The following is a 57,671-nucleotide window of genomic DNA, read 5'->3' as shown; positions in this document are numbered from 1 at the left end:
AGCCTTCCAATGCGTATGTTTCCGGTAGACGGCTTCGGTATAAATGGAATTGTACAGCAGCCTTCAAGTTCCGCTTGTTATCCTTAATCTGAACCTGGAAAATACGAAAATAGCTAATCGCCAAGCGTTCGGAATGGGTATACTTCTCACTCTCGATAACACAATCATACAGAAGCATGGAGGCTTCATGTCGATCATTCTCAAACATTTCTTCTGCTGTCTCAAAAATAGCCGGAATGTTCGATAAATCATCCATCAGATAGCCAAGTACACTACGTATGCAGTCCAGCTTGTTCAACTCCGAGCAACGGAGAAGAAACGGACGCAGCCTCCGCCAATGCGGCAAAGAATGAACAAAGCATTCATCCACATACATCTCGAACAAAGACCCTTCTTCCAATCCCATGGCCTCGGTGATTAGATCAAGCTGATTAACTGAAATGGGCCGTGGAGGGTTCCGGTTAAGAATACCACTGAGTGTACCCGGATTTACCTTGGAAGCATCTGCAAAACACTGCATCGAAATGCCTTCACTTTGAATATACTTTTCAATTTCTGCGCGAATCGTGGTGTTTTTTTCCAAAGGGACACCCCCTCAAACGAATGATGGTGATTGTTCATTACCTTTTAAACCAAAATTTGTTTAATCAAAGTATATGTCTTATTATACGGGAGGTCAATAACTTAAACGCGACTCCGGACATATAAAATCACGAATTTCGTACGATATTAAATCCGTTTTATGAAAAAAGACCGCCCCCGAAGGTTTGGTCTGTTCATGTGTCGTGATGCTGTAGACTTATGAAGGCAAAGAATAATTTGCTGTTTAGAGCGGTCCAAAATCAATAGCAAATTTGGCATAACCTTCAATAGTTAATCCTTCATAAAGCAGCTCCGAATAAGCTTGAGCGGCCTCCGTAGCTTGTGGCGAGGTCAAGAATGTCACATGCGGACGCCCCTCCCATGGGGCAAGGGACCAGTGGCCGTCTGCTTTTGGCGTCACTGTCTTCATTTGCCGCACATAGTCGGTCAATACATGCCGATTTTCATCCGGTGCAGCAAGTACAATTCGTTCTCCACCCGGATTAACGAGCGTGGAGGAGAAGGCGCGATAGTTGTTCGTAACCACCAGATAACTCTGCTGCATATCCATCGGCTCTCCTTCGTAGGACATATGAAGGATTCTGTGCGCATCCGGCACCTTTAATTTCCCGGCAATATCATATCTGGCAGGCTGCGTTACATCAATCTGATATCTGATCCCGTCGATGATATCAAAATTAAAGCTCGGAAAATCAGAATCAATCAGCTCTTGCTCATGTTCTGCCAAAGGATCAATCTGCCGGAATTGTCCGGCAGACCACTCAAGCCATTCCCGAATTTCCGCCCCGATCAGCCGGACGACATGCAGCGTATTCGGGAAGTTGTACAGATCGGCGATATGCTTGATCGCCAACGTCCCTGCCGGAATATCGGTGTAGTAAGATGGGCCGTATCTGCCGCCCGTTTTAAATGGAGCCGCTGCCGACAGAACGGGTAAAGCTTCGTACTCGCTCCCTTGCAGTTGCTGCTTCACATACCAAATTTGCGCATCATTTACGAGCTGAACCGAAGCATCGTCCATGACTTGGGCAAAGAAGCTGTTCACCGCCACCGTCGTCCGACCGACAGGAGCGCGAATATACTCCAGTGTCCCGACGTGCTCCTCTGCTACCGACTGCTGAATTACAGCATCCGGTTGTACCAGCGCTTCCTTCCGTACCGGATCATACACCGGGCGTACCTCGGCAGAGGATGCGGCCACTTCCCACTTTCCATCTATAAGAAAAAGGTCGAAGTCAATAATACCCAGATGATCCCCCCAGAAGCCCGGCTCTACCGCCGGAATATCGTGGATCGTGCCTCGCTCCGTATCAACACCCGTTTTACCGACAAACAAAGGTCCGGGGAATACTTTATGCGCATGACCAAACAGAATGGCGTCAATCCCCTCCACCCTGCTCAGTGGCAACACCGTGTTTTCCATATATGGCGTTTCAGGAATATCCTCAAAGCCCGCATGGGGCATGGCAATGATCAGATCGGCTCCCTCTGCCTTCATTTTGGGAATAAACCGTCTCGCCGTTTCCAGCACGTCCTTGACGATGATTTTTCCCTCCAGCCACGCCTTGTCCCATTGCATAATTTGTGGCGGTACAAAGCCGATGACTCCCACCTTTAAAAGATGCTTGCCGCCTGCTTCATCCTCAACCGTCTTGTCCAACAGCAGATAAGGTGTGAAATAGTTTTGTTCATTTTCTCCCGCTACATAAATGTTGGCATTTATATAAGGAAATTGCGCTCCCTGAAGGCAGGTCTGCAAATATTTTAGTCCATAGTTAAATTCATGATTTCCGATATTCCCTGCCTCGTACCCTAAAAGATTCATCGCCTTGTAAGCAGGATGTACAGCGCCGGGGTCCTGTTGAAGACGCTGCACAGCATAATCCCCCATCGGATTCCCCTGAATGACATCCCCGTTATCCAGCAGGAGATGGTTGGGTACCTCAGACCGGGCCGTTTGAATCAAGCTGGCGGTTTGCGCCAGACCATACTGCAGCGTTTCCTCATCTGCATAATAATCGTAATTCCACAAACTGACATGCAGGTCCGTCGTAACCATGATGCGGAATTTTACCCTCGCCGGACCTGACGGCTCCCGATGTATGACTTCATTTGTATCCAATCTTGTTCTCTCCCTCAGCTTCGGTCATAGAGTTTGAACAAGTCTAGCAGACCACTATTAAGAGAATGTTAAAGGAATGAACGCCAGCAACCATACGATAAATTTTACATTATTTTTACCAAAGTCAGGGATGGTTTTAACCCTGGCCGCCGGACTAGCTGTTAAGATTTGCTTTGTTACAGAATTTACAGAGTTTTCATTTTTTATCGTTATGACTTCTTTAATTACTATGTTTTAGGGGGAAATTATTTTGTTCAAAAAAGCACTGACCTTGTGCATGACCTTCACACTGGCGGCAGGTCTGGCCGCTTGCGGCTCCAATGCAAGCAAAAACAGCGCGTCGACTCCAGGCACAGATGGTACGAAAAGCGAAAGCACAGCCTATGTTCCTACAGAGCTAAAGGTACAGTTCGTTCCTTCCCAAAATGCAGATACACTCGAAGCCAAAGCCAAGCCGCTCGAAAAGCTGCTGGGGGACAAGCTTGGAATCCCGGTAAAAGTCACCGTATCTCCTGACTACAACACGATTGTGGAAGCCATGTCCTCCAAACAGGTTGATGTAGGTTTCCTTCCACCGAATGCCTATGTTCTGGCACATGATAACCGCAAAGCAGCTGATTTGCTGCTGCAAGCCCAACGCTACGGCATTGAAGATGCCACAGGCAAGGACACAGCTGAAAAAGTAAACTTTTATAAAGCGATGATCGTGGTCAAAAAAGATTCTCCGATTAAAAGCCTGACTGATCTGAAGGGCAAAAAAGTCGGCTGGCAAAATGTAACCTCCTCCGCAGGCTATGTGTATCCCGCAGCAGAGCTGAAAAAAGCCGGCGTGGACCCGGACACGGATGTACAGGGTGTAACGATCAAAGGCCATGATGCTGCTATTCTGGCACTGCTGAACGGTCAAGTTGATGCTGTAGCTGTTTTCCAGGATGCCCGCAACACAGTGAAGAAGGAAATACCGGATGTATTTGAAAAAACACGTGTCATCCATTACACGGCTAAAATTCCGAATGACACGGTCAGCGTGCGTTCCGATATGGATCAAGCGTGGAGAGACAAAATCAGCCAAGCCTTTATCGATATCGCCAATGATCCAGAAGGCGGCAAAATCATTAAAGAAATTTACACGCACGTAGGCTATGAAAAAGGCGACGATAAAAACTTCGACTCTGTACGTGAATATGCCGAAGCCGTCGGCCAAGCGGTGAAGTAATAGGAGCAAACGAGTCATTGTAATGAAGCAGCAGCTACAAAACAGGCATTACGAATGACAGGGCAGCACCGTCCATGTATTCATGGCGGTGTTGTTTTCATTCCACCCCATCGGGGGGAGAAAGCGGGGAGCAAATGATCGAATTCCGTAACGTATCGAAAACGTACCCGAATGGTACCAAAGGGTTGAACAATATTAATTTGACGATTAAAGAGGGCGAGATGGTCGTCATTGTCGGCTTGTCCGGTGCCGGCAAGTCCACCCTGCTACGTTCCATTAACCGACTGCATGACATTACCTCCGGCAACATCATCATAGACGGCAGATCTGTTACGTCTGCCGGAAGCAGCGAGCTGCGGCGCATTCGCCGTGATATCGGCATGATCTTTCAGAGCTTCAATCTGGTTAAGCGCTCGACCGTGCTCCGCAATGTACTTTCCGGCCGTGTCGGCTATCATTCGACACTGCGGACGATTCTCGGCCTCTTTCCGAAGAAGGATGTCGAGCTGGCACTAGCGGCGCTAGGACGCGTGAATATCCGCGAAAAAGCCTACAGCCGGGCCGATGAGCTGTCTGGCGGTCAGCAACAGCGAGTATCTATCGCCCGCGCGCTGGCGCAGGAGGCCAAAATTATTCTGGCGGACGAGCCTGTCGCATCGCTTGATCCCTTGACCACCCGCCAGGTCATGGACGACCTCCAGCGGATCAACCGTGAAATGCAGATTACAACCATCGTCAATCTGCATTTTATTGATCTGGCGCGTGAATATGCGACGCGGATTATCGGACTGCGCGCGGGGGAGGTCGTCTTTGACGGCACGCCGGAGGAAGCTACGGACGAGGCCTTCGCGGAAATCTACGGCCGGGTTATCAAGCACGATGAGCTGTTGGGAGTGGGATCATGAAGCCTGACTCTACGGCTCAGCCACGCTCTTCGGCGTCGCCGTCACCGCATGCCGGGCCACCGCAACCAGGCATGCCGCCCGCAGGGCCACCCTTGCCGGGGCGCTACAAGCGCTACGCCACCTGGATGATTTTTATTGTGGTACTGGTTGCCTGCTCCATTCATACAGATGCCACGCCTTACCAGTTGATCGTCGGCTTGCCCGAAATGGGTAAGCTGCTGGGCGAAATGTTCCCGCCTGACTGGAGCTACCTGCCCACCATCTGGAAACCGATGCTGGAAACGATCCAGATCGCCATTGTCGGCACGACACTGGGAGCCATCCTGGCTATCCCGGTCGCGCTGCTCTGTGCCTACAATGTGATGCCGCGCAAGCTGATTTCACTGCCGATGCGCACGATTCTGAATCTGGTGCGGACGATTCCGGATTTGCTGTTTGCCTCCATCTTTGTGGCCGTGTTCGGCATCGGTCCGTTTGCAGGGATGCTCGCCCTGCTCTTCTTCTCCTTCGGCATCATAGCCAAGCTGACGTTCGAAGCGATTGAAGCCATTGATCCCGGGCCGCTGGAAGCCATGACTGCCGTTGGAGCAAGCCGCATTCAGGTCATTGCCTTCGGTGTTGTGCCGCAGGCATTGCCTTATTTTGTGTCATACTTGCTGTACACGTTTGAGGTTAATGTGCGTGCGGCTTCCGTTCTGGGCCTGGTCGGTGCTGGCGGTATCGGTCTGCTGCTTGACCGTTCGCTCGGCCTGTTCCGATACGACCGGGCAAGCATCATTATTCTACTGACCCTCGTCATCGTCCTTGCAATTGATTACGGCAGTAACCTGCTACGGAGGAAATTATTATGAATGATCCTACGCTTCGCAGACCTGTTGGCTCCCGCCTGCGTCTATGGGTGATAGCTATTCTGCTGATCATCATTTATATTTGGGCATTTCGCGGAATGCAGTTTGAAGGATTACAGGGAACAGCCAAAAGCGTCTCTGTCGCTATATTGGACGGCTTCCTTCATCCAGACTGGTCATTCGTCTACATCCCTGAAGGAGAGGATTTATTGCGCGGGCTGCTGGATACGCTGGTCATTTCCATTCTCGGAACCTTCGTATCCGCGTTTGTCTGCCTTCCGTTCGCCTTTTGGGCGTCCAGCAATATGACCCGACTGCGTCCCTTATCGGGCAGCGGGAAATTTGTACTTAGTGTCATCCGGGTATTTCCCGAAATGATCGTCGCCATCCTGTTTATCAAAGCCGTTGGGCCCGGTTCGTTTGCCGGGGTGCTTGCTCTTGGCATTCACTCCATCGGCATGCTGGCGAAGCTGTTCTCGGAAACGATCGAAAGCGTCGATTACGGGCCGCAGGAAGCTTTGATCGCATGTGGCGCCAATCGTCTGCAGGTGATTTTCTTCGCCGTGCTGCCGCAGGTGATTCCACAGTTTCTTTCCTATTCGCTCTATCGTTTTGAAATTAACATCCGCTCTGCCACCACGCTCGGTCTGGTCGGTGCAGGCGGTATTGGTACTCCGCTGCTGTTTGCACTCCAAATGCGCAACTGGAACCGGGTAGGCGTTATTTTGCTGGGTATTGTGGTCCTGATCATTTTGACGGATCTGATTTCCGGCTGGCTGCGCAAACGGATCGTATAGTTTTAAATGCCGAAAAAGCCTCCCTTGTAGTAAAATGGCCAGCCATGCGCGCCAACTTTACCAAGGAGAGGCTTCTTTCTACCTGCTTACAAATGCACGAACGATGATTCAGAACCAATTCCTTACTTTATTACCCATACCGCGATACAACCTTCTATGCCAGCGTGGAGGCCGAAGCAAAGATAGAGCGGATCGCATTGGACACCTGCTCCGTTTCACTCAGCAGATACATATGACCTCCAGGGAAGCGGTGAAACGCAACCCTTTCTCCCCATCGTGCCCACCCGTCGGCATCACGCACACAAGCCTCGTCTTCATTGCCGTTAAAAATGTGCATTTCCGACTGAAGCGGTGTCATATCACTTGGCCGAAACGTCTCCAGCGCTTTGAAATCCGACCGGAACGGCGGCAGGAAAAATTCGAGCATTTCCCGGTTATTCGCCAGCTCGGGCGGAATGCCGTTCAAGCCGATCACATAATCGGCGAAAGCGTCATCCTCCATCTGAGAACGGACGGGACGCTTGATATCCGGCGGCTGGACGGCCGAAACGATGACCGCTTCCGGAAAAAGCCCCTTTGACTCCAGCATCTGCGCCAATCTATAAGCCACGATCCCTCCCATACTGTGTCCAAACAGGATGAACGGTTTGTGAAGCTGAGGCAGCAGTGCCGCCTCATACATGCTGACCAGCCGTTCGAGGTCGTCTACCAGCGGCGACCGGTTGCCTCCGTGACCAGGAGGCTCGGCGGCCAGCACTTCAAATCGGTCCCGCAAGCTGTCATACAACGGACGGAAGGCAGCGGAATATCCCCCCGCAAACGGAAAACAAATAAAATGGGTGTGGTCCGATGGATTGCCAAACCTTTTGATCAAATCGTTCATGCTCCTGCTCCCTCCAAATGATTGCTTATTCGTAAAATTGTCCGCTTCCAGTACCCGGATGCTCCATCAGTCAAATGTGCTGCTTTAAGCTGCCGCTTTGTGCTATATCGGCAATCAGCCTGCCGTTCATTTCGGCCATTGCACCATAAAGCATTTCGTCGTGCTTCCCGCAGCCTTGATGCTCAACGAGCACTCCCATCGTTCCTTCCCGCCAAGAAGACATCCACTCCGGAAGAGGCTGTACATGGTCCGCTCCGATAAAATGAATATCGGCCTTTACCTTCCCGGTGTTGATTAATTCGGCGTGATATGCGTAATAAGCCGCCATTTTGCGTTGCATGCCTTTACGTACCGCTTCGATTTGCAAGTACGGATTATCCCGGTTCGCTTCCATCAAAGCGGCGGCATCGTCTTCTGCTGACCGCCCCTTAAGGTCGCTGACACCGGTTTTCAGGTACGAATCAACCATGACAAGCTGCCTCACGGTTCTTCCCCTGCCTTCAAGTTCTTTGGCTGCTTCAAACGCCAGCCCGCAGCCCGCAGAATACCCGAGTAAAACGAACGATCCTTCTGGCTGTAGTGCCTCCATCGCGTCTGCATATTGTCCAATCCGGTCTTCTTCTTCCACGAAATCAAAAGCCTGAATCCGGATATCAGGTATAAATTTCGCCAGACCGCTGAACATAATGCCATATCCGAGCACTGGCGGGAAAGCAAAAACAGCCATTTGCCCATCTGGGTTGAACTCGGTTGTCCCGCAGCGGGATGCAGGTTCATCCGTCACACTGAACGCTGCATTCCCACCTTCCAGCGAGGCGGCCAAATCGGCAATCGTCGGCTTGGAGAAAAGCAGCCCGACCGGAACGTCCAGGTCCAGCTCTTTGAGCATTCTGCCGCACAGCGCCATCGCCTTCAGCGAATGCCCACCTGCCGCAAAGAAGTTGTCGTGAATACCGATTTGCGCGACACCGAGCACCTCGCTCCACAGGCTCACCAGTGCCGCCTCCATCTCGGTACGAGGAGGCATGGCTTCGGCTGCCGGGCTGCGTCGTTCGGCTGCCGGCAGCAATCGACGGTTCACTTTGCCGTTGGAAGTAAGCGGCAGCCGTTCAAGCAGCATACAAGACGCCGGCACCATATACGATGGCAAACGGGAGGCCAAATGACTCCGCAACTGCTCTGGCAGCACCTGCTCTGCCTGATGGGGAACAACATAAGCGCACAGGAACGTCTCGCCTTCATCGCTGCGGACTGCCAGCACGACTGCCTCTTTCACAAGAGGGTGCCGCTGCAGCATCGCTTCGATTTCACCCAATTCAATCCGATGGCCGCGGATTTTCACCTGATCATCCACACGGCCGACAAATTCGATATCACCGCCAGGTAGCCAGCGCGCCAAATCGCCACTCCGGTAACAGCGGCGCCCCTGAAGAAACGGATGAGGCACGAATTTCCCGGCGGTCAACTCCGACCGGTTCAAATAACCTTGCGCAACTCCGTCGCCTCCGATCCACAGCTCACCGACCGCTTCAAGCGGCTGAAGCTGGCCCGAAGGACCAACAATGTATGCATCCGTCTGGTTGAGCGGCCGCCCGATCGGAACCGTTGCCGCGTCTTCCGGTACCTCGTCCACCGGATAAAAGGTGGCAAAGACCGTCGTTTCCGTCGGTCCGTAGACGTGGATGATGCGGCCCGGACCCATGGCGGCCAGTGCCCTCCGAACGTGACGGACGGAGGACCGCTCCCCGCCGAACAATACTTTGCGAACCCCTTTCATCCACTCGGAGCCCGAATCTACCAGCACGTTAAACAATGCTGTCGTAACGAACATGACGGTGACGCCTTCATCCTTGATCGTCTGCATCAATTTTCCGACATTGAGAATCGTTTCATTCGCGGCAATGATCAGCTTTGCGCCGTTCAGCAGTGCTCCAAACAGATCGAAGGTGAAGCCGTCGAATGCATAGTTTGACAGGGAGAGCAGCGTGTCGCTTGCAGCAATATCGATGTAATTCGTCCTGTGGGCGACTCTGGTGATGTTGTCATGCGTCGTCAAATTGCCTTTCGGGTTGCCTGTCGTGCCGGACGTGTACATAACGTAAGCGATATCGTCCGGAGTTATTTCACAGGTGGTCGTCCAATGGCCATCCGGTTCGTCTCCGGTAGCAAAAATGTCTGCTCCCTCGCCCTTCATCCCTGCTTCATCCAGGTACAGCCGCTGTCCATTGTAGCCAGAAGCATCGGCCAGACTATCCGTTTCCCGGTGCAGCAGGAGCAGCTGTGCAGCGCTGTCCTCCAGCATATAGCGGATGCGTTCCTCGGGATACGCCGGATCCATCGGCATGTAGGCGCCGCCCGCTTTCAATACAGCCAAGATGCCGACAACCGTTTCGACTGATCGGTACGCAAGCAGCCCCACGATGGAGCCACGCCCTATCCCGCACTGGCGCAATCTCCACGCGAGTCGGTTTGCAGCATCGTTTAGCTCTGCATAGGTGAGCGTAACAGTCCCGGCAACCAATGCGATTTGGTTCGGCGTTTCCTTTGCCCTGAATTCAAACCGCTGTGGCAACGTCATCCGCTCTCTATTCTGCGGCTCCTCTGGATTAAAGGAGAGCAGCAAACGTCGTTCTTCTTCCGTCACAACCTCCATGTTGCCAAGCTTCATATCCGGGTTTAGGATCATTTGCACGATAACGAAAGTCAGTTGATCTTTTAACCGCTCAATGAAGGACAGATCAAATACGCTCGCATTATATGCAAATTTCAACAGCATTTCGTCTCCAGGAGAGGCCATCACATTCAGATCATAATTCGACTGCTCAAATACCTCTGTTGTACTGGTCGTAAATCCGAGATCATTCTCCTCCTTCTTACCACCGTTTTCCTGAAGCGGATAATTTTCAAACACGATGACATGATCAATCAAATCAGGCTGAGCCGCACGGCTCTGGATATCGTACAGCGGCACATATTGATGCGGCTCCGCCAACAGCGTCTGCTCCTGAATTGCGGTCAGCAAATCACTTACGGTCATTTCGTTTGTCAAAACGACGCGCTTCGGTACGACGTTGATGAACAGGCCGACCATACTCTCGATGCCGGCGATTTCCGCCGGACGGCCCGACACGACTGTACCGAACATGATATCGTTCGAACGCTGGTATCTGCCCACCAATATAGACCAAGCGGCCTGAATCGCGGTGCTCAAGGTTACACTCCATTTTCGCGTCAGTTCAGTCAATGACCGGGTCTGCTCGGTTGTCAGACGGAACAGCAGCTCTGCCGGTTCATAGGCTCGTCCCTGTCCCTTGTGCCGCTGCTCGGCGAATGTTGTCTGCCCTTCGTATCCGGCGGTGTAGTTGTCCCAAAAAGTGAGCGATTTCGTTTTATCCCTTTTCTCAAGCCATTCAATATATTCCTTATAAGGCTTTGCCGGCCTCAAGTTGTAAGGCTTGTTTTGAAGAAGTGCCGCATAAACGTTGAACAACTCCTGCGCCACAATGCCAAAGCACCAGCCGTCCAGAATAATATGGTGATAGCTCCATATCCACGTGTATGTATCGGGTCCAGTTTTGAATACGGCTGTCCTCATCGGAATATCCTTGGACAGGTCGAAGCCGCGCTCCTTATCCTGTCTTTTGTATTCCTCGATTGTCTGCTTCCACCGTTCAGGCGGCAATTGTGACAAATCGGTCTCCTCAATTCTGTAACGCCGTTCCTTCAAAACGACCTGTAGGGGCCGTTTCATTTTTTCGTGAAGGAACACCGTACGGAAAACATCATACCGTTCGATCACGATGTTCATGCTTCGTTCCAGCAGATCGGTCTGGAACGATCCCTTGATGTCCATTTCGATTTGCTCTATATAGAAGCTTTGCCCGGCATGAAGCAGCGTATGAAACAGCATGCCCTCCTGCATGGGCGACAAATAGTAAATATCCTGCACCTGGTCTTTCTGAAATTGACTCATGGACTTCCCCCTTATAAGCTCCGGCTTAATCCGAATACGCGGGCCGGGAAAACACACTCTCCCGGCTGCGTTGCACTCTGGTCCGTATGCCGTCAAAATCGGCGTCCGGGTTCCGTTCGTATTAGCAAATGCGTCATCAGTTTAATTTTTCTCCCAGCATTTCAAAAATGTCGCTGACATCCTCCATCTCAAGGCCTTTCGCGCTGAAATCACTTGGCGTGTAATCCCTGTCCTCTTTCTCAACACAATGACGGATGAGGCCGCACAGATGATAGCGGAAACGTTCCATAAGATCAGCTATTGTCCCTCTCAAGAACTCCCTTTTGTTAAAGGAGCATGAAAGTGTGAAACACCCATTCCGTACGATACCTACAAAATTAAGAGCATATAACGCCTCAGAGTTTGGACTGGCCTGCGAGCCCATTTCGTATGGAGAAGGCCCGAAGAACTCTGTATTCAGCTCACTATCGATCTGCCCCAGATAATTGAAGCTGATTTCCGGCTGTTGCACCCGCAGGGACGGCATATCGCTTTCATCTGCGCTGAAAAGATATCGGTAAATACCGTAGCCGATTCCCTTATCTGGAACAGTCCGAAGGCTTTCTTTGATAAAAGGGATCAGCCGGGACGGATCGTTTGCAAATCCGGTATCCAGAACAATAGGATACTGGGCCGTGAACCACCCTACCGTACGCGAAATATCAAGGCCTTGCAGTATTTCTTCCCGGCCATGTCCCTCCAGGTTGATGCTCACTTTCTCCTGCCCTGTCCATTCCCGGAAGGTCAGAACGAGCGCACTCAGCAACAGATCATTGATCTCCGTGCCATAAGACCGGTGTGCTCTCGTCAGCAGTTGCTGCGTCTCCTCCTCCGTCAATTCAAATTGGATGGCGGCGTGATCTTTGACTTGGCGAATACCGATTTCGCTATCCTTCGGCAGAGCGCTTATGTCAATGGCTTTAAGCTCCTGCCAATAGCCCGCCTGCTTGAGAAAGGCTTCGGAGTGGGCATACTTCTCCAATTCGGCTGCCCATTGCCGGAACGAGTTTGTTTTGTCCTGCAGCGTAATCGGTTCATTTCGGCCTGCCTGTACGTAACCCGCTGCAAAATCCTCCAGCAAAATACGCCATGACACACCGTCCACGACCAGATGATGAATCACAAACAGCAGGTGGCTGCCCTGGTCTGTATGGAACATAGCCGCCTTTACCAGCGGTCCACGGCTTAGGTCGATCCCGCTTTGAATCGCTTCCGCTTCGCTTTCGATTGCCCGTTTCCATGCCTCTGGACCGGTCACTTCACACCCTTCAGCCCCGGTCCGGTAATCGAATTCCTTCAGGGCGAACAGCTCACCCTCCACACCCCGGTTGTACTGCACCACTCCGTCTACCGTTTCGCTATACACCATCCGCAGCGCATCATGGTGCTCCACCAGCGCCCGCAGCGCCGCTTCCGTCTGCCTCCGCTCAAACCCTTTCTCCGCATACAGCATGACCGATTGGTTCCAGTGGTGTCGATCCGTAAACCGCTGCTCAAAGAACCACCGCTGCACGGGCGTCAGCTTCACTTCGCCCTTTACTTCGGACTGGTCTGCTCTCTCGCCTTTTAATTCCTCCAGGTACGGGGACACCTGCACGATGGTCGGATTCCGGAACAGGTCCTTCATCTCCAGCTTCCAGCCGTGCTTGTGCAATCGGCTTGCCATCTGGATCGCCTTGATCGAATCCCCGCCCAGGGCAAAGAAATTATCCTCCGTGCCGACTCGCTCGACGCCCAGCACGTCCTGCCATACCTCCGCCAACAGCGCCTCGCTTTCGCTGGCTGGCTCCCGGTACGCCGCTGCTCCTGCCGACGTATCCGGCTGCGGCAGCGCCCGGCGGTCCAGCTTCCCATTCGCGGTTACCGGCAAGCCCGCCAGTGCCGTCCAGTACGCCGGCACCATGTAGTCCGGCAGCACCGCCGCCAGGTGACGCTTCAGTTCTTCCACCTCCAGCGCGGCTCCTTCCGCCAGTCCAGGGGCTACCACGTACGCGCACAGCGCCGTCTGGCCTTGCTTATCCGTCACGTCCAGCACGGCCGCTTCCTTCACTTCCGGGTGACTCAGCAGTCGGCTCTCAATTTCCGCCAGCTCGATCCGGAAGCCCCGTACCTTCACCTGCTGGTCAATCCGGCCTACATATTCGATCCGGCCATCGCTGCGCCATTTTACCAGGTCCCCCGTCCGGTACATCACACCTCCCGGCACAAACGGATCGGCTACGAAACGCGCCGCCGTCTCCTCCGGCCGGTTACGGTATCCCCGCGCCAGGCTCCGGCCTGCGATGCACAGCTCTCCGGGCACCCCGATCGGCTGCGGCATATCACCTGCACCGAGCACATACACTCGCGTATTGGCAATCGGTTTGCCAATGGCAGGTACAGCCTCTCCCGCTTCAACCGTCATACTCGTCGCCACCACGGTGCTTTCCGTCGGTCCGTAATTGTTCACCAGCGTATAGCTCCGCCCTGGCGGCAACGCCCGTTTCAGCTTGTCTCCTCCAGTTAGCAGCACCCGCAAGGATCGGTTCTCCAGCTCCATAAACTGCTCACACAACTGCGTCGGCAGGAAGGTGATCGTGATGCTGTTCGTCTCGAAATAGCGGTTTAACGACTCCAAATCCATTCGGATGCCTTCATCAATCACATGGATTTCCGCTCCGGCCACCCAATAAGGGAACAGCTCCCAGACGGAGGCGTCAAAGCCAAAGCCCGCGTATTTCGCGCTCCGGTCCTCTGCCGTCACGCCAAAGGTCCCGTTATGCCAGCAGCACAGGTTCACCAGCGATTGATGCTCGACCATAACCCCCTTCGGCTGACCGGTCGTCCCCGACGTGTAGATCATATACGCCAGATCGTGCGGGCCAGCCGCTAATGGCGGGTTCGGCTCGTCGGCCCATTCAGCCGAAACGACAGATGGACTGTCTTGGAACAAGTCAGCTTCATGCCGCCCATCGTCTCCCGGACTGCTATCCGTCTGCACATCCCCGAACCGGACATCTTCGTGAAGACTATCACCAGACAGACTGCCTCCTGATAACCCACCGTCCAGGTACACCACCTCGCCGCTGTAATCCTCCGGGATCGGCAGACCGCTTTGCGTCACCAGCGCCAAAGCTCCGCTGTCAGCCAAAATGTAGGCGATTCGCTGCGCCGGATAATCCGGGTCAATCGGCACATACGCCGCTCCTGCCTTCATAATGCCCAGCACTCCGGATGCCATCTCCAGTGATGGCTTGACCATAATGCCGACGGCCCGTTCCGGTCCGGCACCTCGTTCCCGCAGCAGCCGCGCCAACTGGTTCGCACGACCGTTCAGCTCGCGGTAGCTCCACGTTTTTCCGCCATACGTCACTGCCGCTGCCTCTGGTGTACGCTCTGCCTGCTCCTCGAACAGACCAACCACCGTCCGGTCTTCCGGCACCTCCATCTCCGTCCGGTTCCATTCCTCCAGTAGCACATGCTGCTCCTGCTCTGTCAGCAACGGCAGCGTACCCAGTTGAATATCCGGTTCGGATGCCGCAACGGATAGCAGATTCAGCAAATGCCCGCTCCAATATCCGACCGTTTCTTCCCTGAATAAATCAGCCGCATACTCGAACTGGAGTCCGATGCTGTCTCCGTCCTCGAACGCGCCCAGTGTCAGATCAAACTTAGCCATGCTATGAAAGTTACCGTAAGGGGAAATGGCAAGCCCGTCGAGACGTAACGTCTCCCTGTCGGGATTATCAACCGTCAGCATCACGCTCACGAGCGGATTACGACTCAGATCACGCGGCAAGTCAAGCTTTCCAACCAGCTCTTCAAACGGATAATCCTGATGATCCAGCGCCTCCAGGCACGTTTCCTTCACTTCCAGCAAAAATTCGCGGAACGTCTTTCCACTCTCCGGAGAGCAACGCAACGCCAGCGTGTTGACGAACATCCCCGGCATTTCCTGTACAGCCGGGATACTTCGCCCGGCCACCGCCGTACCCACCGCGATATCCTCCTGCCCGGACATTTTAGCCAAAAAGGTGCCGAACGCCGCGAGCATCACCATGTGCAGGGTCGTCCCCGTCTCTTGCATCAGATACCGGATATGCTCCGCTGTTTCGGGTTTCGTTTGGAACCGGACCTGACCGCCGCGGAAGCTCTGCACCGGAGGGCGCGGAAAATCGGCGGGCAGTTCCAGATTCGGCAGCGGCTCGGCAAAACGGTCGAGCCAGTAGCGCTCCTGCAGAGCGATATGCTCCCGCTGAGGCGTCTTTTCCTGCCAAACGGCGAAATCCTTGTAATGCAGCTTGGGCGCAGGCAGCACCTCCCCCTTGTACAAGCTGGCAATCTCCCGGACAAACAGGCTGCGGGTTACTCCGTCCGCAACGATATGATGCATATCCAGCAGCAGCAAATGACGATTGTCGCTGAGTCGGATCAATCCGGTCCGCAGCAATGGTGCGCTACTCAGATCGAACGGCCGGACAAAATCGGCAATGAGCGCTTCCGTTTCCTTTATCCCGGCATGAGCAGTGTGCAGATGCACCTTGGCCGCAGTATGAATCATCTGAACCGGAGTACCGTCGAGTTCCGTAAAAGAGGTCCACAGCGACTCATGGCGCGCAACCAGCGAATGGAGCGCTCCTTCAAGCCTTCCGACATCCAATGCGCCTTCCAGCAGCAGTACTGCCGGCATATTGTAGCCGGTGCTTTGCGGATCAAGCTTGTGCAGAATATACATTCGCTTCTGTGCGGACGATACCGGATAATAATCCATCTTCGCCGCCGGAGCCATCTCGTTCCGGATACACTCTTCCGCAGTGGTCATGACGCTATCTGTGGCTGCTTTCCCGTCATCTGTCCAAACGGCCGCTTCTTCCATATACCTCGCCAATGCCCGGACTGTTGGATGCTCAAACAACGCTTTGAGCGAGATATCCCGCCCCAGCCTGCTCTGAATAGCACCAACCAGCAGGATCGCCTTTAGCGAATGTCCGCCCAGATTGAAAAAATTGTCCTCAATACCGACGCGGCCCACACCTAATGTCTCGGCCCATACCGCGCACAATTCAGCTTCGATGTCGGTTTCAGGTTCGGCGTAGACACCAGCGGTAACCACCGCAACCCGAGGCTCCGGCAGAGCCCGGCGGTCAAGCTTGCCGTTCGCCGTAAGCGGAAGGGCATCTATCGGAATGAAATAGGACGGAATCATGTGCCCCGGCAACTGTGCGGCCAGAAAGCTCCTCAACTCAGCTACCACGAGACCAGACGCTGCCACAAAATACGCGGATAATTCAAGCATGCCGCCCTCAGCCGCAGTCGTGACCACAGCAACCTCCCGGACAGCCTCGTGTCGGAGTAAAACCGCTTCGATTTCCTTGGGCTCGACCCGATAGCCCCGTATTTTCACTTGATCGTCACGACGCCCCATAAACTCAATTCGTCCATCAGGCAGCATACGTGCCAAGTCGCCTGTTCGGAATAGCATCTTCTCCGGATCATACGGGTTGGTCACAAATTTTTCGGCGGTCAAGTCAGGACGATTCAAGTAGCCCCGCGCGAGTCCCGGACCTGCCAAATACAGCTCCCCAATCACCCCAGGGGCCACCAGACGCCGTGCCGGATTGAGAATAAACGCGCCTGCGCCGCGAATCGGACGGCCAATGGTCGGTCTGTATGCATATTCTTCCAGCCGCTCTGTGTCAATAAACTGGGCCACCGCCCCAACCGTCGTCTCTGTCGGGCCATAGTGGTTCATCAGTCGGGCTCGCGGATACCGATCATGGAAACGGCGCAAATCGGCCGGGTTGATCGGTTCTCCGCCCAGCACTGCCAGCCGCAACGATGCCAAATGCTCCGTAATCGCAAAATTCTGCGCCAGAACCAGCGTATGAAACAGGGATGGGGTGCATTTAATGTACGTAATTTCCTGTTCTTCGATATAACGGCTGAGCCGATCAGGCGATGTCACTGTTTCTTTGGAAACGATGTGCAGCTCGCCACCTGCCAGCAGTACCGGGTACAGGCTCGTATAGCCCAGGTCGAACGCGTAGGATGACAGCAGCACCGTCTTGTCATCCGGGGACAGCTTCGCCTCAGCCGCAAACCAGCGTGCATAATGCAGAAGGCCTCTATGCGTGAGCTGCACCCCTTTCGGATTGCCCGTCGTACCCGACGTATAAATGATGTAAGCCAAACTTTCACTTTCATGTTGGTCCCCTTCGGGTCGCCAAGGCTCCGATTTATACAAGCTATCGTCGTCCACGTTCAGCATGGCTCCGCGATAGCCCTCCGGCAGACGTTCCGCGTTATCACCGTCCGCGATCAACAGTAGGGCTCTGCTGTCCTCCAGCATAAATCCAATGCGCTGGTCCGGCGTTTCCGGGTCAATCGGCAGATATGCGCCGCCAGCCTTCATGACCGCCAGCATCGCAACAATCATGGCCGCCGAACGGTCGAGAAGAAGCCCTACGACGCTGTCACACCCGACTCCATGCGACCGAAGACTGCCTGCCAGCCGGGCAGCTTTGTCTTCCATCTCTCTGTAGCTCCATTTTTCCGCTCCGCAAACGATAGCCGTACGGTCCGGCGTGAGCCGCGCCCGCTGGTCCAACATACCGTGGAATGTTCCTTGCGGTGGCTCATACGCAGGATCGGGGGAGCTGTCTTCCAGCAAATACCGCATTTCGGTAGGCGGAAGAAGCTCAACATCATTCAGCATAATATCGGGCGTGCTGACAGCATGTCGCAAAATTTGCAGCAAGTGTCCACTCCAGCGCCGGATCGTCTCCTGTGTGAACAGTGCTGTCGCATAATCGAAGCTCAAGCCGATTGGTCCATCCTGCTCCACCGCCTCAAGAGTCAAATCGAACTTGGACGTTGGGTGATGGATCGCGTACGGTGAAACCGTCAGTCCGTCCAGACGCAGCGGCGGAATCTCCATATTCAACATATTGAATGATACGCTGAACAGCGGATTACGGCTGATATCCCGTTCCAAAGGCAGCTTCTCAATCAGTTCTTCCAGCGGATAATCCTGATGGGCAAATGCCTGCAGGGTCGTTTCTTTGATTTCATTCAGATAATTCCTGAATGTCTTGGTTCCTGACGGCGCACAGCGCAATGCGAGCGTATTGATGAACATCCCCGGTATGCCAGCCGTTTCGGCGCGTGTTCTGCCCGCCGTTGGCGAGCCGACGATAATATCCTCCTGGGATGAATACTGTGCCAGCAAAAAGCTGAACGCGGCAAGCAGCACCATGTATACCGTCGTATCCGTCTCGGCGGCAAGCCCCCGAACCTGCTTGGCAAGCTCTCCGTCAACCCCGAAGACGACTCGATTCCCGTCATAATTACGCTCGTAAGGACGTGGATAATCGGTAGGCAAATCAAGCACAGGCAGCTCACCCTTAAACGTGTCCAGCCAGTAGGCTTCCAAACGTTTCATGCTCTCCCGCTGCGCCTCTTCGTTCTGCCATACGGCAAAATCCTTATAATGCAACTGCGGTGCAGACAAGCTTTCACCATGATAAAGGCGGGCCAGATCATTCACCAGGATGCCTGTTGAACTACCGTCCGAGATAATATGATGCATGTCGATCATTAACAGATGCCGCTTCTCCTCCAAAGCGACGAGAGCCGCACGAACAAGAGGAGCCTTGTGCAGATCGAATGGCCGAATAAACTGACGAATCAGAGCTTCCGCCTCTTCCCCCTTCGCCGTTAGAATCTCCAGAGAAAACGGAACCTGACGGTGAATGCGTTGTACCAGCGAACCTTCGGCCATCTCAAAAGATGTTCGCAGTGATTCATGTCGTTCGATCAACTGTCGGAAAGCGGCCTCCAAACGCTCTGGGTCAGCTTCCCCTTCCAGCAGCAGAACGGCTGGAATATTGTAGCTGATTCCGGTTTCCCCGAGTTGATTGACGATATACATTCTTCGCTGTGCTGAGGACACCGGGAAACATTCTGCCGCAGGTGCCGGGTTGATCGGCTGCCAATCCGGTAATTCAGACCCGCCATCGGCTTCCTCCGTCTGCAAGCAGGCAGCAAGTTCGCGGACGGTTGGCCGTTTAAACAGCGTTTTGATCGTCACTTCTTTGTGAAGCTGCTGCCGTATTTTTGCGGTCAGCATCATCGCTTTAAGCGAATGCCCCCCAAGGGCGAAGAAATTGTCCTCTGCCCCAACCCTCTCTACGTCAAGCGCCTCGCTCCACAAGTCGGCCAGCAGCTGCTCCATTTCGCTGGCCGGCGCAACGTATCCTTCAGCGGCTTCGACAGCTCCAGGCTCGGGGAGCTTTTTGCGGTCCACTTTCCCGTTCGGCGTCAGGGGCATTTGCTGCAATTGTATGAAATGGGACGGCAGCATATAGTCCGGTACCATCCGTGACAGTGCGGTTCGCAGCTCTCCCGCTGTTATCGGCTGTTCCCCGATTACATAGGCAGCCAGCGTATGTTCTCCCGGCTGACCCGTATTGACGACAACTACGGCCTCGCGGACACCCTCCACCTGCATCAGGCGTGCCTCGATTTCGCCAAGCTCAATCCGGAAGCCACGGATTTTCACCTGATTATCCATCCGTCCCAAATATTCAATATTGCCGTCCGGCAGCCAGCGTGCCAGATCGCCAGTCCGGTACATTCTCCCGCCGGGCGTGAAAGGATCTGCGGCGAATTTGTCCGTCGTCAGCTCGGGGCGATTCAGATAGCCACGGGCCACACCGTCTCCCCCCACGCACAATTCTCCCGGAATACCGATCGGCTGTTGCTGACCGCCAGTGTTGACGATATAAGCGGTTGAGCTACCGATCGGTCGGCCAATCGGTACTGAGCCATCATAATCCCGGTCAATCCGGAAACAAGTCGAGAAGGTCGTATTTTCGGTAGGTCCGTAACCGTTCCATAAAGACAGGTTCGGGCAAACCTTGCGAACCCGATTTACATGTGCTGGCGCAAGTGCGTCCCCGCCGATAATTAGATGTCGCACGGAAGCGAACATGAGCGGATTATGCTGTGACAGGTTATTAAAAAGTGGTGAGGTTAGCCACATCATCGTAATGCCTTGTTTGCGTAAAAATCCGGCAAAAGCATCCCCGTCCAGCAAGATGTCTTTTGGCACCAAATAAAGCCCCGCACCGTGCAGCAGCGCACCAAACAGCTCGAACGTGCTTGCATCAAAGCTGATAGCACCTGTCTGCGCCATCCGTTCTTCTTCCCCGAAAGGAATGTAACCAGCATCCATGACCAGTCGGATGACGTTGCGCTGCTCAACCATCACCCCTTTGGGTCTCCCGGTTGAGCCGGATGTATACATGACATAGGCCAAATCGTGCGGGCCATTGACTCCTGCAAGGTTACGTTCTTCCTCACCCCGCACAGAGAAAGGAAGCTCACCTTCAGCTCCAAAAATCTCCTCTTCCCCGTCGATGATCAACACATCTGCTCCCACCAGCCGATTCAATCGGTCGGCGAGCCCTCTTTGCGTCAGCGTTAGTCTGGCTCCGCTGTCCTCCAACAAATAGGAGATCCGCTCTTCGGGATATTCCGGGTCCATCGGCAGATAAGCGCCACCGGCTTTCAGAATGGCAAGAACGCCGATAACCGTATCGGCTGACTTTTCGGTCATCAACCCGACGATCTCGTCCGGTTGTACACCGCGCGCCCGCAATCTGCGCGCAATCCGGTTGGCGTGCGCGTTCAATTCACGGTACGTCAGCGTGCCGCCTTCCCATATGACCGCTTCGCGGTCCGGTGTACGCTCCGTCTGCTCCTCGAACAGCGCCGCGATGCTTTTGTCTCGGGGATAGTCGGACGGTATACCGTGAAAGCGCCCAATTTCATCTTGTTCCGCTTCATTCAAAATGCAGGCCCGGTTCACTTCACTATCGGGATTGGACAGTGCTGCGCGGAGCAGCGCCGTCAGGTGCCCGGCAGCTTTTTCCATACAGTCCCGCTCGAACACAGCGGCATTGTACATCATTTTGAGCGACCACGTTTCGCCGGGGTACACAATCAGGTTAAAATCGTAGTTCGTCTGTTCAAATGAATCCGCCACACGAACAGAGAATCCAAGCCGCTCCTCCAGACTTCCGTCAGCCAGTTCGCGGTCAAGCGGGTAGTTTTCAAAAGCAAGCAAATGGCTCACGAGACCACTTTGCAGCTCGGAACGCTTTTGAATTTCATACAATGGCAAATAATCGTGTTGTTCCGCCTCCAGCGCATAAGATTGCACCGTAGTGAATAAGTCGGCGAACGTTGTTCCAGGCCGGACGGTCACACGCACCGGAACCGTATTGATGAATAATCCCGCCATTTGCTCGACTCCACGAATGGAGGCTGGACGACCGGAGACGACCGTCCCGAACACTGCGTCCTCCGAATCATTGAACCGGGCGAGCAGTGCCCCCCACAGCGCCTGAAAAAGGTTAGGGGCCGTTACCTGATACTGATTCGCCAGCGCCTTCAGCGCAGTGACCAACTCACGATCCCATTCCCATTTAAATTCTTCGTTCCGGTAAACCTCTCCGTCAGACCCGGTTTTCCGCCATGGGAGCGGAGTTGGACGTCCAAATTCCTCCAGACGTCCGTCCCAGAACGCATAAGCTGCTTCCTTATCCTGCATTTCCAGCCATTTGATATAGTCCCCGTAGGGCTTCTCCCGTTCGGGAAGAAGCGGAGAGCCACTGCGAAGCTTTTCGTAGTTCCCGAACAGTTTTTTCATCAGCACGCCGAGACTCCAGCCGTCTATGAGAATGTGATGGTTGCTCCACACCAAACGGTAATCATGCTTACTCAGCCGGAATACAGCGACGCGAAAAAGCACATCCTTGGCCAAATCAAAACCTTTGGCCTGAATTTCCCGCTTGTAGCTCTCCATCCGGTGCTGCTGCGATTCTGGCTGCATTCCTTCCAAGCTCTCACAGTGGACCTCAGCCTTGCGTTCAGCGAGTACAATTTGTCGTGGCCGTTGAAGCTGCTGATAAACAAAAACTGTCCGTAAAATGTCATTGGAACGGACCAACTCATCCACGCTTTGCTGCAGGACTCCAGTGTCGAGATTACCGGTAATATGCAGCTCCATCTGTGTAAAATAAGAGGAGGATTCAGGATCAAGCATCGCGTGAAACAGCATACCTTCCTGCATTGGCGTTAAGGGATACACTTTTTGAATTTTCGGTTTGGTCATAAGTCACCTCTCTGTCACATGTTTTCAATATAAGCCGCTAGAAACCACTAGAAGCGGCAAAAGATTACAGCAGCTGCATCAATTGATCCAGCTCTTCAATCGTCAACTCATCATCGCCCAGATCGCTCGGTGTCATCTCTCCACCCTCCTGGCTCATGCAATGATCAATCAGGCGCACCAGATGCGTTTTGAAGCTTTCGTTCAGAGACGAGATTGTCTCGCTTGTGTACTCTAAACCGTTGTAGGCAATCGACATACACAGCACGCCGCCTTCTATATATCCGACCACATCAAGCGGCGTCGGCTTTTCTCCTTCTTGACCGAGCGGGCTTCCCATTGGCATCGAAGAACGAACAAATGCATCCGCATTCGCTGGTTCCGAGAACTGTCCCAGGTAATTGAAGCTAATTTCGGGCTGGAGCGTAAAATCCAGTTCGTCCTTGTATTCATCAGGGGTCACATGCCGCAAAACGCCATAACCGACCCCTTTATTTGGAATATGTCGCAAATCTTCTTTAATCCGTTTTAATTGGAACGCTGTATCCTCCGCATGACTCATGTCGAGCACAAACGGATATTGGCTCGTAAACCAGCCAACCGTGCGTGAAACGTCAATCTCGATCACTTCTTCCCGCCCGTGTCCTTCCATGGTCACAAGTACATGATCGAATCCGGTCCAATCCTGCACAGCGTACCCAAGGGCTGTCAGCAAAATATCGTTCATTTCAGTGCGATACGCCTCATGCGCCTGTGTTGTCAAATGCAACGTCTGCTCCGGTGACAGCTTAAACTCCGCCGTTACCGTATGTTGCATGCGCCGATCTCCCGTTTCGCTGTCTTTGGGCAGCGGCAATGGGCACATCTTTTCAAGCTGGCTCCAATAAGCAATTTCTTGAAGCAGCAGCCGGGATTCGGCGAATTCATGCATCCGCTCAGACCATTCGGCGAAGGAATGAGTTTTAGCCGGTAGCATGACCGCTTCTCCTCTGTCTTCCTGTTTATAGGCAGATGCAAAATCCTCCAGCAAAATACGCCATGACACACCGTCCACGACCAGATGATGAATCACAATCAACAGGTGGCTGCCCTGGTCTGTATGGAACATAGCCGCCTTTACCAGCGGTCCACGGCTTAGATCGATCCCGCTTTGAATCGCTTCCGCTTCGCTTTCGATTGCCCGTTTCCATGCCTCTGGACTGGTCACTTCACACCCTTCAGCCCCGGTCCGGTAATCGAGTTCCTTCAGGGTGAACAGTTCACCCTCCACACCCCGGTTGTACTGCACCACTCCGTCTGCCGTTTCGCTATACACCATCCGCAGCGCATCATGGTGCTCCACCAGCGCCCGCAGCGCCGCTTCCGTCTGCCTCCGCTCAAACCCTTTCTCCGCATACAGCATGACCGATTGGTTCCAGTGGTGTCGATCCGTAAACCGCTGCTCAAAGAACCACCGCTGCACGGGCGTCAGCTTCACTTCGCCCTTCACTTCGGACTGGTCTGCTCTCTCGCCTTTTAGCTCCTCCAGGTACGGGGACACCTGCACGATGGTCGGATTCCGGAACAGGTCCTTCATCTCCAGCTTCCAGCCGTGCTTGTGCAATCGGCTTGCCATCTGGATCGCCTTGATCGAATCCCCGCCCAAGGCAAAGAAATTGTCCTCCGTGCCGACACGCTCGACGCCCAGCACGTCCTGCCATACCTCCGCCAACAGCGCCTCGCTTTCGCTGGCTGGCTCCCGGTATGCCGATGCTCCTGCCGACGTATCCGGCTGCGGCAGCGCCCGGCGGTCCAGCTTCCCGTTCGCGGTCACCGGCAAGCCCGCCAGTGCCGTCCAGTACGCCGGCACCATGTAGTCCGGCAGCACCGCCGCCAGGTGGCGCTTCAGCCCTTCCACGTCCAGCGCGGCTCCTTCCGTCGATTCGGGGGCTACCACGTACGCGCACAGCGCCGTCTGGCCTTGCTTATCCGTCACGTCCAGCACGGCCGCTTCCTTCACTTCCGGGTGACTCAGCAGTCGGCTCTCAATTTCCGCCAGCTCAATCCGGAAGCCCCGTACCTTCACCTGCTGGTCGATCCGGCCTGCATATTCGATCCGGCCATCGCTGCGCCATTTTACCAGGTCCCCCGTCCGGTACATCACACCTTCCGGCACGAACGGATCGGCTACGAAACGCGCCGCCGTCTCCTCCGGCCGGTTACGGTATCCCCGCGCCAGGCTCCGGCCTGCGATGCACAGCTCTCCGGGCACTCCGATCGGCTGCGGCATATCGCCTGCACCGAGCACATACACTCGCGTATTGGCAATCGGTTTGCCAATGGCAGGCACAGCCTCGCCTGCTTCGACCGTCATACTCGTCGCCACCACGGTGCTTTCCGTCGGTCCGTAATTGTTCACCAGCGTATAGCTCCGCCCTGGCGGCAGCGCCCGTTTCAGCTTATCCCCTCCAGTTAGCAGCACCCGCAGGGAGCGGTTCTCCAGCTCCATAAACTGCTCGCACAACTGCGTCGGCAGGAAGGTGATCGTGATTTCGTTCGTCTCGAAATAGCGGTTTAACGACTCCAAATCCATTCGGATGCCTTCATCAATCACATGGATTTCCGCTCCGGCCACCCAATAAGGGAACAGCTCCCAGACGGAGGCGTCAAAGCCAAAGCCCGCGTATTTCGCGCTCCGGTCCTCTGCCGTTACGCCAAAGGCCCCGTTATGCCAGCAGCACAGGTTCACCAGTGATTGGTGCTCGACCATAACCCCTTTCGGCTGACCAGTCGTCCCCGACGTGTAGATCATATACGCCAGATCGTGCGGACCAGCCGCTAATGGCGGGTTCGGTTCGTCGGCCCATCCCGTAGGAACGACAGAAGGGCTGTCCTTTGGCAAGTCAGCTTCATGCCGACTACCATCTCCGGGACTGTCCCCCGTCTGCACATCCCCGAACCGGACACCTTCGTGGAGACTATCACCAGACAGACTGCCTCCTGATAATCCACCGTCCAGATACACCACCTCGCCGCTGTAATCCTCCGGGATCGGCAGGCCGCTTTGCGTCACCAGCGCCAAGGCTCCGCTGTCAGCCAAAATGTAGGCGATTCGCTGCGCCGGATAATCCGGGTCAATCGGCACATACGCCGCTCCTGCCTTCATAATGCCCAGCACCCCGGATGCCATCTCCAGTGATGGCTTCACCATAATGCCGACGGCCCGTTCCGGTCCGGCACCTCGTTCCCGCAGCAGCCGCGCCAACTGGTTCGCACGACCGTTCAGCTCGCGGTAGCTCCACGTTTTTCCGCCATACGTCACTGCCGCTGCCTCTGGTGTACGCTCTGCCTGCTCCTCGAACAGACCAACCACCGTCCGGTCTTCCGGCACCTCCATCTCCGTCCGGTTCCATTCCTCCAACAGCACATGCTGCTCCTGCTCTGTCAGCAGTGGCAGCTCGCTCAGATGGGCTCCGGGATTCGCTGCAATATTGCGCATCATATGGACGAGATAGCCACTCCAACGCGTGATCGTCTCATGCTTGAACAGTGCCGTATTGTATTCAAATTCGAGCATAATCGTATGTCCGTCATCCGCTGCCGTCAGCGTCAGATCAAATTTGGCTGTCTTCTGCTCGGAAGCGTGGGGCTTCAGGTTCAATCTGTCCATTTTCAAATCGTTCAGATCGGCATTTTGCATGGCGAACACCGTGTCGAACAGCGGATTGCGGCTTAGATCTCTCGGCAATTGAAGTTTTGTGATCAGCTCCTCAAGAGGATAATTCTGGAACTCAAATGCTCCCAGCGATGCCTCCTTCACTTCCTGCAAATACCGTTCAAATGTATAGCTTGCTTCCGGACGAAGGCGGAGCGGAAGTGTGTTGACGAACATGCCTACCAGCCTTTCCAGATCGGAATGCGGGCGACCAACAAACGGCGTGCCGACGACAATATCGTTTTGTCCGCTCAGCTTGCCCAACAATGTGGTGTAGCAGGCCAGCAGCACCATATTCAGCGTCGTTCCTGTATCCTGCGCCAGACGCCGCAGTACCGTGGCAAGCGTGTCATCCAGCGCAAACCGAATCCGATCCCCGGCAAAGGTCTGAACCGCCGGGCGCACATAGTCGGTCGGCAGCTGAAGCGAGGGAATGTCCCTGCCGATCTGTTCCAGCCAATATTCCTCCTGCTGCCGGAATGCTTCCGTGCGGAAGAACGACTGCTGCCACACCGCATAATCTTTGTATTGAATACGGAGCGGCTCCAGCTTTTCTCCTACATACAATCTGGCGATTTCATCCATTAAAATATCTACCGATGCGCCGTCCGAGATAATATGGTGCATATCGATAAAGAGAAGATGCTTCATCTCACTCGTGCGGATCAGCGTCACACGGAAGAGCGGAGCCTGATTCAAAACGAACGGCCGAACCAGATGCTCCAGCATTTCCGCTGCCTCTTTTTCGGATGCCTGCACATATTCCACCGCAAAATTCGTTTCTTCCTGCACCCGCTGCACTGGTGTTCCTTCCACCAGCTCAAACGAAGTCCTGAGTGCTTCATGTCTCTGTACAAGTTCTTTAATCACCGCATTAAAGCGTTCTTGCACAAGCGGTCCTTCCAGTTCAAAAACGGCAGGCATATTATAGCTCTGCTCCGCGCCTTCCATTTGCTGCAGCACATATAGTCTTTTCTGTGCCGATGACACCGGGTAGACCTCCTGCCGTGGAGCGCGCCCGATCGAATCAAAGACGCTTTTGCCGGATCGGGAGAGGACTTCGGCAAAAGCTGCCGCTGTTGGTGAAGCGAACAGCTCCCTGAGCAAAATCTCCGCTTCCAGTTCACGGTGAACGCGCGCCAGCATCGCCATCGCTTTTAAAGAATGACCACCCAAATCGAAAAAGTTGTCAAATATGCCGACCCGCTGGACGTCAAGCACATCCTGCCAAATGCCAACAACCGCCGCCTCCGTTTCGTTGCGCGGGGCCGTATAGTCGCTGTCTGCAGCCGTATCCTCTTTGGGAGCCGGCAAGGCTCTGCGGTCTATCTTGCCATTGCCTGTCAAAGGCAGTTCGTCCAGTTGAATAAAGGCGGACGGAATCATGTAAGCGGGTAGTCCCTTCGCTGCGTGCTCGCGCAGTTCGCTTACTGTCAGCACCGTTTCTGCGACGAAGTACGCGCACAACCTTTTTTCGCCTCCCGCCATATCGAGAGCCAGCACAGCCGTTTTCCGCACCGCTTCATGCTGTAACAGTTGGTGCTCGATTTCGCCAAGCTCAATCCGCTGACCGCGAATTTTCACCTGATGATCGATCCGGCCGATGAACTCAATATTGCCGTCAGGCAGCCACCGTGCCAGATCACCCGTGCGATAAATCCGGGCTCCGTCTTTAAACGGATGAATCGTAAACTTTTCCCCGGTAAGCTCCGGACGATTCAGGTAGCCGAGTACAATTCCGTCGCCACCCACACACAATTCTCCCGCCACTCCGATCGGCTGCGGTCGGTTGAACGTATCGAGAATGTATACCGCCGTATTGCTGACCGGCTTGCCGATTGGAATGCTCACGGCCTGATCATTTACTTCGTTCACCGGATAAAATGTCGCAAATACCGTACTTTCCGACGGTCCGTACATATGCAGGAGATGGTCAGGTCCCGCCGCCGCGAGCGCCCGCCGTACATGATCTACTGACGCACGTTCCCCGCCGAACAGTACTTTGCGGATACTTTGGATGCAGTCAGGCGCAAGATCGACCAGCAGATTGAACAGCGCCGTCGTGATCATCAGCACGGAAACTCCTTCACGTTCGATTACGCGCGGCAGCTGCGAAATGTTGAGAACTACGTCTTTCGGAACTAGCACCAGCCGCGCACCGTGCAGCAGCGATCCAAATACATCGAACATAAACGCGTCGAACACGTAGTTGGAGAGGCCAAGGAACGTATCCTCCGGTGAAATATCCATATAATTCGTGCAGCACACCGTCCGCAAAATGTTGGCATGAGTCACCATGTTGCCTTTCGGCAAGCCCGTCGTACCAGATGTATATGTGAGATTGGCCAACTGTTCCGGCGCGATCAGCACATCCACATTCGTATCATCTCCGTGATACAAATCCCCGTCATCGGCCAATAGAATTACACCTTCGTATTCCACGGCTTCTGCCAAATGCGCCAAAGAACGTTGGGTCAGCAGTACAGATGCCCCGCTGTCGTCAAAAAAGTGCCGTATCCGCTGTTCGGGATGCTCTGGATCAATCGGCACGTATGCAGCACCAGCTTTTAGAACAGCCATTACCGAAACGATCATTTCCAGCGAACGTTCGAGCAAAAGCGCCACCACTTCGCCGCTCCCGACTCCACGGGTTCGAAGCGTGCGGGCCAACTGGTTGGCTTTGGCATTCAATTGTCCGTACGTCAGTTGTGCTCCTTCATATACGAGCGCCGTCCGGTCAGGGGAGGCCGCTGCCTGCCGTTCAAACATCCATACGACATTTTCTCTCTTAGGGTAATCGGTCGGTTCGGGATTAAATCCGTGGAGAAGCTGCTCTCGTTCTTTCCCTCCCGGCAGGCTGTATTCGCCCACCTTCATTTGCGGATCGGCAACGGCCGCCCGCAGAAGGTTCACGTAATGCTTCAGCATTCGGCCTGCCGTCTCTCGCCGGAACAATCGGGTCGCATAGTCCAGGTCGAACCTGATGCCGTCATCCTCCTCCGTTGCCTGAAGTGTAAGATCGAATTTGGCTACCTGGAAATTCGTTTCGTACAGCGACAATCGCGCACCACCGAGATCCGGCAAAGCCTCCATCGCGTTTTGCAAAATAAATACGGTGTCGAAAAGAGGATTGCGGCTTAAATCACGAGGCAGGCTCAATTTGTCCACCAGCCGTTCAAAAGGATAGCTCTGGTGCTCAAACGCTTCTACCGCCTGGCTGTACACTTCACGCAAAAGCTTGTTAAAGGAATCTCCAAGATCGGCCTTGGCACGGATGGCCAGCGTGTTGACGAATAGACCGACGACACCTTCCAGATCAGCATGATTCCTTCCCGCCGTCGGCGTGCCAACCACGATGTCCTCCTGGCTCGTATACTTGGCAAGCAGCGCATAGTATGCGGACAACAGAACCATATACAACGTCACGCCATTTCGCTCAGCCAACTGTTTCAGCTCTGACGTTATTGCAGGGTCCAGCACGGCGGATACCCGATCGCCTTCAAAGCTCTGCACCGGCGGACGCGGATAATCGGTCAGCAGCTCCAGAACGGGCAGCTCGCCGCCGAGCGCAGTCAGCCAATAGCCCTCTTCGGCGGCAAAAATCGTTTCCGCCTTCGCGTTCTGCCAGACCGCCGCATCCTTATACTGTAGCCGCAGCTCCGGCAGCTGTTTTTCCTCACCGTACAAATAGCCTAGTTCCCGTAGCAGGATAGCGATGGATACGCCGTCGGAAACCAAATGATGCATATCGAAAAGCAGCAAGTGCCGATTCTCCTGCACAGACATCAGTCCGACCCGCAGCAAAGGGGCGTGGTCAATATCGAACGGACGAACGAATGAGGACATCGCTTCTTCTGGAGAACATTCACCAGCCGGAAGCAACGCAAGCCCAAACGAGACGCTATCATGTATTTTTTGTACCGGGATGCCTTCCACGACTTCAAACGACGTCCGCAGTGATTCGTGACGCCGAATCAGCTTGCGAAACGCTGTCTCCAAGCGGCTGATGTCGATACTGCCCTCAATCCATGCCGCAGCCGGCATGTTGTATGCGATGCCCGCCTGTTCGAGCTGGCCCGCGATATACAGCCTCCGCTGAGCCAGGGACAGCGGATAGAACGTCTGCGGTGGTGCCGGTTCGATACCAGCAAACACCGTCTCATCTGCCTGCCGGACGTACTCAGCGACTGCCTGCACTGTCGGCCTTTCAAACAACACGTGAAGCGGCACCTCCACGCCCAATGCCTTGTGAATTCGGGACAGCAGCGTCATCGCTTTAAGCGAATGTCCTCCAAGCTCGAAGAAATTATTGAGCATACCGACGCGTTCCGCACCGAGCACCTCGCCCCAGATGTCTGCAAGCTGTTGTTCCGTCTCGTCTGAAGGAGCGACATATTCCGCTCCGCTTGCCACCGTCACCTCGAGCTTCAGCAGTGCTTTGCGGTCCACTTTACCGCTCGGCGTCAACGGAATTTCCTTCAATTCCGCAAAATACGGGGGAATCATATATTCCGGCAGTTTTTTGGAAAGGTGGGCTTTCCATTCGTCCGGGACCACCGGGATGTCCGTTTCCTTCGGAACGATGTAAGCAGAAAGCTCATATCCGTTCTCTCCTTGGGGGCGGGCCAGCACAACTGCCTTATCCACGCCAGGATGCTGGTGAAGCACGGCCTCAATTTCACCCAGTTCAATCCGGTAGCCGCGAATTTTCACCTGATCGTCGCTCCGGCCGATAAATTCAACATTACCGTCAGGCAGCCAGCGCGCCAGATCGCCAGTTCTATACATCATTCCGTTCGGCACGAACGGGTCAGGGACAAATTTTTGCGCAGTCAGCTCCGGCAGGTTCAGATACCCACGCCCCACGCCGTCACCAGCGATGCACAATTCTCCCTCTACACCTTCGGGCAGTATCTGTCCGAACTGATCCATGATGTACAATCGGTTGCTGCCGAGTGGTTTGCCGATCGGCACATAAGCGCCACCGGCTTCCTTCGTTTCAGGCAGATAATCGAAAGAGGCGGCATCGACACAGCATTCCGTCGGGCCGTATACATTCGTGATCTGCGGGTAGGCTCCGGTCGCTGCGAACTTCTCTAGCAGCTTTTTCACCCCATCATACGGCAGTGCTTCGCCGCCAATCAGCAGGTGTCTAAGCAGGATGTCCTCCGGCACCCCGGCTCCGGCCATAATTTGCACATGTGCCGGTGTACCATCGGTGATTTCAATACGTTGTTTCTTATAGTAGTCCATCAACGTCTTGCCACTTGAAGCATACGAACGGGGAACGATAAACAGCGTATGTCCAAGCAGCAGCGAAGCAAATACTTGCTGAACCGACGCGTCGAAATGAAACGGTGCCAGCAACGCTATATTCAATCCTCCACCGTAAGCCTTGTAGACACGCTCATGCAGTCCTTCGATCAGATGATGGACCTGACGATGTTCGATCATGACGCCTTTTGGCCTGCCGGTTGTACCGGAAGTATAGATGATATAAGCCAAATCCCGGGCGGTAACGTCAGTGACCGGATTCTCCGCATTCTCCGCTCCAGATACCGCAGCCTTGAACTCAATGATCCGTTCCTGTTGTAAACCATATCGGTCATTTAAAGGCTGGTCGGTGATTATAAACGCCGCACCCGAGTCTTCGACGATATAGCGAATCCTTTCCTCTGGAAGGTCGGGATCGACCGGAACGTAGGCACATCCCGCCTTCAGCACGCCGAGAATGGCCACAATGAAACGCTCCGAGCGCTCCATCAGCAGGACGACTGGCGTGTCCGGGGCTACTCGTTTGGCGCTCAGCAGATGCCCTAGCCCGTTCGCTTGCCTGTTCAATTCCTTGTATGTCAACGACCGACCTTCATACATGACAGCTTCCCGATCGGGTTCTGTCTCGGCCATACGCTCAAACAAGCCGTGCAGCGTTTGCCCGCGATCATAAACAATGCCTCCGGTATTGCACAAATCTGGCATCCTTTGCTGGTGCTCCTCTGGCAGCCATGCCAGTTCGGTAATGATTTTATTCGGTGAAGAAGTAGCGTCCCAAAGTAAGGTGACAAGCCGCTCATAGATATCCCCGATTTCCGCCTCAGTGAATAAATCGCAGCGATAATCCAGATCGAGCGCAAGACTTCCGGTATCCCAGCGTTCTTTGACGTGAAGGGAGATATCATTGACTTCACTTCCGTTAAATATCGGTTCCGTAAAAACAGACAGGTTCTCCAATTGTTGCCATTGCATGACCTGATATTCCAGAGAGATGTTGAACAGAGGGTCCGCTGAACCGTGTTGGGCCCGCAGGTCACTGACGAGTAAATTGTACGGATACTTCTGATGCCGGATCACGGCAAGCTGTTCTTTCATCTGCTGACGCGCAAAAGTCATAAAATCCAAAGCTTCGTCAATGTAGCACCGCATCGGGATCGTTGATACGAACATACCCATCATCTGCTTTTCTCTCGGTTGAGTACGGTTCCCCATAAATGTGCCCAGCACCTGGTCTCTCTTTCCTGTCACCCGGTACATGTAAATGTGAAGCACCGACAGGAATAAAGCCAGGATGCTAACCCCGGTTTCGACGCAGAAACGACGAATTTGTTCGTGCAGCTCAGGCGGAAGATCTCTGGATAGCCGCAACGCCGCAATGCCCGCTCTTGAGGCACGGACATTCTTCAAAGGAGCGGGCTCAGGGAGTTCTGCAAACTTTTGCTCCCAGTACACTTTGTCTTTTTGAAACCGTCCCGATTGAAAATAATCCTGCTCGCTGCTGATGTATTCGATATAGGAAGGCTGAACGGCAGACAGGACTTCTTCTCCTTTCGCCAGCTTTGCACAGGTATTGGCAATTTGGTTGCCCAGCATAACAAGTGAAATACCATCACTGATAATATGGTGGACTTTTACAAAGAACCAGTTCTCCGTTTCGTTGATTTTGAATACTGTGAATTTGACCAATTCACTATCGTATAAAGGCATCGGCTTGCGCATCTCCGCTTCTGCCCAGTCACGCAGCCTATCACTTTCTCCGTCTCCACTGGCATCAATCCACTCGATTTCATCAAGAACAGAGTCTGCCACGTACTGGACAGGTTCGTCGTTATTCACCGTGAACCGGAGCCGCAGCGTTTCGTTACTTTGGACAACCAAGCGAAAAGCCTCGATAAGCAGTACAGGATCAATTTCTTTGTCAGAACGGAGTTTCGAAAAACCACCTAAATTGGAAATACCCGTGTCCGGAAAAAACTGCTCAGTATACCAAATCCTTTTTTGGGCTTGAGTGAGGGGATAAACCACCATTGTGCTCATTTTTTTCCTCCCATTTTTTCATTTCAGAATTTCAGCAAATGCTCATTTATACAATCACACTTTCGCAATAACGAAATAAATGCGAAGATATGCAGCCTAGACATAGCTTTACGTCCCAGCTTTTCTTGCAGGTGAACCTCACCAAATTTCTACTTTTTTTGTACTTACTCCGTCTTAGTAACTTGAATATAATGAGTAAAATATTACAATTATTGGGATTATATCAAACTCACAAATTTGTTAATTTTGCAACGAAACTAAAATTTACCTCCTTAATACCTTTATATCGGCAAAAACACCTATAATTTTACATCAAATCTCAATTTTTTTATAAAACATTATATTTTTTAAATTAATTTCTTTATATTATGTAATTAAATTTAAACATCCATATTTAGAGAGTAATAGTGGATAATAAAAATAGACCTCTCTTCTGACTGATTTATCCGTTAAGGATAACCAGCTTGGAAGAGAGACCTATTTCCTGGGTCAGAAGTCCCATCTATTGTTAAAGTTTCCTCATATAACTTGTAAATTCCAATTACTTTTCATTATAACTATCATGCCTATCAATGAACCCGCTTGCGCCCAAACCAGCTTTTAAGCACCAAGGTAGCCAGAGCCAGCAGCAGCAGCAACGAAGCCACTGCAAAGGATGCCGAGAACTGATATTCGTTATATAAAATTTCCACATGCAGCGGCAGTGTGTTCGTCTCTCCCCGGATATGTCCGGAGACGACGGACACCGCGCCGAACTCCCCCATGGCTCTCGCATTACATAAAATAATGCCATACAGCAGACCCCATTTGATATTCGGCAGCGTCACCTTCCAAAAAATGCGCCAGCCGCGCGCGCCCAGCATGACAGCGGCTTCTTCCTCCTGCTGTCCCTGATCCTCCATCATTGGAATGAGTTCTCGCGCCACAAAAGGAAAGGTGATGAACAGCGTCGCCAAAATAATGCCCGGCAAGGCAAATATTATTTTAATATCATGCTCATCCAGCCACGGCCCAAGCCAGCCCTGTGCGCCAAACACCAATACATACATCAGTCCGCCGACGACAGGAGAGATGGCGAAGGGTAAATCAATCAAGGTGACGAGCAAGCCTTTGCCACGAAATTGAAACTTCGTGATCAGCCAGGCGGCGGCTACACCAAATACCGTATTTAGCGGTACCGTTATCGCTGCCACCAGCAGCGTTAGCCACAACGCGGACATGGCGTCCGGGTCCCGCAACGCTTCGATGTATACACTCCAGCCCTGCTTGAGTGCTTCGGTAAGCACGACGATCAGCGGCAATACCAGCACCCATAGCAAAGCCAGAAAAGCAGCCCCAATCAGCGTCCACTTCACCCAGGGTGCCTCGCTTGTGACCCTGTGGGGCGGTCCGGATGAAGGTACTGGTGCATGAGCAAGCTCCTGCCCAGTTATCGCTTGTGACATGATAATGTCCCCCCCCTTAGAATACGGCTGTACCGTGCCCTGTATCATTACCTAGACATTTACATTGGACAATTCCATTAGATTAGAAAGCATATCAGATTAGAAAGCACGACGCCGTGACCAGCGTTGAATGCTGTTAATCACAAATAACAGCACAAACGAAATCACCAACAGCATCAGCGCTACCGCCGTAGCTCCTGCATAATCATTTTGCTCCAGCTTGGACATAATGAGCAGCGGAGCAATCTCGGTCTTCATCGGCATATTGCCGGAGATGAAGACAACAGAGCCGTACTCACCAATGCCACGGGCAAAGGCGAGTGCAAAGCCCGTCAGCAGCGGCGGAATTAATTCCGGCAAAATCACGCTGCGGAAGGTACGCCATCTGCCCGCTCCCAGCGTCGCAGCGACCTCCTCCTCGCCCTTGTCCATCTCCTCCAGCACTGGCTGCACCGTCCGCACGACGAACGGGATGCCGATAAACATCAGCGCAAGTGTAATACCTGTCTGTGAATACGCCATCTTCCAACCCAATGGTTCGAACAGCGAACCGATCCAGCCATTTTGCGCATATAGAGCGGTCAAAGCAACACCCGCAACCGCGGTAGGTAAGGCAAAGGGCAGGTCAATGACCGCATCAAATATCCGTTTTCCCGGAAACTCATACCGCACCAATACCCAGGCTATCAATAAACCGAGAAACAGGTCGATCAGCGCCGCAGCCGCGGCACACAGGAAACTCACCTTGTAGGAAGCCAGCACCCTTACATCCGTTGCTACGTCCCAAAACTTTTCCCACGTCAGTCCGGTTGAGTTCAGGAGCAGTGCCGATAAAGGCACCAGCACCACCAGACTAAGGTACAGCACGCTATAACCCATCGTTAACCCGAACCCGGGAAGTACGCGTTTTCGGGTGGCTTGCACTTGACTCATGTTCTGTCCATCCCTCTCTAAAATCCTTTCACTCTAACGCTTGTGGTTACCGATCCTATCCAACTTTATAAACCATTCATTTATCAACTTCCGGGTACATAAATCTGGTCAAAAATCCCCTTGTCACTAAAGTGCTTCTGCTGCGTCTCTTTCCACGTTCCGAATACATCCTTCAAGGTTACGAGTTCCAGATCCGGAAACTGATCCTTGAATTTCGCCTTTACGCTATCCAGCGTTGGACGATAATAGTTCTCGGCTGCAATGGTCTGCCCTTCTTCACTGTACAAATATTTCAGGTACGCGTCCGCTACCTCACGCGTGCCTTTTTTATCTACAACCTTATCGACGATCGCCACCGGAGGCTCAGCCAAAATACTGATCGACGGGTACACGATATCAAATTTATCCGCACCCAACTCCTTCACAGAGAGCAATGCTTCATTTTCCCAAGCAATCAGCACATCGCCAATTCCACGCTCCACAAAGGTCGTAGTCGCCCCACGCGCTCCGCTATCCAGTACCGGTACGTGCTTGTACAGCTCCTGTACAAACTGCTGGGCTTTGGCTTCATCGTTATTGTTTTTCTTGAGCGCATAAGCCCAAGCCGCAAGATAATTCCAACGGGCTCCGCCTGAAGTTTTGGGATTCGGGGTAATAACCTGCACATCACCCCGGATTAAATCATCCCAGTCCTTAATTCCTTTCGGATTACCCTTGCGCACCAGCAGTACAATGGTTGAAGTGTACGGTGAGCTGTTATGCTCATATTTATCTTGCCAGCCCTCTTTAATAAGCCCTTTGTCCTGTAGCGCATCAATATCATAGCCCAGGGCCAGAGTAACCACATCCGCATCCAGTCCATCCTGCACAGAACGACTTTGCTTGCCAGAACCGCCATGAGACTGCTTGATTGTCACCTTCTGCCCTTTCTCCTTCTCCCAATGCGCGGCAAACGCTTTATTATAGGCCTCATACAGCTCACGGGTAGGATCATAAGAAACGTTGAGCAGCTCGACATCCTTGGAACCGGCAGCTGAGCTACCATCCGCCTGGGTTCCTCCCTTGCTTGCTCCGCAAGCACTTAGCATAATCGTTAAAACCAAAGATAGTCCGAGAATAAGTCCACTTTTCCATTTTCTCTTCATCAAGACACCCCTAATTCTATGTAATTTGTGAAAAAAATTCATTTGCGCCTGTTATTTACAGACCTATTCAGAAAAATAGCGGAGAATTCCCTGATGCAGCCCTGATAGGTCAAACCTGTCGCGTGGACAGTGTCTGCCTGCTGTTCCTAGAGGTTCTCCGCCATAATGGCGTGATCGTACTTTAATACATTAAATCTTTAATTCCTACCTGTTTAATGAGTTATACGATTATAATACGAGTGTTTATGAGCAATGTCAAACTTTTTTTTGGGGCATGGGCTATGTGTGCTTTGCTCGCTTCAAAAGGGGGGACAGTCAGAAACATCAGGTATGTTTCCGACTGCTTAGAGGCATTTTTCACATACGGGGTGTTGCTTAGTTGGCCACGGTTTCAAGATTAATCGAAAAGACTCCAAAAAGCTTCGGATTGTCCGTACCTCTTCTCAACCACAGCTCACCCGAACCAACCATAACTCCTTGGTAATTGACAAACAAATCATCCGTCTTTTGATTCACCAGCGCTTCACGAATCGCGTCCGTAAAAATCTGATCATACTTGGCAATAAAATCTTTCTTATTCGGAATCGTTAGCGATTTCTCGCTATCATTGACACGCAGAGGGTAAAAAATATAATTGGCTACCTTCTCTTTGTCATTGTCGGCAACAGCCTTCTGTAACGCTTTAAACGTGTTCAAAAACGCTTTAGGGTCTTGGATGCCTGCTACCTCAAAAGGATTTTGAGATGAACTGGAGGGTGTCAGGGAAGAAGATGCATCCGATGAAGCAGCCGGGGCCGAAGGAGTAGGCTTTAGTGCATCATTGCTGTTGTTTTCTGCATTACCGCTCTCTTTGGCTGCTTTGTCATTTTGGGCTGAACCGCTACGATTCGCATCGGCTCCGTTCTCAATCACGCTTGTACTGCTTCCAGTACTGCTGGTTTCAGCATTCTTATCCTGGCCGCAGCCAGCAAGAGCTACAAATGTAAGTGTAAGTAAAATAGCTGTGAGCGACAGCCTACGTGACAGCTTTTGCTTTTGATTACCGAATTCATGTTTTTTGGGCACGACGGGTCATCCTTTCCGCTTCTGCTTTCTGCTCTGACCTATTCTGTTCATTAAGTCTTCAACCGTTCTATTGTAACATAGTAGGCTAATGACCGCATGTCGTGCCCTTTCTGGAAGCGGTTTACAGTGTGATATATGCGAAGGTTTTAACGGTTCCTTGCGATCCATCGTCTGTACTTACGTTCAAAATCAGCTCATTCGGGGAGCCGCTTCCAGCTTCAGCCTGCCCCTCCGGCTTTACAAACAGCAGATCATGGCGTTCTCCCGGCTGCAGCGCTTGTCTAGTAAATCCGCTCGTTGTACCTTGCAAGTCTGATCCATTCGAACTGTTAAGCTTGTATTGTATGGGTTGCTTTCCTGTATTTTTGATACTGATGTACAGCTTGCGTCCCTCTTCAAATGTAAAGCTCGTTTGTCCTTGTCCTTCAAAAAACATTCTTTGATCATGTACGATACGCTTGGCTGCGCCTCCCTGCTCACTCTGTGCGCTAAGCGGTACTGCCGGGTGCGTCATACTCGATGTTGATGTGGCATGCCCGGCACCGTAACTGGCAAAAGTGACATAACCTACGATCGCCCCCGCAACGCCCATCCAAACCCATTTTTCCACCATTTCATGTCCCTCCTTCACAAAAAAAGCCGAACTCATATCCATTATGAGTCCGGATTCCATATTTTTCAAACTTGATCAAAGGCATCCAGATGCTAATGCTCTATTATACATTCCGTAATAGCAGCTTATACGTTCAACGTGTTACGGGACTTCTTCTTATCCAGCACACTATAAATCACAAAAATAATGAGATAGGCCGCAATCAACAAGGTAGAGAACAAATACATTGTACTGTAAGAAGTTAATCCCGCAACAGCTCCCAAAACCAGCGATCCACTCCCGATTCCCAAATCGAAGAAGTTGTAAAATGAACCTACAGCATCCTCCCGTTCATGTTCTCCTACTACACTGATGGCCCATGCCTGCAAGGCCGGGAAAATAGCGCCAAAACTCAAGCCGTACAGTACGGCGGCGATCAGAAATTGCAGCTCTGTGCGCGATGTGGCGACCATAATGATCGCGGCAATGAGCACAATCCCGGCGGGAATCAGGATATAAGCCGGACCTTTGGTGTCGTAAATTTTACCGGACACCAGTCGAACAAGAAAGCTTGCCATAGCCACTGTGAAGAAAAACCAGGCCGCATTGGTAAACCCCTGCTCCTTGGCGAATAAGGCCACAAAGGACATCACACCGCCTGCCACCACACCTACCAGCAGCACCAGGCTGGATTGCAGCAGCACTCTTTTTTCAAATAGCTTAAAGCGAACCTTCGTTCTTTCCTTTGCGGCCTCCGCCGCAGTTCGGGTCGAATGGCGGCGCACCCATGCGCTCATGACGAGCGACAGCAGCAGAATTCCCGCTCCTGTGGAAAATAGCCCGTCAAAGCCCGCTGCATGCAGCATCCATATGCCAATCAGCGGCCCCACGGAGATCGCTACCGTCTCCCCTACGCCAAAATAGCCCATGCCTTCCCCCATACGCCGAGAAGGCAATTCATCCGATGCTGAGGTCGCATATAGCGTGCTGGCGATACCGAACCCAAAACCATGCACCAACCGGAACACTAGCAGCAGCGCCAAACTGGTGGAAAACATGTAGCTCCCGGTGGCCAGCATGCAAATCGCTACCCCGATAATAAGCACATACTTCCTGTCCATAAGCTGGATCAGACTGCCTGAAAAGGGGCGAATCAAAATCGCTGAGCACATAAACACGCCTGTCACCAATCCGATCTGCGCCGGGCTGCCGCCCAGACTCTCCACAAACAATGGCAGCGTGGGCATCAGCATTTCGAATGCCATAAACAATAATGCGTTGGAAATCATCAAAAATACAAAGTTTCTGGACCAAAAGGATTCTTTACCTGACACAACCGTCTTCCTCCAATTAAAATGATGTTTGTCTTCTTATGCCTGCCTTCATTCACTCAGTTCTGAATCAGTCCATGCCAGTAAATATCCCAGGAGCTTTCCAGACGCGTATCAAAACCGGCGGTGCCGTTGTATACCAGCTCTACCAGCATGCCTTCAATCAAATTCATATAGGCTGTCGCGGCAGATTGAGCTGGAACACGAAGCCTAACAGACGTTTCGGCTGCCAGCCGCTCATGTATTAAGCTGGTTTTATGCTGTACATAACGTGTGACCAAAGCCAGAACCTGATCTTCCAGCGCAGATGGAATCAGAAAGCCGACATACAAAATCAAACGTAGATTCATGGCGCTCTCATACCGTTCCTTGAATTCAATGATTAACCCCCTCAGTACAGCTTCAAGTGACTGTTCGGATTGATCTTGAAAATAACGATCCAGCTCCAAAATCTCCTGATCCACAGCATCCGCAAATATGTCCAAAAACAAATCGTCTTTGCTTTTAAAATGAGCATAAATAGACTGCTTTTTAATCCCTACCTCATCAGCAATCAGTTGCAGGGAGGTGGCATCATATCCCTTTCTCGCAAATTGCTGCAAACTGGCTGTTTTAATCTTCTGTAGCGTCATGTTCTTCCTCCAATAACCTTACGAACGGTCGTCAGTTTATAAGTTCAGTATAGTGTCCTCACTAGAAATTAACAACAGCATTTTTTAACTTTACCATTTAACTGCCTCAGAACGAGAATAACAAAAAAGCCGGAGGCCCTCTAAACTAGGGGCCCCGGCTCTATAACTTTCTACTGCCACTTTATGAATATGACTACCAATTATTCTGTCACTGTTCCGTAGATCAGCACTGGCGCTTCCGCGTGATCCGCAATACGAATGTTCGCGTAGATTTTCTCCAGTACTTGGGCTACGTCTTCACGGTTCGCATGGATGGTAACTAGCGACTCGCCTTTTTGAACAGCATCACCAACCTTTTTGTTCAGCATCAGGCCGACAGCCAGATCAATCTCGGATTCTTTGGTCGCACGTCCTGCTCCAAGCAGCATTGCAGCCGTACCGATTTCGTCCGCCACGATTTCGGCCACCACACCATCCTGCTTGGCTGGTACTTCAATGAGATACTGTGCCTGCGGCAAGCGTTCAGGATGATCCACTACAGAAGAGTCCCCGCCCTGATTGGCAATAAACTCCTTGAATTTCTCCAGTGCTTTGCCGTTGCGGATGACTTCTTTGAGCTTTTCTTCAGCGTCTTCGAGGGAATCTGCTTTCCCGGCCAAAAATACCATTTGGCTGCCCAAGGCCAGACACAGCTCTTCCAGATCTTTGGGGCCTTCACCGCGCAGTGTATCAATCGCTTCCTTGACTTCCAGCGAGTTGCCGATAGCCAAGCCGAGTGGTTGGCTCATATCGGAAATAACCGCCATCGTCTTGCGGCCGACATTGTTGCCGATGCTTACCATCGCATGTGCCAGTTCCTTGGCATCGTCGACCGTTTTCATGAACGCGCCTGCACCTGTCTTGACATCCAGTACGATGGCATCGGAACCGGCCGCGATTTTTTTACTCATAATCGAGCTGGCAATCAGCGGAATCGAGTTGACCGTTGCTGTAACGTCACGCAAGGCATACAGCTTTTTGTCCGCAGGCGTCAGGTTGCCGCTTTGTCCGATTACCGCAATTTTGCTGCGGTTCACCAGCTCCACGAATTCATCCTTGCTGATTTCTACGTGGAAGCCGGCAATAGCCTCCAGCTTATCAATCGTTCCCCCGGTATGTCCGAGACCGCGACCTGACATTTTTGCTACCGGAATGTCCAAGGCCGCTACGAGTGGAGCCAGTACCAGCGTTGTCGTATCGCCCACACCGCCAGTGGAGTGCTTATCGACCTTTACTCCTTCAATCGCGGACAAATCAATCGTATCACCCGAATGAACCATCGCCATCGTCAGATCTGCGCGTTCCCGTTCGGTCATATCTTTGAAGAAAATGGACATCGCCAATGCACTGACCTGATAGTCAGGAATTTCACCCTGAGTGTAGCCTTGGATAATAAAATTAATTTCCTCCGTACTCAGTTCTTTTCCGTCACGTTTTTTTGCGATCAAGTCTACCATTCTCATATGTCATTTCTCCTCACTGTGCGTATGATCGTTTACAGGGATACTGCTGTATCCAGTGCAACTTCCATCATTTCTTTAAAGGTCGTTTGCCGTTCTTCCGCCGTCGTTTCTTCACCTGTCAGCAAATGATCGCTTACCGTCAGAATCGTCAGCGCGTTGACGCCAAATTTGGCTGCCAGCGTATATAATGCCGAAGTTTCCATCTCCACACCCAGCACGCCGTATTCCATCAGCTTTTGCACTACTGATTTGTCGTCACGGTAAAAGCTGTCCGAGCTGAATACGTTGCCGACATGCATGTTCAAGCCTTTGGCAACACCACGATCATAAGCGCCCTTTAAAAGAGGGAAGCTGGCAATCGGGGAGTAGTCGTAGCCGCCAAAGATATGACGGTTCATGCCGGAATCCGTGCACGAAGCCTGCGCCAAAATAACGTCACGAACATGCACGTGCTCCTTCATCCCGCCGCATGTACCTACACGGAACAGGTTTTTTACACCGTACTCGCTAATCAGCTCATTGACATAAATACTGATGGACGGCAGTCCCATTCCCGTTCCTTGTACAGACAAGCGTTTGCCTTGATACGTTCCCGTAAACCCAAGCATCCCGCGTACCTCGTTGTAGCAGGTCACGTCCTCCAGATACGTTTCAGCGATAAATTTCGCCCGCAGCGGGTCCCCTGGCAGCAAAATCGTTTCTGCAATTTCTCCTGGTTTAGCTCCAATGTGTACACTCATTGTTCCATTCCTCCGTCCCATTTGTCCGTGCTTACATTATTATTGAAGTTCTGCCAAAAAGCTCGTACCGTGTTCCGGCAGTTTTACACCGAAGTTTTCCGCTACCGTCGCTCCAATATCCGCAAACGTTTTACGAACCGCCAGCTCCTTGCCTCCAGTTGCAAAGCGCGGGGAATACACCAGCAATGGCACATATTCACGCGTGTGATCTGTTCCCCGATACGTTGGGTCATTCCCATGATCCGCGGTGATGATCAGCAGATCATCATCCGTTAATTTGGCGAATACCTCTGGCAGACGGGCATCGTAATCGTCCAGGGCTTGACCGTATCCCTGCGGATCGCGGCGGTGACCGTATACCGCATCAAAGTCCACCAAATTCAAGAAACTTAATCCGGTAAATTCCTCATCCAGCGTCGTGACCAGCTTATCCATACCGTCCATATTGGATTTGGTACGTACCGCCTTCGTCACACCTTCGCCGTCATAAATGTCGGAAATTTTACCCAAAGCGATCACATCCAGACCTGCATCCTTCAGCTCATTCATCGTAGTGCGGCCAAACGGCTTGAGCGCATAATCATGACGATTGGAGGTGCGGGAGAAGTTCCCAGGCTCGCCTACGAACGGTCGTGCAATAATGCGGCCCAGCATGTACGGATCTTCCAGCGTGATTTTGCGGCAGAACTCGCAAATCTCGTAAAGCTCCTTCAAAGGTACAACTTCCTCATGCGCCGCAATTTGCAGCACCGAATCCGCCGAGGTATAGATGATGAGCGCTCCCGTCTTCACATGTTCTTCGCCCAGTTCGTCGATGATTTCCGTTCCGCTGGCAGGCTTGTTGCCAATGACTTTGCGGCCTGTATGCTCCTCAATGCGCTGAATCAGCTCATCCGGGAAACCATCAGGGAATACGCGGAAAGGAACCGCAATATTCAAGCCCATGATCTCCCAATGCCCGGTCATCGTATCCTTGCCATTGGACGCTTCCTGCATTTTAGTGTAGTACGCGAGCGGCTTTTCGGCCGCCGGTATCCCTTCAATGGGACGAATGTTGGACAGACCAAGCTTGCCCATATTCGGCATGTTCAGACCGCCACGTTCGCGAGCGATATGACCGAATGTATCTACATCGTAATCATCAAACTGGGCAGCATCCGGCGCTTCGCCGATACCGACCGAGTCCAGTACGATCAAGTGAATCCGTTTAAATTTAGACATCATAAAAATCCTTTCCTGACTCGCTGTTTTTTTTACAAAAACAACCCTGCAATCGTTGCCGACAGCACGCTAACCAGCGTCGCCCCGTACAACAGCTTCAGACCAAAGCGGGCTACCACATTCCCCTGCTTTTCATGCAGACCCTTCACAGCCCCGGAAATGATACCGATGGATGAGAAGTTGGCAAAGGATACGAGGAATACCGATACGATCCCGACGGTGCGCTCGGACAAGCCTGTTTGCTTGGTCAGATCCAGCATAGCCACAAATTCGTTGGATACGAGCTTGGTAGCCATAATGCTGCCCGCCTGAACCGCCTCGCTCCATGGAATCCCCATGACAAAAGCGAACGGTGCAAACACATAACCAAGCAACCCCTGAAAGCTGATTCCAAACACCCAGGTGAAAATGCCATTAACCATGGCAATCAGCGCCACAAATCCAATCAGCATCGCTGCTACAGTTATGGCAACCTTGAAGCCGTCCATAATGTACTCGCCGAGCATTTCGAAAAAGGACTGCTTTTCTTCCTCTTGAACCTCCAGCAAATCGTCTTCCTTTTCAATCTTGTACGGATTAATAATGGAAGCGATAATAAAGCCGCCGAACAGGTTCAGCACCAATGCGGTAACGACATACTTGGGGTTCAGCATTTGCATGTAAGCCCCCACGATCGACATGGATACGGTGGACATCGCAGATGCGCACAACGTATACAGCCGATGTTTTGGCAGAAGGCCAATTTGCTTCTTAACGGAAATAAACACCTCGGATTGACCCAGAATAGCTGAAGCTACAGCGTTGTAGGATTCCAGTTTACCCATTCCGTTTACTTTGCTCAAGATAATGCCGATATATTTGATGATGAACGGCAGGACTTTAATATATTGCAGAATCCCGATCAGCGCGGAAATGAACACGATCGGCAGCAATACATTGATAAAGAACGGTGCCGCCCCCTCATTTGCAATCCCGCCAAACACAAAATTGATACCTTCACCCGCATATTTCAGCAGGCTGCCGAACGCTTCTGCAAAGCCTTTGACCAAAAATTCGCCAATTCCTGTGTTCAGCAATACAAAAGCAAGCGCCGCCTGCAATACAACCATAACCGCCAGCGGACGATATCTGATTTTGCGCTTGTCGCTGCTGGCGATGTAAGTCAGTCCAAATACAACGAGCAGCCCCACTAAAGCGATGATATATTTCATTGAATTATCCCCCTTATTACATTAAGCGCTTACATCATCTATAAAAAGAACGCGCCCCCGAAAGAGGCATTCTTTTTTTATTTCCCCAAATCCGCGGGACGAAAAGCACCCGGCAGCAGTTTTTCCATCGTCCACTCTTCCGTGTTGCCATGAAGGTTTGTCAGATATATTTTGGTATCTGAATGAGCAAATTCGGAAATGACCTGACGACAGGCACCGCATGGAGATACAGGCCCTTCTGTGTCTGCTACAACCGCAATCGCATCAATTTTACGGCAGCCTTCGGATACCATTTTGAAAATCGCCGTCCGTTCTGCACAATTGCATAAGCCGTAGGAGGCATTTTCCACATTACATCCGCTGTAAATCGTGCCGTCGCTACCGAGAACCGCAGCACCGACCTGAAAATTGGAATACGGAATATATGCCTGTTTGCGCGCCTCAAGCGCTTCCTGAATCAATTGATCCTTCATCCGCGAATCCCTCCATGACTTTAAAATGAGCTTAGTAGGAAGATGTAGACTGCTCGCCCTCGATGATTTTCACACCGGAACTTGCACCGATCCGACTTGCGCCTGCTTCTACTAATTTTTGCACGTCTTCCAGACTGCGTACGCCGCCAGAAGCTTTAACCCCAATTTCAGGTCCTACTGTTTTGCGCATCAAGGCCACGTCTTCCACAGTAGCTCCACCTGTAGAGAAGCCTGTCGAGGTTTTCACAAAATTCGCCCCCGCTTTGACGGACAACTCACATGCCAATACCTTCTCTTCGTCAGTCAGCAAGCAAGTTTCGATGATAACTTTTACCAGTGTCCCGGCAGCAGCTTCCACGACCGCACGAATATCCTGCTCAACGAGCTGTAGATCACGTGCCTTCAAAGCACCAATGTTAATAACCATGTCCACTTCAGTCGCACCGTTAGCAATAGCATCCTTCGTTTCAAATGCTTTCGTTGCCGACGTGTTTGCTCCCAGCGGGAAACCGATAACCGTGCAGGTGGCTACGCCCGTGCCTGCGAGCTGTTCTGCTGAATAAGCTACCCACGCCGGATTCACACATACAGAAGCAAACTGATATTTTTTTGCCTCAGCAGTCAATTTCGTAATTTCATCCTTCGTCGCATCTGCACGCAACAATGTATGGTCGATTAATGCTGCAATGTTCATATCTAAAAGCTCCTTCATTTGATAAATAGTGTGAAGACAAATGTCCTTTATTTCTGGTGATGGGATCATCATAGCACGGCTTTGAACATATGTAAAATACATTTTGAAATTATGTTCAAGCCTACTCATGAGACAGTCACCTACAGTTCACATTACCCTGTAGACGCACGCCAAAACCGGATGTTTACCTGAAATGAAGCCAGATGCTTTATTGCAATAGTGCTTGTGCCGTAAACTGATCCGTCACCAGAATATTCGCGTACTTGCCGCGCAATGATGCCCGGATAGCCTCCACTTTACGCTGTCCACCTGCTACGAGAATAGCCTTCTCCTTCATGCGTAAATCTGGCAGATCAATGCCAACGGTACGGCTATTGATTTCGTCACTGCATATATTGCCCTCATCGTCAAAAAAACGCGAACAAATATCGCCCTTGCCGATTTTTTGCAGCAGCTTCTGTTCCTCTTGATTAAAATATCCCAGTCTGAACAGCAGCGCATCCTCCTTGACTGTTCCCACCGTAAACACGGCAATGTTCGCTTGCTTGCCAAGTTCAATGATCCGCTGGATGTGCCGATCCTGCTCAACCATTTTTTTAACGGCCTGACTATCAAAGATCACAGGGAGCGGCAAATACCGTGCAATCGTGTGAAAGGCTTCCGCGAACAAATTTACCGTCTCTACGGCATAGGTGTTAACATGCGAATGGCTCACGCCTCCTTTGAGCTGAACCACCTCAACTCCCTTAACCTGCTTTTGCTGGAGATGAAGTGCCACTGCATGCATTGTCGTTCCCCACGTCACCCCAATAATATCCGCATCTTGTACCGTTTCATACAAATAATCGGCTGCTTTTTTGCTAATATGCTTCTTGATCTCCTGATATTCATTTACTGGCGAGTAGCAAACCTGCACGGTATCCAGCCCGTATTTCTTTTTGACCTGCTCTCCAAGCGCATCCATATCCTCCATGGGATCAACAATACTGATCCGCACGTATCCCTGTTCCTTGGCAGCCTGAAGCAGCCGCGATACCGTAGGACGCGAAACCCCGAGTCTGACTGCGATATCCTGCTGGCTATAGTCGTTCAGATAGTATAATCTGGCTGCCTCGATACTTAATCGCTGCTTTTCATGATCCATTCTACCTCAACCCGCTTATCTTAAAATGTAGTGCCATCACCTGAGTTACTCTTTTGGAAGATTTAACTGCTAGTTTGTGATATTCTGTATTAACTGAATCCATTTTTCACCGCATCCTCAACTTTATAGTTCCATGTGTCAAAACGCAATAGCTAACCCGTTGCACCGTCACTTCACAACAACCTGTAGTGGACTTATTTGAATATGTAAGGAGAATGGCTATGTCTGAGTTTATTGTGTGCAGTCTGGCGGACAAAAAGTTCGCTTTAAACTTTCTGGAAGTGGAAGAAGTCATGATTGCCAAGAAAGGGACACCGCTTCCCTTTTCCGAGGCGTGGCATGAAGGAATGGTCACCATCCGTGACAGCGTATTTACGATTCTTAATTTACGAAAAAAACTATTGCTTCCCGCTTCAAACGAGTCCTCTGAGGACAAAATGATTTTGCTCAGCCGGGCGAAAATTGCTCTAGTCGTCGATCAGGTGGAAGATACGGCTTCTGCCGAGGACAGTCAGCTACAAAGCAATGAGGAAGAATGGCAACGCGAGCTGTTTCCTACCGTGCTGGAGCATCATGGTGCCCTCATTCCGGTACTGGATATGAACGCTCTTCTCGCTTCCACCAAAACAAGCTAAAAAGCTTTTATGTAAAATACTCCCGAGCCTTGAGCCAGCTTGCACTCATCGTTCGGGAGTATTTTCGATTATTGAAGTTCTTTTATTGGAGTTCTTATCCCTCTTTCATGTGAACCAGCGTGTTTAGCTGCTCCAGCAACGTATTTCCGCCAGTCAGCGAAATGGTGCCGATCTTCTCGCAGATTTTTTCCAGAAACTCCAGCTCTTTGAGGCGATAGAGAGTAGCGTTTTCGTCCATCAGCTTGGCCGTATTGAGCAGGCTGCGAGTGGAAGCCGTCTCTTCACGGCGTGTGATGAGGTTGGCTTGCGCCTTCTTCTCTGCCAGCAGTACCGTATTCAATATATCCTTGATATCCCCCGGCAAAATAATATCCTTCACCCCAGCCGACGTAAAAGTCACTTCATATTCGCCGCTCTGCTCATTCAGGCGAGTCAAGACATATTGCGCAATTTCGTGCTTCATTTTCAGCAAATCATCCAGCTTCATGGTGCCAACGTATTCACGTAGCAACAGTTGGAGCATAATATACATTTGCTCCTCGAATGCCCGGAACTCCAACGCCCGCAGCGGGTAAATAATACGGTACTGACAGACGAAGTTGAGGCGCAGCGTGATTTTATCCTCTGTCATGATTTCCTGTCCCATCAAATCCATCTGCTGCTGTCGCATATCGATCGTTTTGATCTCTGTGTTCACCGTAGACATCCAGAAATAATACTTGCCTGGCTTCAGTTCCCCTTGCAGGACGTTATCATAATACAGGAAGCCCAGCTCATAGCTGGCTACCTGAAGTGCCTTCCAGAAGCCTGGTGTCTTGGACAAAAAGGCTTGCCCCAATGCCTTATCAATCGCAGGCTGCCGGGTGTCTGCACGAACAAAGCGATGCTCCTTGAGCACGTTCCAATACGCATATTTTCCTGCCGTCAGCAGCTCCACAAACTTATTATCCTCATAATGCAGCACATACTCGTGGTCCTCAACCTCCACCACATTCAATTGCTCCAGCAATAAGGGGTCGGTCAAGAACAGGCGAATATCATAGTCTGGTACAAAAAACGGTTCACCTACATTCAAAATTTCAATCGTTTCCTGCTGAAATGTCTTCAACAAGTGAGTCCCCGGCAGCAGTAGCTTGTGGTAGCTCCCCTTTTTGAACAACAGTCCGCGTTCATCGGATTTAATCGTTACTTTCTTAAACATCGTATCACTCCTAGTATTTAAAATCCTCAACTTAAAAGAGTGTTTTTTCTACGTGGCGGCTCCGCGCTCCATTTGATCTTCCGATCGCTGTTGCCCCTGAATTTTTGGATTTGATGAACCCCTTATAGGGTTAAAATTCAGGGGCAAAGGCGAACGCTTCGCTTCTTCAGATTCAAATGGACCGCTCTGCTGCTGCCCGCCTTAAAATCAACACACTTTTAAAATGAGAATTTTTTATTTTTATTCGTTGTAGCAGGGTTAGTGACCCTTGCAGGGCATCCCTCCGGTGTGGACGGCGGGGCCAAGCTTAAGGAAAAAGGAAGGTGCCACCTGCTCCCGTGTTCTGGGGATAGAATTCATCAGCCCAACATCGACTGTGAATCACTATCCCCCGAAGCCTCGGACCCTGTCGGCGCTTGCTCTCTCCGGTATCCGCTGGTCGCATAGCCATCGCTCCGGCATCTGTCATCTAGACCAGACATGGGATGCTCTTATCCGGGTCTTTTCATAGTTTTTATTCGACCATTCGAATACTCTACCAGAAGTCGCGTGGAAGGCGATTGGGAATCGAACCCTAATTGTTGGTGGATACGCAAGATTTACAGGATACCTGACCCGATGAGGGCAGGCACTGCGGGACCTTTGGAAATCCTCGCCTCGGTAATATCTTCCTGCATCAGCCTTTATCATTATCACGCACATCCATCCTCGCGAACATGGCGAAAGTATTACGACCCTGTAAAAAACAAAAAAGACACGGGAGAAGCACCTGTGCTTCCCTCGTGTCGTTCTTTATATTGCTATCTGTCGCGTTCGTAGCTTGGGCCTCTAATGATTAGCCTATAGATGGGTATAAGTTGCCTTAGAGGTGTCATGCGCCAATTCATTGCTTTCATAAGTGAACCAATAGTCGATGACCTGACCAGCCGAAAGTCCACTGACTTTTTGCTCCCAGACTCCATTGTTGTTCGTCATGTGATAATTCATTTGATCGCCGCCGGAAACAACATAGTGGACATCCGCGAATGCCGATGTACTCTCCGGCTGGAACGTAATCAACGCCTCGGTAGCGGAAATTTTGGAGATCCCTGTCGTTGTAGGGGCAGCCTGATGCGTATAACTCGCCTTAGAGGTGTCATATTGCGCTCCCGCTTTTTCATAAGTAAACCAGTAGCTGACGACCGTCCCGTTGTTGAGGCCTGTAACCCGCTGCTCCCAAATGCCGTCGTTGTTTGTCATCCGATAATTAAGCTGTTCACCACCGGACAAAACATAATGCACATCAACATAGGCGGAAGCTGTTTTGGGTGTAAATTGAAGCAGTGCTTCACTATCACTGACAAAACGAGCTTGCGCGGTGTAATCGTCCGTTTCTTCGCCATCGTCATTGCCGCCAGATGCTGCCTCCGTAGTGACCTCTACGGCATTGCTGGCCTCAGACAGGTTCCCGGCTGCATCGCGAGCCTTAACGGTAAAGCTGTACGTCGTAGCTTCCTTCAGTCCTGTAATTGAAGCGGAAGTCCCGCTTATCTCTGCCGCCTGAGCTCCGTCCTTATAAACGATATAACCTGTAACGCCAACATTGTCTGTGGCTGCATCCCACTCCAGAGTGACCTTTGAAGCCGTTTTGCTCGCAGCCCGCACATTTGCCGGGCTGGATGGAGCCTCTGTATCAGGCTCGGTATTGCCGCCATCACTTCCATTTCCGACATTAAAGCTGTTAGGCTGCACGGTAATGCTGTGTCCATCCGAGAAGGTTACTGTTTCGACCTCGTTGGTAAAGTTGTAGGCTACATAGGTTTTCACCCCGTTTTTATTGAAAACGCCATAACTCGGTGTATTGGCAGTGACGCTGCGATCAAGGTTGCCTATTGCATCCAAATTGTAGATCCAGTGGTAGGCATTCGCCTTGGAATTCCCCGCTTCCGGTGTCATGGACGCTGCGCGTGCACTGAATTTGTCCTTGGCCTCGGATGGGTCCGAGATCGCTCTGTACATATACACTATATCTTCCCATGGACTAAAATTCCCACCGCTTTTTTTCAGCAGATCGTTATAATTTTTAGTTGCATACTCCGGATATTCCGTCAAATAAAGGGACGCAGAGGTAATTGGAAGCCAGTTGATACCGTGCACCTCTGCGGGATTACTGGTCCACCATGTTGCATTCCCCACCGTTTTACCGCCCCAGATCATGCTTGCCGTTGCGCTTCCCATTCCTGCAGGGTTGTTTGTGCCATTCACATCAAACCAATATTCGTTAATTGCATTCATTTCCGTTGTATATAGATAAATACCTAAATCACGAATTTTAGTATTCCCTGTGGCCTCACCCCATAAAATAACGCCAGCCCAGGCATTCATCGCCTCTGAGGAGGATTCATTGTTGTTGCCATCGCCAAATTTGGCATGTCCGGAAGCCCAAGTGTGCCCGGCATAGGGATCAAAATTACGCAAATACGGAAATTTCGAATCAGATCTGTCGGTATTGGCAATGTCGCGAATAAGCAGATTCACCATTTGCCCCCATTGGGAATCGGATGCCCAGTTCTTGTCTACACGTGCAATTTCAGCCGCAGCCTTAATAAAGTAGCCATAATGGAAATGATGGTCATTTAATTCTATTGCACTGCCAAAGCTGTCGGGATAACCGATCAATGTCCCCCAATTGCTGTTATACGCAAATAGACTGGAGCTTTTCAGATTCCCAGAGCTGTCACTGGCCTTAAACCAGTCCTGCAGCCGACTTTTGATCTCATTGCGGAACTGGGTCGATGCTGCCGTATTGCCAACCTGGTCAGCGATCGGCGCCAAAGCTGCCAGCTTGCCCAGGCGTTTTCCAGTCCAGTACGTGTCCCCGTCGCCGGAATAGTTTTCCGCTTTCGCTTCGTTTACGTAGCTGTTAAGCGTATTTTTATCATAAGACCCCAAGTCGGGCAGGGAAGGGAGTACCCCTGAAAATTTCATCTTCGTTTGAAAAGAAGTACCTTCTGCCGTTTTCATCAGACCGCGTACAGACTTATACGTGTAGCCAAGCAGGGGCTGTGATGAATTTTTCCACTGATGCGGATACAAGGCAAAAATAGTACCGTCTTGTGTACCTTCCTTCGCTGTTGTTGTAACATTAAAAGTAGTCGTTACCTCGGCAGAACCTTCGTTATAGCTGTACTGCGCTTTGGAGTTTGTAACAAAGGAATAGGCGTATTGCTGGAATTTGTCCAAGGTCTCCGCTGTTTTGTCAGGCAAAGCCGCCACTGTAAAATAGTTTTTCCCGTTCAGCTGATTCGTCAGTGTATTCGTTCCCAAGCCGGACCAGGTACTACCGGAAGGACCGAACAAGCCATAGTGTGAGCCATTGATCGTAATGCCAAGCACAGAGGAGTTGGCTGATCCGGACCAGGCCTCAGGTGCCTCATTAAACGAGAGCTTGGGATTGCCGCCGCCAAACTCAAAATAAACATATGGGGAACCGTGTCCGTAGGTAGCGCTTATTTTGCTGCTTCCGCTTTGAAATAATGATTTAACAAACCAATCACTGAACCCGTCTACCTTGGCATCCGGAAATGAAGCAGCTGCAGAATGACCAATGGTAAAATCGTTCTTTTCATCCATCCAGCCTGCTACAAATCCCGGATTTACAGTAATCTTCCCGCTCGGGTTAAAGATGCGCAAGCCATCTTGCTGATTTTTCAAGGCAATGGGGTGAGGGTATTGGGCCTCAGAATGAGACACCCAAGCCAGACTGCTCCACCAGTCATTGGTAGGCATCGCGCCGGTTACATTCGCTGTTTTGTAAATTTCGTTTTGCGGAGTAGCTACTCCGGCAGGCAGGGTCGTTGAATATGAGCCAGCACCTTGTGTAACCTCCCCCGAAAAGGCTTTAGTAGAAACCGGCGCAGCTAAACATATCAAGCTGACACTTAACAAGCATAACAACTTTTTTTTCATAACTTACATCCTCCTTTATATTCTTTAATCCCTTACACCGATCCTCCTTTCAAGTCTTTAATCCCTTATGCTGCAATGGTTTTCCCATTTCTTCCAATCGGGATTCGACTACATTGTGCTCCTTCCCGATTTCCAGGTCAATCCTTTTATCGCTATTTTTCGACTAAATGAGGCGAAAGGCCCTGGAAATTACAAAAGAAATAAGTACGAAAGGCCCTAATATACGCAATTATGTTATATAGTTTTTTGGACAAATCCTATCAGCTCGTCGTTTCGTATTTTCGTATTGAAAACGCGATTAAACACGTAAATGCGACTTAAGGACTAGATAATCCAAAAATTGAGACTTGGCTTTCATTCACCCCATAAAACCTTCACACCATCAGGTGTTCATTGTATGAGTTATTCATCCCATTAATCATTCACTCGATAAACATTGGGCATAAAAAAAGATCCTCCAGGCCTTTCAGCCCTTCAGATCCTCGTTTTTTGAATCTTTAAGTATTAAGCTTTTGAGTCTTTGAGTCTTTTCGCCTTCCCCATGCTCCACCACATTTCGGAAAAATGAGTAATTTTGTGGCGGTCAGCAGCGGAGCGGAGGGGTTGAATCTGGAGAAGCGAAGCGTTCGCCTTTGCCCCTGAATTTTAACCCTGTAAGGGCTTATTCAATCCAAAAAATTCAGGGGCAACAGCGATCGGAAGATCAACCCCTTCGCGAAGCGCCTTCCCCCGAAAACAACTCACTCATTTTCTCCGCCCAAAATACCCTTCTATCTTCAAATCCACGCCAACCTGCGTTACGCTCAAATCTTGTAGCCCAACCGCATCGCTCATCGCGGACACACCTTCTCCTCCCAAAAAGCCAGGGGCTGCGCGTCCTCCAACCAGCTTCGGCGCAATATACAGTACGAGCTTGTCTGCCAGGCCTTGCTGTACAAACGAAGCGTTCACCTCGGCCCCGCCTTCGACGAACACCGAAGACACCTCGGCAGCACCCAAAATATCCAGCATTTGCGAGAGGTTAACCCGATCGCTGTTTGTATCCTGTGTCGGGTATACCTTCACACCCAGCTGTTCCAGCTGGCTACGCTTGCCTTCATCATAAGCACGTCCAGTAAATATCCAGGTAGGCGCTTCTCCATCTGTAATGACACGAGCATCCAATGGAATACGAAGCGTGCTGTCCAGAATGATACGAATCGGATTCCTTCCCTCCGGCAGACGCGTCGTAAGCTGCGGATTATCGTGAATCACGGTTTGCACACCGACCAGGATGCCCACATGCTCATGACGAAGACGATGCACATCCTCCCGTGCCGCCTCAGACGTGATCCATTTGCTTTCCGAGGTCCGGGTGGCAATTTTACCATCCAGCGTCACCGCCGATTTGATCGTAATAAAAGGACGCTTGCTCACAATATATCGGTTAAATACTTCATTCATACGGATCGATTCCTGCTCACATACGCCGACGATGACCTCGATGCCCGCATCTTTCAAAATCTGTACCCCTCTGCCCGAAACCAGCGGGTTCGGGTCCAGCGCAGCGATCACCACGCGGCGAATGCCAGCCTTCACAATCGCTTCTGCACACGGGCCTGTCCGTCCGTGGTGGGAGCAAGGCTCCAGTGTTACATAAATCGTTGCTCCCCGAGCATGTTCACCTGCCATACGCAAAGCATGAATCTCCGCATGTGGCTCGCCGGGCTTCAAATGAGCGCCAATCCCAACAATACGACCGTTGTTAACAATCACGGATCCGACGAGCGGATTCGGTTCTGTTTGCCCTTTGGCGCTTCTGGCATTTTCCAACGCCAGGTGCATATATTTCTCGTGAGTGGTCTGAATGCTCATAGAACCTCCCTGAAATCGAAATCCCGCAAATGGCCGGACCGTTCCACTTTAGTATTCAAATACCGTTCATTATATTGCGATACATCGCCCCACAGCGGCATACGCCCCGCTACGTTCATACCCGATTTCTTCAAGGCATCCAGCTTTTTAGGGTTATTTGTAATCAAAGTGACCGGTTTTTGTCTCAGGTGACGCAGCACATTAATAGCATCTACATAATTGCGGGTATCATCTTCAAAGCCCAATTGATGGTTGGCTTCGACGGTATCCATGCCCTCTTCCTGCAAAATATATGCCATTGCTTTGCTAAACAAACCGATCCCGCGACCTTCATGATTGGCCAGATAAAACAATGCCCCTGTTCCATGCTCCACAATCATTTTCATGGATTGGTGAAGCTGAAATCCGCAATCACAACGCTTGCTGCCAAAAATATCTCCAGTATGACAAATACTATGCATACGCACAAGTGCATTTTCCGACTGTTGAAGATCGCCATATACCAGTACACTTGACTGTTGTCCCTCTGCCAAATTCAGCGTGGACAATCGCTTCACAAGCGTGTCAGCGGTTGCGTTCAGCAAGTCCTGGCGATCTGCCTCATCCCGTACAGGCAACCAGCAGTACCATTGGAAAACAACGGTTTCCCCTTCCAAATTGACTGGCAGCTTGATCGGTCCTACCAAAATCGTCGAGGATTGCTCTCCACGAATCGTTTGAATTTTATCGTTAAGTAGCGTAGCTACATCTTTTTGGTTCATCTCTCTGCACCATCCTTTATATCACTCTATCTATTTGAAAGCCCTCGGTTATTCAAAGGCTAGTGGTTGATTTACACGATTGGGGTATCTACTTGTGAAAAATGTTCATGAAACGTGGATTCCATCGTCAGTTGCCGTTCCTGAAGCTCGGTCACAGCCTGTCGCCGTCCGTCTTCGAACGCCTTCAAGCCTGCTGCGGTGTATCCTCCCTCCTGACGTAAACGAAGAAGCACACTCGCCAGCACATCGGCATCCTTCAAGGCTGCGTTCAGGCCAAAAGCTCCGGTAGGTGTCATGGTATGCGCCGCATCTCCGATAAGGACCAGTCCGCCCTGCGTCCACGTGTCGCTGCGGCTGCTGAAAATGTCCAGCGGCACGAAATCCTTCCATGAACGAATGTGATCGTGCACGCTATGCTCCAGATCCGGAAAGGCCTCCGTAAAGAGCTGGATGAACGGTTCAAAGGATTGCTTGAACAGCGTCGAAAAGCTGCCTTCCTCCACATTCCAGCCAATTTGAATATAACCCTCAGCCTGCGAAAATAAAGACAGCTGCCGTCCGTTAACCAGCGCCAGACGTGTGACAGGCTCCCATCCGGCAGGTGCCGTGATTTTCGCCCATAGCAGATCATAGCCGTGCCGGATGTTCGTCACAGGCATCTGTGCCAGCTTGCGCACCGTTGAATAGCGACCGTCTGCTCCGACAATTACAGAGCAGTGAATCGTAATCTCACGGCCGCCCTTGTCACGTGCAGTCAGGCCCGTGTAGCCCTGCTCACTGTCACCTTGCAACGCAGTCACTGTCGTGCCAGCCAGGTAACGAAAGGATTCACACGTTGAAGCCTGTTTCAGCAGAGCCTCTAAAAAGCGGGGCTGTGGAATGTGAATCCCCACATTCCCGTCTGCGGAGCCCGGCTTGACCATTTTCATCTGCTGCTGATGCTCCCAATATTCAATTCTCGTTGAGGCAAGAATGTAATCCTCATGAATTTGATCGAGCAGCTTATGCTTCCCAATCACCTGCTGACCCTCATCGTTTAAAATTTCACCGCGGAAAGCCTTTCCCGCCACACTCTGCCGCTCAACCAATATTGTAGAAACACCGTGCTCCGCCAGCAAACAGGACAACAAAGTCCCTGCCGGTCCTCCGCCAACTACGCACACTTCACATTCCAGCTTCATCTGACTTCCCCCTACACCCAAACCATGACCTCAACGATTAGCCCATACCTGTCATTTTAATTGCATCTTCTATTATACTATTCAAATTTTAAGTATCATATAGGAATGTCCGTATCCAAATCTAGAAGTTACTTTATGTAACAAAGTATATTTATATCATCCGATTTCGTCAAGTAATAAATTTATACAAAGTAAAATCATTTACTTTTAACAGTGAATCGTTAATAATAGGAGCATGAGGTGATCTTATGAACATTCCGCAAATGTGCCCACGGTTTGAAAAAGCTATGGAGCTACTGAGCAAACGTTGGACGGTATTAATCGTGTTTCAACTAACCAACGGCCCGCAACGATTTGTCGCTATCGAGAATTCAATCCCCAATTTAAGCGGGAAGGTCCTTTCCGATCGCTTGAAGG

General features: G+C 51.6%; 32 protein-coding genes (2 of these 32 cut by a window edge). 6 read left to right on the top strand and 26 right to left on the bottom strand.

All coding sequences use genetic code 11. The annotated features are described in order from the left end of the window. Together BAZ21_RS16925 and BAZ21_RS16920 are read right to left on the bottom strand one after the other, a co-directional pair. Positions 1-583 carry the 5' portion of a DNA-binding protein gene (locus tag BAZ21_RS16925; protein WP_068503178.1) on the bottom strand. The gene continues 824 nt to the left of window position 1, outside the view, so the window shows 583 of its 1,407 coding nt (coding positions 1-583); its start codon is at positions 581-583; its stop codon lies beyond the left edge, outside the window. Positions 584-826: 243 nt separating this feature from the next. Then, positions 827-2,725: a bifunctional 2',3'-cyclic-nucleotide 2'-phosphodiesterase/3'-nucleotidase gene (locus BAZ21_RS16920; protein WP_068503175.1), complete on the bottom strand. Its 1,899-nt coding sequence runs from the start codon at positions 2,723-2,725 to the stop codon at positions 827-829. A gap of 250 nt (positions 2,726-2,975) precedes the next feature. On the opposite strand from BAZ21_RS16920, the gene BAZ21_RS16915 reads away from it, so the two are divergent. The 4 genes from BAZ21_RS16915 to phnE (BAZ21_RS16900) all read left to right on the top strand — a co-directional run bounded on the left by BAZ21_RS16915 (position 2,976) and on the right by phnE (BAZ21_RS16900) (position 6,491). Beyond that, positions 2,976-3,941, top strand: a complete 966-nt coding sequence (locus tag BAZ21_RS16915; protein WP_068503171.1) for a phosphate/phosphite/phosphonate ABC transporter substrate-binding protein — start codon at positions 2,976-2,978, stop codon at positions 3,939-3,941. A gap of 134 nt (positions 3,942-4,075) precedes the next feature. After that, the gene (gene phnC / locus BAZ21_RS16910) at positions 4,076-4,846 is read left to right on the top strand and encodes a phosphonate ABC transporter ATP-binding protein (RefSeq protein ID WP_068503168.1); all 771 of its coding nucleotides are present in this window, start codon (positions 4,076-4,078) and stop codon (positions 4,844-4,846) included. Then, the gene (gene phnE / locus BAZ21_RS16905) at positions 4,843-5,697 is read left to right on the top strand and encodes a phosphonate ABC transporter, permease protein PhnE (RefSeq protein WP_068503164.1); all 855 of its coding nucleotides are present in this window, start codon (positions 4,843-4,845) and stop codon (positions 5,695-5,697) included. Before phnC ends, phnE (BAZ21_RS16905) begins: the two co-directional genes overlap by 4 nt. Then, complete coding sequence (phnE, locus tag BAZ21_RS16900; RefSeq protein WP_068503160.1) at positions 5,694-6,491, top strand: phosphonate ABC transporter, permease protein PhnE; 798 nt, start codon at positions 5,694-5,696, stop codon at positions 6,489-6,491. The genes phnE (BAZ21_RS16905) and phnE (BAZ21_RS16900) overlap by 4 nt, the downstream gene beginning before the upstream one ends. Positions 6,492-6,645: 154 nt before the next feature. Here the strand turns inward: phnE (BAZ21_RS16900) and BAZ21_RS16895 are convergent, their stop codons facing one another. The 18 genes from BAZ21_RS16895 to BAZ21_RS16810 all read right to left on the bottom strand — a co-directional run bounded on the left by BAZ21_RS16895 (position 6,646) and on the right by BAZ21_RS16810 (position 47,674). After that, positions 6,646-7,374 carry a thioesterase II family protein gene (locus tag BAZ21_RS16895; RefSeq protein WP_068503157.1) on the bottom strand — a complete coding sequence of 243 codons (729 nt, stop codon included), beginning with the start codon at positions 7,372-7,374 and terminating at the stop codon, positions 6,646-6,648. Positions 7,375-7,444: 70 nt separating this feature from the next. Further along, entirely contained in the window at positions 7,445-11,347 is a 3,903-nt protein-coding gene (locus tag BAZ21_RS16890; protein ID WP_068503153.1) for a non-ribosomal peptide synthetase, read from the bottom strand. 136 nt (positions 11,348-11,483) lie between these two features. Beyond that, the gene (locus BAZ21_RS16885; protein WP_068503148.1) at positions 11,484-22,544 is read right to left on the bottom strand and encodes a non-ribosomal peptide synthetase; all 11,061 of its coding nucleotides are present in this window, start codon (positions 22,542-22,544) and stop codon (positions 11,484-11,486) included. Between the two features lie 64 nt (positions 22,545-22,608). Then, positions 22,609-33,546 carry a non-ribosomal peptide synthetase gene (locus BAZ21_RS16880; protein WP_305119341.1) on the bottom strand — a complete coding sequence of 3,646 codons (10,938 nt, stop codon included), beginning with the start codon at positions 33,544-33,546 and terminating at the stop codon, positions 22,609-22,611. Between the two features lie 569 nt (positions 33,547-34,115). Next, positions 34,116-34,991, bottom strand: coding sequence for a sulfate ABC transporter permease subunit CysW (cysW, locus tag BAZ21_RS16875; RefSeq protein WP_068503145.1), 876 nt, complete (start codon positions 34,989-34,991; stop codon positions 34,116-34,118). A 99-nt stretch (positions 34,992-35,090) separates the two neighbouring features. Then, a complete protein-coding gene (cysT, locus tag BAZ21_RS16870; RefSeq protein WP_010346428.1) occupies positions 35,091-35,924 on the bottom strand; it encodes a sulfate ABC transporter permease subunit CysT in 834 nt (277 codons plus the stop codon). Positions 35,925-36,007: 83 nt separating this feature from the next. Then, positions 36,008-37,069 carry a sulfate ABC transporter substrate-binding protein gene (locus tag BAZ21_RS16865; protein ID WP_068503141.1) on the bottom strand — a complete coding sequence of 354 codons (1,062 nt, stop codon included), beginning with the start codon at positions 37,067-37,069 and terminating at the stop codon, positions 36,008-36,010. A gap of 375 nt (positions 37,070-37,444) precedes the next feature. Then, positions 37,445-38,134: a hypothetical protein gene (locus BAZ21_RS16860; RefSeq protein ID WP_068503138.1), complete on the bottom strand. Its 690-nt coding sequence runs from the start codon at positions 38,132-38,134 to the stop codon at positions 37,445-37,447. Between the two features lie 121 nt (positions 38,135-38,255). Continuing rightward, positions 38,256-38,747, bottom strand: a complete 492-nt coding sequence (locus tag BAZ21_RS16855) for a hypothetical protein (RefSeq protein ID WP_068503135.1) — start codon at positions 38,745-38,747, stop codon at positions 38,256-38,258. 125 nt (positions 38,748-38,872) lie between these two features. Beyond that, positions 38,873-40,060 (bottom strand): MFS transporter, encoded by a 1,188-nt coding sequence (locus tag BAZ21_RS16850; RefSeq protein WP_068503132.1) that lies wholly within the window; start codon positions 40,058-40,060, stop codon positions 38,873-38,875. Between the two features lie 56 nt (positions 40,061-40,116). Beyond that, entirely contained in the window at positions 40,117-40,689 is a 573-nt protein-coding gene (locus BAZ21_RS16845; protein WP_068503130.1) for a TetR/AcrR family transcriptional regulator, read from the bottom strand. Between the two features lie 200 nt (positions 40,690-40,889). After that, complete coding sequence (locus BAZ21_RS16840) at positions 40,890-42,191, bottom strand: pyrimidine-nucleoside phosphorylase (RefSeq protein ID WP_068503127.1); 1,302 nt, start codon at positions 42,189-42,191, stop codon at positions 40,890-40,892. A 32-nt stretch (positions 42,192-42,223) separates the two neighbouring features. After that, positions 42,224-42,931 (bottom strand): purine-nucleoside phosphorylase, encoded by a 708-nt coding sequence (gene deoD, locus BAZ21_RS16835; RefSeq protein WP_025719435.1) that lies wholly within the window; start codon positions 42,929-42,931, stop codon positions 42,224-42,226. A 39-nt stretch (positions 42,932-42,970) separates the two neighbouring features. Continuing rightward, positions 42,971-44,155, bottom strand: a complete 1,185-nt coding sequence (gene deoB, locus BAZ21_RS16830) for a phosphopentomutase (RefSeq protein WP_176718162.1) — start codon at positions 44,153-44,155, stop codon at positions 42,971-42,973. Between the two features lie 29 nt (positions 44,156-44,184). Next, positions 44,185-45,363, bottom strand: a complete 1,179-nt coding sequence (locus BAZ21_RS16825) for a NupC/NupG family nucleoside CNT transporter (RefSeq protein WP_068503125.1) — start codon at positions 45,361-45,363, stop codon at positions 44,185-44,187. A gap of 77 nt (positions 45,364-45,440) precedes the next feature. After that, a complete protein-coding gene (locus BAZ21_RS16820) occupies positions 45,441-45,836 on the bottom strand; it encodes a cytidine deaminase (protein ID WP_007432256.1) in 396 nt (131 codons plus the stop codon). A 31-nt stretch (positions 45,837-45,867) separates the two neighbouring features. Beyond that, entirely contained in the window at positions 45,868-46,530 is a 663-nt protein-coding gene (gene deoC, locus BAZ21_RS16815; RefSeq protein ID WP_068503538.1) for a deoxyribose-phosphate aldolase, read from the bottom strand. A gap of 208 nt (positions 46,531-46,738) precedes the next feature. Beyond that, positions 46,739-47,674 carry a sugar-binding transcriptional regulator gene (locus tag BAZ21_RS16810; RefSeq protein ID WP_068503123.1) on the bottom strand — a complete coding sequence of 312 codons (936 nt, stop codon included), beginning with the start codon at positions 47,672-47,674 and terminating at the stop codon, positions 46,739-46,741. Positions 47,675-47,895: 221 nt separating this feature from the next. On the opposite strand from BAZ21_RS16810, the gene BAZ21_RS16805 reads away from it, so the two are divergent. Continuing rightward, positions 47,896-48,309 (top strand): chemotaxis protein CheW, encoded by a 414-nt coding sequence (locus BAZ21_RS16805; RefSeq protein WP_068503120.1) that lies wholly within the window; start codon positions 47,896-47,898, stop codon positions 48,307-48,309. A gap of 94 nt (positions 48,310-48,403) precedes the next feature. On the opposite strand, the gene BAZ21_RS16800 is transcribed toward BAZ21_RS16805, so the two are convergent. The 6 genes from BAZ21_RS16800 to BAZ21_RS16780 all read right to left on the bottom strand — a co-directional run bounded on the left by BAZ21_RS16800 (position 48,404) and on the right by BAZ21_RS16780 (position 57,254). Further along, positions 48,404-49,510, bottom strand: a complete 1,107-nt coding sequence (locus BAZ21_RS16800; RefSeq protein ID WP_068503117.1) for a slipin family protein — start codon at positions 49,508-49,510, stop codon at positions 48,404-48,406. Between the two features lie 359 nt (positions 49,511-49,869). After that, positions 49,870-49,992 carry a hypothetical protein gene (locus BAZ21_RS29740; protein ID WP_256021501.1) on the bottom strand — a complete coding sequence of 41 codons (123 nt, stop codon included), beginning with the start codon at positions 49,990-49,992 and terminating at the stop codon, positions 49,870-49,872. Between the two features lie 358 nt (positions 49,993-50,350). Beyond that, entirely contained in the window at positions 50,351-53,458 is a 3,108-nt protein-coding gene (locus BAZ21_RS16795; RefSeq protein ID WP_068503113.1) for a glycosyl hydrolase, read from the bottom strand. A 744-nt stretch (positions 53,459-54,202) separates the two neighbouring features. After that, the gene (gene ribD / locus BAZ21_RS16790) at positions 54,203-55,312 is read right to left on the bottom strand and encodes a bifunctional diaminohydroxyphosphoribosylaminopyrimidine deaminase/5-amino-6-(5-phosphoribosylamino)uracil reductase RibD (RefSeq protein ID WP_068503110.1); all 1,110 of its coding nucleotides are present in this window, start codon (positions 55,310-55,312) and stop codon (positions 54,203-54,205) included. After that, on the bottom strand, positions 55,309-56,073 hold the full coding sequence (locus BAZ21_RS16785; RefSeq protein WP_068503108.1) for a GTP cyclohydrolase II: 765 nt from the start codon (positions 56,071-56,073) through the stop codon (positions 55,309-55,311). Before BAZ21_RS16785 ends, ribD begins: the two co-directional genes overlap by 4 nt. Before the next feature lie 71 nt (positions 56,074-56,144). Next, a complete protein-coding gene (locus BAZ21_RS16780) occupies positions 56,145-57,254 on the bottom strand; it encodes an FAD-dependent monooxygenase (RefSeq protein WP_068503104.1) in 1,110 nt (369 codons plus the stop codon). Positions 57,255-57,502: 248 nt separating this feature from the next. Between BAZ21_RS16780 and BAZ21_RS16775 the strand changes: the two genes are divergently transcribed. Continuing rightward, positions 57,503-57,671 carry the 5' portion of a winged helix-turn-helix transcriptional regulator gene (locus tag BAZ21_RS16775; protein WP_068503102.1) on the top strand. Its footprint extends 152 nt past the window's final position, so only the first 169 of its 321 coding nucleotides appear in the window; its start codon is at positions 57,503-57,505; its stop codon lies beyond the right edge, outside the window.

This window comes from Paenibacillus kribbensis (assembly GCF_001705305.1).
GTDB classification, from domain to species: Bacteria; Bacillota; Bacilli; order Paenibacillales; family Paenibacillaceae; genus Paenibacillus; species Paenibacillus kribbensis_B.
Note: the sequence above shows the minus strand (reverse complement) of the source record. Positions and strands in the feature narration are given on the sequence as shown.

Bases quoted from the DNA above. Each gene is read 5' to 3' on its own strand.
- BAZ21_RS16895 (WP_068503157.1), bottom strand. From the start codon at position 7,374: ATGAACGATTTGATCAAAAGGTTTGGCAATCCATCGGACCACACCCAT.
- BAZ21_RS29740 (WP_256021501.1), bottom strand. From the start codon at position 49,992: ATGTCTGGTCTAGATGACAGATGCCGGAGCGATGGCTATGCGACCAGC.
- BAZ21_RS16820 (WP_007432256.1), bottom strand. From the start codon at position 45,836: ATGAAGGATCAATTGATTCAGGAAGCGCTTGAGGCGCGCAAACAGGCA.
- BAZ21_RS16805 (WP_068503120.1), top strand. From the start codon at position 47,896: ATGTCTGAGTTTATTGTGTGCAGTCTGGCGGACAAAAAGTTCGCTTTA.
- BAZ21_RS16810 (WP_068503123.1), bottom strand. From the start codon at position 47,674: ATGGATCATGAAAAGCAGCGATTAAGTATCGAGGCAGCCAGATTATAC.
- BAZ21_RS16825 (WP_068503125.1), bottom strand. From the start codon at position 45,363: ATGAAATATATCATCGCTTTAGTGGGGCTGCTCGTTGTATTTGGACTG.
- deoC (WP_068503538.1), bottom strand. From the start codon at position 46,530: ATGAACATTGCAGCATTAATCGACCATACATTGTTGCGTGCAGATGCG.
- deoD (WP_025719435.1), bottom strand. From the start codon at position 42,931: ATGAGTGTACACATTGGAGCTAAACCAGGAGAAATTGCAGAAACGATT.
- BAZ21_RS16880 (WP_305119341.1), bottom strand. From the start codon at position 33,546: ATGAGCACAATGGTGGTTTATCCCCTCACTCAAGCCCAAAAAAGGATT.
- BAZ21_RS16890 (WP_068503153.1), bottom strand. From the start codon at position 11,347: ATGAGTCAATTTCAGAAAGACCAGGTGCAGGATATTTACTATTTGTCG.
- BAZ21_RS16800 (WP_068503117.1), bottom strand. From the start codon at position 49,510: ATGTTTAAGAAAGTAACGATTAAATCCGATGAACGCGGACTGTTGTTC.
- phnC (WP_068503168.1), top strand. From the start codon at position 4,076: ATGATCGAATTCCGTAACGTATCGAAAACGTACCCGAATGGTACCAAA.
- BAZ21_RS16840 (WP_068503127.1), bottom strand. From the start codon at position 42,191: ATGAGAATGGTAGACTTGATCGCAAAAAAACGTGACGGAAAAGAACTG.
- BAZ21_RS16865 (WP_068503141.1), bottom strand. From the start codon at position 37,069: ATGAAGAGAAAATGGAAAAGTGGACTTATTCTCGGACTATCTTTGGTT.
- cysT (WP_010346428.1), bottom strand. From the start codon at position 35,924: ATGAGTCAAGTGCAAGCCACCCGAAAACGCGTACTTCCCGGGTTCGGG.
- BAZ21_RS16795 (WP_068503113.1), bottom strand. From the start codon at position 53,458: ATGAAAAAAAAGTTGTTATGCTTGTTAAGTGTCAGCTTGATATGTTTA.
- phnE (WP_068503164.1), top strand. From the start codon at position 4,843: ATGAAGCCTGACTCTACGGCTCAGCCACGCTCTTCGGCGTCGCCGTCA.
- BAZ21_RS16785 (WP_068503108.1), bottom strand. From the start codon at position 56,073: ATGAACCAAAAAGATGTAGCTACGCTACTTAACGATAAAATTCAAACG.
- BAZ21_RS16845 (WP_068503130.1), bottom strand. From the start codon at position 40,689: ATGACGCTACAGAAGATTAAAACAGCCAGTTTGCAGCAATTTGCGAGA.
- BAZ21_RS16780 (WP_068503104.1), bottom strand. From the start codon at position 57,254: ATGAAGCTGGAATGTGAAGTGTGCGTAGTTGGCGGAGGACCGGCAGGG.
- deoB (WP_176718162.1), bottom strand. From the start codon at position 44,155: ATGATGTCTAAATTTAAACGGATTCACTTGATCGTACTGGACTCGGTC.
- BAZ21_RS16855 (WP_068503135.1), bottom strand. From the start codon at position 38,747: ATGGTGGAAAAATGGGTTTGGATGGGCGTTGCGGGGGCGATCGTAGGT.
- phnE (WP_068503160.1), top strand. From the start codon at position 5,694: ATGAATGATCCTACGCTTCGCAGACCTGTTGGCTCCCGCCTGCGTCTA.
- BAZ21_RS16885 (WP_068503148.1), bottom strand. From the start codon at position 22,544: ATGACCAAACCGAAAATTCAAAAAGTGTATCCCTTAACGCCAATGCAG.
- cysW (WP_068503145.1), bottom strand. From the start codon at position 34,991: ATGTCACAAGCGATAACTGGGCAGGAGCTTGCTCATGCACCAGTACCT.
- ribD (WP_068503110.1), bottom strand. From the start codon at position 55,312: ATGAGCATTCAGACCACTCACGAGAAATATATGCACCTGGCGTTGGAA.